Source organism: Sphingomonas sp. PvP055 (assembly GCF_040546365.1).
Classification (GTDB): Bacteria; Pseudomonadota; Alphaproteobacteria; order Sphingomonadales; family Sphingomonadaceae; genus Sphingomonas; species Sphingomonas echinoides_A.
Genome location: NZ_JBEPNS010000002.1, coordinates 1 through 57,671, shown reverse-complemented (window position 1 = coordinate 57,671; position 57,671 = coordinate 1). Strand labels below are relative to the sequence as shown.

Genomic DNA, 57,671 nt, shown 5'->3' with positions numbered 1-57,671 from the left:
CGCCCCGGGGATTACCGTAATGCCATTCCTATTGTCTCGCCTCGCGGTCGCGGGGGCTTTCCTGTCGCCTGTGTTCGCAGCACCTCTTAATGCTCAATCCACGCCCGCCCCCGACAACGAAGACATCCTCGTTGTTGGCCAGCATGCTCAGGACACGCTCACCACGCCGAATGCGACCGGCAGCCGCCTGGGCCTTACGCCGCTCGAGACCCCCGCGACGCTCTCGGTCATCGACGGCGCCACGATCCGCGCGCGCGGCGATATGTCGGTGATCGACGCGACGAGCCGTGCGCCGGGCATCAGCAACGCCGGCAACCCCGGCAATGGCGGCACCGCGCTCGCCGCACGGGGCTTCAGCGGTCAGGGATCCGTGCTCCAGCTCATCGACGGCATCAGGCTGTTCCCGGCTGCGGGCACGATCACCTTTCCGACCGATCCGTGGATGGTCGAACGGATCGACGTCCTGAGCGGTCCGGCCTCGGTGCTCTACGGCCAGGGTGCTCTGGGCGGCGCGGTCAATGTCCTGATGCGCAAACCCGATACGCAGCGGACGCAGGTGGAGGGAGAGATCGGCTATGGCTCGCAGGACAGCTTCCATGTGGCGGCGGGCGCAGGGGGGCCGATCACCGAGCGCCTCTCCTACCGCATCGACGGAAGCTATCGTCGGTCCGACGGCTATGTCGATCGTGGCCAGTCGCGCAGCCATGCCGTCTCGGGCACGCTGCGCTGGACACCGACCGACACGCTCGTCGTCACCGCGCGGGACGATTACGGCGACCAGAAGCCGATGCGCTATTTCGGCACGCCGCTGATCGAGGGACGGCTCGACGACCACATCCGGGACCGCAACTACAACACGCGCGACGGCTTTATCCGCTACCGGGACAACCGCACCAGACTGCAGGTCGACTGGACGCCGAGCGATGCGGTCACCGTCAGCAACCAGGCCTATCGCCTCACCTCCAAACGCTCCTGGCTCAATCTCGAAACCTATTGCTGGATCGCCGCAGACGGGGCCTGCGCCAACGGCAGCGCCAATACCGGTACGCCCGGCCGCATCCTGCGCACCGACATGACCGGCATCGTCCACGACCAGACGCAGTGGGGCGATCAGGGGAGCGTGACGTTCAGGACGGACGTCGCCGATGGCGTCGGCAACGACTTTGTCATGGGCTTCGACGTCAACCTCATCAAACTGACCTACTCCCACAATTTCGAGTCTGACCCGCAGGTTTCGGAAGTCGATCCCTTCGCGTTCGATCCCGGTCTGATCGTCGACACGCAAGGCATCGCACCGCGCTATCGCACACGCACCAACGAATATGCGGTCTTTGCCGAGGACCGGCTTAAGCTCGGCACGCACGTCTCGATCGTCGGTGGCGTCCGCTACGAGCGCGACACAATCCGCCGCTGGTCGATCGACTATCCGGGCGGCACCGGCACCGAGACGTTCGTGCTCGCCAAGCGGCTGCACAATGTGACCTGGCGGGTCGGGAGCGTCTATCAGCCGATCCCGACGGTGTCGCTCTATGGGCAATATGCCACCGGCGTGGACCCGCTGGGGACGCTGACCACCTATTCGACCGGGCAGGTGCAGTTCAGCAACGCGGTCGGCGACCAAATCGAGGTCGGCGCCAAGGCGGTGTTCCTCGACGGTCGCGGCACCGCCACCCTCGCCGCCTACCGCATCGTCAAGAAGCGCTTGCTGGCACAGCTGACCCCGACGAGCCCGGTCGAGCAGGTCGGCCAGCGATCGGCTAAGGGTATCGAGGCTGCGGTGTCGCTCGATCTGCCTTACGGCGTCGGGATCGATGCAAATGGCAGCGTGCTCGACGCGACGTTCGACGACTTCGTCTCTGGCGGCTCGAGCTTCGACGGCAATACCCCGCCAGACGTCCCCGAGACGCTTGCCAATCTCTGGCTGCGTTGGAACGCAACGCGCTCGCTCCAGGCACGCGCCGGACTGCGCTATGTCGGGCGCCGCTATTCGGACAATGCGAACAGCTTTCGCGTCCCCAGCTACATCACGGTCGATGCCACGCTCTCTTATGCGGTGACGCCGCACCTCGCGGTCGATATCCACGCCTACAATATGTTCGACCGGGACTATGCGCTCAGCACGTACAACAACGAGCAGTGGGTCCTTGGCCGTCCCCGCTCGGTCGACGTTTCGCTTCGTGTCAGCTTTTAACGGCCTCAGGCGGCCGGCGCTTGGCAAGACTGCCCGGCGCTGGCTGTACCTCGTTCATCGCTGGATCGGCATCGCCAGCTGCCTGTTCTTCGCCATGTGGTTTCTGTCCGGGCTGGTGATGGTCTACGTGCCTTATCCCTCCCTCTCGCCAGCCGAGAAGCTGGCTGGGAGCGAGGCGATCGACTGGGCAGCAGTGAACGTGCCGCCTCCGCTGGACGGCGGACGGCTATCGCAGGAGCTATTGCTCGAGATGCGCGACGGCGCGCCTGTATGGCGCGTGACCGGGTGGGATGGGACGCACACCACTCTCGCCGCCAGTCGCGGTACCGTCCTGCGGCCAGTCGATGCTCGTTACGCCGGTCGGGTCGCTGGCCGCTTTGCCAACGCACCGACGAGGCACGTAGAACGACTGACCCGGGATCAGTGGACGGTTGCTGGCGGCTTCGATCAACATCGTCCACTTTGGAAGGTTGCGCTTGCCGACGCGTCCGGCACGGAGGCCTATGTGTCCTCGACGACGGGCGCCGTCGTTCAAATGACCACCCGTCGCGAGCGGTTCTGGAATTGGCTCGGCTCGGTGCCGCACTGGGTCTATCCGACGGTTCTACGACAGGATCAAACGGCTTGGCGTCAAGTCGTGCTATGGGTGTCTGGTCCCTGCATCGCCGCGGCGGTTGCGGGGATGTGGATCGGCATCCTGCGGACCCGCATCGGCGCACGGCGCTTCAAAGGCGGACGAATGACACCCTACAATGGCTGGATGCTCTGGCATCATGTCGCGGGGCTGGTGGGTGGTGCTTTCCTGGTCGCCTGGATCTTTAGCGGTTGGCTGTCGGTAGACCCTGGTCATTTGTTTGGCGGGACTAAGCCGGACAAGGCGGCGATGCGAACATATCAGGCGTCCGATCCGATGCCGGGCCTGGCACTCGACCGGCTCGGCATATCAGCCGAAGGTGCGGTTATAGCGCAGTTGACTGACCATGCGAGAAATCCGCTCATCTTGCTCTCCTATCGCGACGGGCGGCGAGTAGTGTTGAATACAGCCACACTCGCGCCATCCCAAGCTACACAGGTGGCCATCGTGAGGGCCGCACGTCATCTGGAGAGCCCCGCGCCGCTACTCTCGGTCGATTGCCTGACGGCGCCCGATGCATACTGGTATGCGGTCGGGACGCTACCGCGTCTGCCAGTGTTGCAGCTGCGTTTCGCCGATCCGGCGCAGACTTGGTTCTATATCGATCCCGCTACCGGGGAAGTTCTCCGGACGGTCGATGAACGACAGAGGGTGTACCGCTGGCTATTCAACCTCCTCCACAGATGGGATCTGAACACGCTGACATTGCACCGGCCGGCCTGGGATGGACTGATCTGGCTGTTCTCGATCGCCGGTGTAGTGACATCGATAAGCGGCATCTGGCTGGGATGGAAAAGGCTCGCACGATGAACCACGGGAACCCCCGTGTAGCGTGCAGGCGGGAGGTGTCCGCTACGTAGGTGACCCTTGCACGAATAGGCTCGACGACGAGCATCGACTCTCAAAAGCTGAGGCCTATCCGGACAAACATCGTTCGTCCACCAAAGCCAAATGGCGAAATTGCGTTATAGGGTTGGGTCCCGGCATTGTCGGCCCCGTTGGTCCCGGCCGCAACCGAAGCCGTGCTCGAAGCGATATTCTCGTCCGGGTAAACGTCGAACACGTTCTGGGCGCCTGCGCTTAAGCGTAGCAGGCGCGTCGCCTGCCACGAAACCTCGATGTCTGTCAGCACGTCAGCGCCGAAGCGCTGGATGATGTCAGAGTTCGCGCTGGTCGCGGACACTGGCACGAAGGTGACGTCATAACCCGGCGTGAGTGCCGCGATCTGGGCTGGGGTGCGGTTGGTCAGCGCCACGGTCGATACCTCGCCGTAGCGCGTGTTTGTCAGCGAGATTGCAAACGGTCCGCGCGAGTAGTTGAGGTCAAGCGTTACCTTGGTTCGCGCGGCAGACTGTCCGAGAAGCGCAGCTGTTGCGTCACGTCGAACAAGGGGGTGGTGATACCAAGCGCGGCGAGCGGCGCAGGTGTCCCTGCAATACGATCGAAGACCGTCTTGTTGTAATTACCGGCGAGCGTTCCACTGAACATTCCGTCCGCGATGCGGGACCGATAGTTGACAACTAGATCCACCCCCCGGGTTTTCGTATCAACGGCATTGGTCAGGTAGGACAGAGCGCTGAAATTGCCCTGGCCATTGACGGCAAGGCAGGTGGTCAGCCGCGTGTCCTGGAAGGTGGAAGAGATCGCAATGCGGTCGCGGACCTTGATCTGATAGGCGTCGAGCGTTGCCGTGAAGCTACCAGCTCCGAAGACGACACCCGCCGAAACGTTGCGCGACTGCTCAGGCTTGAGGTCGGTAGCCCCGGCTAGGCGGGCTGCCGGGCTGTCGACGGACGCCACCCGCACGATCGCCTGCTGGCCGTTCAAGATCAGCGTGTTGGAAGCGTTATAACCCGATTGCGCGAGTGCAGGCGCCCGGAAGCCTGTGTTGTACGAGGCACGGGCTGCCAACCCGCCAAACAAGCCGAGCCGTCCGGCCACCTTGAAGTTCGTCGTGCTCCCGAAGTCGCTGTAGTTTTCGTGCCGCACAGTACCCTGTAGCAGCAGCCGATCGAACAATGTCTTTTCAGCATCGCCGTATACCGCCCAGCTGCGACGGCTAAGCGAGGCACGATCATCGGCACTGTTGCTAGGACCCGGCTGCGCACCGATGATCGCCGGCCGTCCCGCATTCGGCCCGTCGAGGATCGGCACACCGCCGTTCAGATACCCTGCGGGTGCCCCGGAAAACAGGCGATAGGTTTCCTCACGATATTCGAGCCCTGCAGCAACTTTAAGCGGCTCGGCGTCACCCAGCGATATCTCGCGTGTCACATCGAGATTGTTCGTCCACTGGTAGAAATCGGAACGCAGCCGGTTGAACCGCCGCGGCGTCGATGTCCCGTAGGAGACGTTGACGCTATTGTCGTAATTGAGGTCCTGCGTGTTGAGGCCGTAGACCGTCGACAGATCCCAGCCAAATCCCGCGAGATTGTCGCCGCGCAGTCCAATCGCTGTCGACAGGTTCTCAATCTTGGAATCAAGAATGGGCCGATACCCGTCCGGATTGATGCTGCGTATGGTCTCGTCCTGACCAGCGCGGCGAAAAAAATACTCGATGTCGCCATCGAGTCGGTTGTACCCACCAAACGCATAGATTTCGACATTCTCTGAGGCGGGGGCGACGAAATTGTAGAATAGCTGCGCGTTCGTATTAGGCTGGTCCCCGAAGCGGAACACGTTGCGATCGATCGTCGCCTCGCGCGGGTCGAGCGTGCCGTTCGACGGCGTGAGGCCGGTGCCCGAGCCGTAGTTGCCTGAAAGCGCGGTGGGCCGTCCTGCAGCGTTCGTACCGAAATACTGCTGCCTGGTATCGGCCCGAGACCTGTCGGTGCCTTCATGCTGCTGGAACGACGCGGTCAAGCGGAACACACCGTCCTTGCCCACACGAATACCCGATGAAACACTGGCCTCGCCGTAAGCACCGTCGCCTTTAGTCGTGATACCACCAGTTACCTACGCACGTGTCCCGACCGAGCGGTCGAGAATGAGATTGATGACGCCTGAAATTGCATCCGACCCATATTGTGCAGACGCACCATCGCGCAGCACCTCGGCGCGCGACAGCGCGAACGAGGGAATGGCATTGAAGTCGACCGAGACATCGCCGCGCCCAATGCCGTTGCTGGAATTAAGATCGCTTGAGGTGTGACGTCGCTTGCCGTTCACGAGCACCAGAACCTCACCCGGCCCAAGACCGCGCAGCGAGGGCGGCACTAGATAATCGCCAACGCCGGATCCTAATGGCCGGGGCGTATTGAAGCTTGGTACCTCGACCTTGAGCTGCTGGATAAGATCGACCCGACCACTCTGCTGAAGTTGGTCTCGTCCGATTGAATCGACTGGTGTCGCTGACTGTGTCGACGTTCGTCCGCCAAAACGACTGCCGGTGACGATGATCGCCTCGCCTTCGGTCTCGACCGAGGAATCACGTTCCTGCGCCAGGGCAGGCATCGACGCAGCGGCCGAAAGCAGCAATGCTGCACGACATACACGTAGATTCACGCTAAACCCCCTTTTGTAATGTTATCTTGTATCCCAACGGGCTTTGGCGCGGGGATCAATTAGGGTCAAGCAGGAGGCGCGAAATTGAACGGGCGGAGAGCATTCATGAAGATGGTTGGCGGCACCGCTGCGGGAGCCTCGCTCACTGGGGCGCTATTAGCATCCGACACTGCGGTAGATGACGTTACGGCGCGCTACGATGTTGATCGCCGCCTCGCCAACTTCGACGCTGCTTATTATGGCGCGATGACGCGGACAGTCGCTGCTACGTATCGTGGTCATGACGAGTGGGTAAACCGCAACAATGCGCTGTTTCTACGTAGCGCCCTGCCGGGGCCATCGCGAGACGAGCGCTTGCAACAGTCCACCGAGAGCGTCGCCAGCCTCATTGGAGCTCGTACAGAAGAGGTGGCGCTATGCGGCGGGGGGACGGAAGCGCTCTACAGCTTCATCGTCAATTACCGGCTCCTGAAGGCCGGTGAGGCGATCATTACTGCCGACGTCGATTACGACGAGATGCAGCACGCCATGGCTTATCTCGCATCATCCCGCGACGCGCAACATGTCCGCATCGCCATCCCAGAGCCCTCGACCACAGCCAACATCCTTGCAGCCTACGAGAAAGCCTTGCGAGAAACACCGCGGGCGCGACTGTTGCTCCTGACGCATGTGTCGAACCGCAGTGGGCTCGTCCTGCCAATCCACGAGATTGCGGCGATGGCCCGGAAACGGAACGTCGATGTTATTCTCGACAGCGCACAGTCTGTCGGTTTGCTGCCTGTCGACGTAGACAATCTCGGTATCGACTTCATGGGGTTCAGCTTGCACAAATGGGTGGCTGCCCCACTCGGCACGGGTGCGCTGTACATCCGCCGCGGACGGCTGGGCGACATCACGCCGTGGCTGGGAAATCATATTCACAAGGATGACGATATTCGTGCTCGTGTGCCGACCGGCACCGTCGACTTCGCCGCACGGCTAACCATACCCGCGGCTATCAGAGAGCATCGTTCATTAGGGCAGGCGCGGAAGCTGGAAATTCTGGCGGCCAAACGCAAACACTGGACGAACGGCGTTCGTAGCCTACCTGGCGTGCAACTGGTCCATTCCGAAGAACCAAGTCTGGGTGCTGTCATTGGTGCATTTAGACTACCCGGTCAGAAAAGTTGGGATCAGGCGCGCGCTGCGCAGCAGCGTTTTCTTGAAAAGCATCAGGTTCTCGTCGTCGCTAAACAGGGGCTGGCATCCGGGCCCGTGCTGCGAGTGACGCCCGCCTTGTTCAATACCAGTGATGAACTGGATCGACTGGTGGATGCTATTCGAACAGAGCGTGCAATGTTTAAATGACTAGAAAGATAAGACGCTTTATCTGCCAAGGCGCTCAGGTGAGCAGCGATCATCGCCGGTAATCCTGCTCCACCAGCGGCTGTAGCTAGTGATGCTTGACGCGCTCGTCGATGCGCCCGTTCATTTCATGCGCACCGGCTAGACGAATGGCGTGAGCAAGAAGGTTTTGCCAATTTGGAACGAATAAATTCCACGCCTAGGCAGAATCTGCTGCGTAAGTGTTGGCGCAGAAGTGACGGCAAACACACGATAGTCGCCAGTTGGGGTCGGCGACGGCGTTTTGCGACGATCGAGAGGCTGCCGCCCGAAATCACCTGTTTGTCGCACAACCGTGATTACGACCGGGTTTTCCGCGCATCCGGCCGCTGAACGGCAATAATTAGTGGAAAGCGGCCACACGAAGCACGGATCACCGGCTCACTTTAGGAGTGCTCGGCGCGCGCCAATCTGTGGAGTGCGAGCCAGGTTGGGTAGAGCCACGTAGCTGCGTAGACGAATGCGAAAGCAATCGCGTAAGGCGGCAGCCCCTGTATGAATCCTCTTGTCGCGCCGACTGCAATTACGAGAACCGACCAACCGGCGAAGATCCATCCGAATGCCATCCAAAGCTGGTTTTGAGACGTCGGAAGGCGGAACGCGTATGCCGTTACTCCGATACAGGCGATTACCTCGATCGGAAAGCCTATGATATCGTAGGTATCTCGTGCGTGCGGGGTCAGGCCCACCAAAAAGAAAACCACCAATACGACGGCGAACAGCTTCCACAGCATCAGACCCTCCAGACGGCAAAGGATCTGAGCAGATTATATTGTCAGGCGATTAACAACCGCTTCCGTCGCGCAAGCGCACGTCCGCCTTTGGGCGACTGCGGTACGTCCGCTTTTTGATTCTGCGTGGTCGCCTGCGCCGATTAAGAAGCAATGCAGCTTCTGGAGCACGCGACGGACAACTGCGCAGCCGCGCGGGGGGATACCCTCCGCCGTGCTCTTAAAAGAGCACCGCGAGCTTTGTAGCGCATCTGGCTAAGAAAATGCCTTCGTACCCCCGCCTAACCCCAGCACTTCGCCGCTCATGGAGGCACGAGTGTCTGAAGGTAGGCGATGTAGACCAACAGCATTTACATTAACAAAAGGCGGGCAGCCTTGCCAAAGACCGCCCGCGTTCAGCCGGCGAGGAGGCAACTTACGTGAAGGAAACGCGCGTGCTGACCTTCTGCCGGCGTCGCATCGCGATCCCTATCGCGCCCATTCCAAATATCATCATGCCCCAAGTGGCAGGCTCGGGGACGGCAGAGGTGACGCCGTCAGCATACGCAAAACCTGCGGCGTTGTCATGATTGACTACATAGAAACCAGGATCGGAACTAGATGCTAAACTTACGCCTGTCTGATCCTCAGTAACACCAAAACCGCCGGCCGTCTGCCCAAAGCCATTTATAGGTACTCTCGCAAAAGAAAGCACATCTAAATAACCTGTGTCGATATATAGGAATTTATCATTCGCAGATACGTAGCTTAAAGTGTAAGAGTTGTCTGGAGTTAGTGTGTAAGAATTTATTTCATCTGAAAGATTGATGCTGTAATTAATAAAATTAGCTGCGAGCTGACCTACGCCGCCATCAGTTGTAAACGAATAATTGGCGGTTACCGGCCCAACCTGCTGCGAACCCTTATAAGTAATTGGCGCAGCCAAAGCGCCGCTTGCTAAGGCTAACCCGCCGACCGTGACCAGCAGCTTAAAGGTTGTCAGCAACATCGTCCTCTCCATCCAGCCGCGCTGGAGGCGAGGCAACTGCGCAATAGCGAGACGATCCTGCAAGAGTCTAGAGTAGTAAACGTTGTACAACGACGGGATCGCGCCGTTCTGACTTTATGCAGATGAGCGTGTCGTTATCAGACGATACAATCTCCGCTACACGAGGCGGACAACCCCTCCGCCGCGCGCTTCGATCGCGCTGAGTTTTTCGCCGTCCGACAAGCCAGACTGGGAAATTTTTACCCCCGCGTTAACCCCGCCGGCGCAGGGGCTTCGTACCTGCGAATGTCTGAAGGTGGGTGGAAAGCCGCCTGTCCGCTTTCGGGAGGCGAACGGCGTAAGCGGACGTTCGTTCAGGCAGCTAAGCAGGGGGCTCCATAGCCATTTGGGGGAAAACGGCCCGGCCGCTTTAGGCCGGCGGTCGCCGTAAACAGCCGTTCGTTTAGATAACGTAGCGGGGGGCCGGAAGACTGCCTCTGGGCAAGGGCGCCTATGCAAAGTGGATCAGCTGAAAAGTCTTAATACCGGGTACGAATTAGCGGTTAGTCAGCCATTTTTGCAAGGCTGGATCACGGTTGTTCGAGTCAGTTTGCCAGGAACAAGTCGCGCGCGATTGGGCCACGGCAGTTGAAAAGAACTTGAGCTTGGACTCGCATTCCCTCGCGGAGCGCGTCCCACGTGTTTTCCGGTAGGTGGTCCGCATTCAAAAATACCTGTTGCATCATCTCCGGGACCGCAAGGTAGCCGTGGTTGGCCGAAAGCTTCGCAACCGTCGCGCCAAACCTGCCGTTGGCGAGCGGACCCTCGATCGGTAGGCGCGGTCGGTCGCGGTCGGTCCAAGGGGCCGGCGACCGCGCCGCCGCACGCACGACGGCTGCGAACTCGTCATTTTCGCGGCGCATGAAGTGGTAGCGGACGGCATGCACGTGCATGACGACGTTCGCGTCCTCGAAGGTGAAGGCCCTACGCAGCGGGCCGAGCTGCGCGTCGCGGAAGTCGTCGGCCTCCTTGACTAGGAGCTCGAACAGGACCTGGTTAAGAAGGCGGCTCTGCGGCTTCTCAGCTAGGCAGCGCCGAACGGCATCCATGGCACTTGGCAGGTCGCGGTCGGCGACGAGTCGGGCGTAGGAGGCAGCCACGAACTCGAGGTGGGGCTGCTGCGAGAGGGTTCGCCGGAGCATCCCCAAGCCCTTCTCCTCCTCTCCGAGCAGCTTGCGCAGCCGGAATGCCTCCCGGGTCAGCCGTTCGAAATCGGGCGCGCCCGCCAGTCCCTGTTCCAGCGCGCGTTCGGCGTCCTCCACCAGCCGGATAACGCCGGGTTCAGCGGGGGCGTCCGATCCCTTCGGCAGCGTACGAAGCGCATCCTCAAGGTCGTCGATCGCCAGGCCAGCCTTGGCCGCGAACAGATACGGGTCGTTGCCGGCCCGGGGCTTGATCTCCGCCAAGACGGCGCGGGCCTTGTTCCTCATTGACCTCCTTGCCAGCGGATCCTTGATCTGCTCCGCCCTGCGGGCGAGCAGGGTGGCCTGGGTGTGCTTAAGCGAGGTGTCGCGAGGTTGCAGCCGTGTCGCGGCCTCCAAGCGCTCTGCGGCAACATCGAGGTCGCCGCCAGGGGAATTCATCTCTAGGATCGCCTGCTGCTGCATAATGAACGCATCCTCGCCGGTGACCCGCTCCGCGACCTTGAGGATGCGTCTCCGTTCAACCAGACCTGCGCTGAGGTCGCGCAGATTGCGCGCAGACAGCATCTTACGCATGGCCGCGTTGTCCGATGCGTAGCTCGGGTTTAGTCCCTCAATTACTCGGACGTATTGCTCCGACTGCTTCGTAGGGGTGTCGAGAATGCGCCGAAAAACGATGTCGGCGATGTGGGGGTGTCTCGCGCGGTAGGCGTAGTCCCGCGAGCGTGGATCCATTTCGGCGAACACCACGCCTGAGAGCGGTCCGAGGAAGCGCTTGCCGAAATCCACAAAGCGCATACCCATCACGCGCTGGACGAGGCCCGCGCGCACCGGCACGCCGAAGCGATTAAGCGTGCACACCAGGAGATAGAGTTCTTGCGCCTCGGAAAGCACGATGCGGTGATACTCGTCCACGATCAGCTGCTCGAGCGGCTTGCCCTGCGTAGCTTCGTAGAGGGCCACCAACAGCTGGCGATCTGCGAGCTGCTCGAATGTGGCAATTCGCTCCTCGGGGCGAAGCGGCTCCAGCAGCCCGAGGGCGCTGTGCAGCTCCAGCTTGACGAGGATGTCGCGGATTTCCCTCTCGGCCAGGTTCCGAAGCTCGAATTCACCGCGGATCATACGGGCGAAAGGTTCTAGGCCAGAGCCGAAGGATGCGTGTGTGTCGACGAGGAGGAGTGTCGTGGGAACGCCTGCCGAGCACAGGCGCGCCGTCAGATCGTCGAGCGAGCGCAGCTGGTCGGCGGCTTGGTCCACTACCAGTGTGACCGGAAGCCCGGTTAACCCATGCAAGTCCAGAAGCGGGTCGGCGCGGAGGTGCACGCCCGGTCGACAATGCAGGACGAGGCGGTCGTGCTTTACCGCGAGGTCGTAGGCTAGCCGCCGGGCGAATACCGTCTTTCCCGCCCCGGCCACTCCACGGACGCAGACCACGTTCAGCTCGCCCGGCGTGTGCTCTAGGTCGAGAAGGCGCAGCATCACGGTCGAGTAGATCTGCCGTTCGATGTCGTAGCCGCGCTCGATCGGGTCCCAGGATTCGGACTCGCCCTTGAAAAATAGCTTGGCGTCCACCGCGTTGCTCGGCAGGCCGGCGTGAACGTGCTCGACGTTGTCGGTAAGAAAGGCGAGGATCGAGGGCGGACAGGGCACGTTGCGACGAAAGTGGCGCTCGATGGAATGCTTCGCGGGGGCCACCGCTCCGTAGAGCTTGCGCGCGAGAGGTTCGACGGCCGCGTCTAGCGCTGCCATGAAATCCTCAAAGGACGCCTTGATCGGTAGCATGCGTTTGCGGCCAAGCAGAGCGACGTCGAACTCGTTAATGCCCGGGCTGACGAAGTAGTAGGTCGGCCTGGTGGCGGCGTCAGCGTCAACTGAGTGTAGGATTTCCCGGAGGTGGTGGTCCGCGAGTCTGGTGCCCACGAACACCACGGGCATCTCGCGCGCCAGATCCTCGAACCGGCCAAACAGGCGCTTCCTGTTTTGGCGGTAGGTAAGGTACGAATCCTGGGTCAGAATGAGCGGGGTGGCGGGATCGTGGAGGTAGTCGATCGTGCCGTGCAGCTTGTAGTAGGGCAGAGGATCGACGACCGTGGCGAGGTCTCGTTCGATGCCAGTGTCCCTAAATATCGGCTTGAGCGTCTGCAAAGGCGTGACCGCGTCCCAGCCTGCTTCGACCAACAGGTCGTAATTCGTACCGAAGACTGCCTTCCACCGGAACTTGGGAAGGAGAAGGTGGGCCGGGGTTGGCTCGAACCCGCGTACTGCGTTGGCGACGAACTGATCAAGCTCGGCTCTGCCGGCCACTGTTTCGGCGAGGCTGGCAACCTCGTCGAGCGAACGGTCTTTGCATGTGCTTGCAAGGAATCGGTCGCAGACGAGGTCCCGGAGGGCGTCGCCGAGTGGTATTACCCCGTCGTCCGCGCGCTTCGCGCCAAAAGACGCCCCCGCACCAAGGAACAGTACTGCCTCGCCCCGCTTCATCGCTTCCGCCAGCGAGGCGGGGATGTCAGGCAGCGTCACAGCGGGGCGTCCGCCCGCGGAAGGGTTCGGTCGGTCATCGTGGCTCCTTTATCGCCGCAACACGGTTCGAGGTCCAGTTCCTGCACGCAGTGGTCGTTCTGCGGACTTGGCGACGTACTCGAAACGCCTGCCGCGAGCGGTACATAAGCGTCCGCTTCGGGGCGCTGGCCAATTAAGCGCGAATGGCCGCATGTGGGTCCTCGTGGCGGTGATCCGCCGGCAGGACGCGACCAGACCCGGCCGTTTAGCTTGGCCACAGCGAACATCTGCTCCTGATAGAAGCTGCCGTATTGACGCCTCGAAGTGGACTGACTGCAACGCGCCTGATCTCGGTTGTTCAGCCTGTTCCTACTCAATCCGGTCGGGACCAGTGACGCAGCTTCGGCTCAACGCCCTCCAGCCAAAGCAGGCCGTTATATCGGACACGCGTATCCGGCCTCCGCCTGGTTTCGTCTTCGACCGCCATGCGCTCGCCGATTACCGTCCAAACCGGCGACAAACCGTGCGCCTCAGTCAGCAACATCAAGGCCTCCCTTCTGATCAAGGCAGCGCTGTGCCCGGAACGCTGGCTCGTCACGATGACCGGCACGTCATGCGCGTTGCGATAGACGCCGAGACTTGCCGGATCGCCACGCAGACCTAGTTCGGCTACGAGCCAGCTGATCGGAACGTGCCGACCAAATCCATCGGGCAGACTGCCATCCATATGGCTCTCCCAGCTGAAATCGACGGTCGGCTTGATTACGCGGTAACTGCGTTCCTCTGGACCGCGGACTTCGATTGTAGACCAGGGGTCGGCGCTCCAAGTCGCCCGCCGGCCTAACTCCCCAATATAGGGACCATCCACGCGCTGGTTGGGTAACCATTCGTGAAAGTCGTCGGAATTGGCTTCGGTCTCGGCGACGAACCTGTCGCGATCTTCCCGCGGCAAAAGCAGCAAGGCGAGAAAATAGAATTCACTCTGCACCCACGGCGTGTCGAGGAACCTCTTTTTGTGCTCGACATCGACGTCGATGTCCTGGGAAGCGTACCGGTACAGCGCAACCCAGCCGTCGGTGGTTAGATCGGAGCCCAGCGCCAGTGACAGGCGCTGGGGCGCTAGGTCCGCATCGAATACCCAGCCCTTGCGCTTGTCCCCTGGCAGGACCGCAAAAGCGAGAGGCGGAATGTCGGGCAACTCGGGGGGCAAGGGTGCTTTGGCGTCGGATGGCATGATCGACGGCTCAATGTCCCGAACGAATTCGATATCTAACGGATCGTCATAGACCCGTGCCGGCTGACCCCAATCTGGTTTCAGCCAGAAACTGTCGGCAAGGCGCGCCATCAATTCCATAAGAGCAATGCGCTGATATTTCTTGCCGATCCGCTCTACGCGGCCATGGTCTTTGTGGCGTGCGTCGCGAGTGCGGTCGTTACCGAATAGCTTGTTGGTCCAGCCGAGAGAGATCGCACGGTTGGCGACCCATAGCTTGGCGCGATGCGCATCGACCTCTTTGCCCTGTCCCTTGCCGGGGATGAGCCAGCGATGGTCCGAGCCGCCCTTTGCCCATTCCTTAGCCTCAAGCTTGAACCGCTGTGAATCCGCTAGAGAAAGAAGCGCTAGAAATGCCTTCTCCGCCCTCTTGATCCTGGGCACGTCCCCCTTGCTGATGCTCACGCTGAAGGGGTTCTGCTCGAAAATCATGCTTCTGATGTCGTAGGCCGCGCGCAGCTCCTCGAACGCCTCCAGCACGTCTGGTCGGCCCGCGACAATGTTGTCGAAGAAGTTTCTGCCCGTCTCTTCGAAGGTCAGCGGTCGCGGCCCAGTAAGTGGTGCTGCGGCAAAACGCTGAACCCGGTGTTCCAGAATGTAGCGACCAAAGTCTGCCAGGCTTTTATAGCAAGAGTAGAGAATGGCATCCGCGCCAACACGCGCACTTCGGGCTTCGACGCGTGCCTCGGTGATGTTGAAGACCGGCGCCTTTGATCCATAGGGCGGCCGACACTGGGTAATCTCGATGTGCGGGGGCAGAGCGGCTGCGGTTGAGGCGAGCTCGACAACGCCGCGGGCATAGTCGCGGGCGAGAAGATGTATCGGCGGTTCGCCCTTGGCGAAGCAATGCGTCCAGATGGCTTCAGCAAAGATCGCGAGATGCGTGGGCTCTAGGGTCCGTAGGCTTGCCCCATAGACCGCGGCGTAAAGCCGCTCCACGACGTAGGGATCGTCGCATTCGACGAACGCCCTGAATAGAAGAGGCGTAAGAGAGGGGCGCTCCGCCAGCACGCAGATTAGCGCCTTGGTGGCGCTGTCGCGCAGAATTGCGCTTGTCGAACTTTGGCACCAGGCGAGGGTTAGCGCAGCGAGCGCAAGGGCATCATCCCCAGCTGAGCGAATGCCATCATTCAAGCACCAGTCGATCAATCTCCATGCAGGATGTGCCATGTCCCCATGCGCCCCGTTTATCGCGCAGGTCCAAAACGCGTCCCGCTTCGGCAAGGGACGCTCGATGAGGTTCTTGTGGAGAAGCTTGGCGTTCCAGGGGTGATCTGTCACCACTGCCAACTCGATCAACAAGGAGACCACGTCTTCTTCTGAACGCTCGAGCCGGTTCAGCAGTTCGAGTGTTCGATCAGAAAATGCCGTCGCGGATCGCCACCGGATGCTTTCCACGAACGCATCCTCGACCTCGTAATGCTCCCACCACCGGGCTTCGCCGCCGGGAAGTAGGTCGACGATTTCGGTTTTATAGTGATCGGCGCAGTAGAGGCCGATAGCATAGAACAGGCCGCGCCACTGCCATTCGATTCCATATTTGCCGAGGATGAAGTGGAGGGGGCCGCCTTGTGCAAACAGGCCGGCCGGATCTTTGACGGGCTCCAATAGAGAGCGTGCGACCAGATGGTCCTGGAAGCGCTGGAAGGAGAAGCGCACCACGTCCTCCGGCGCGCTCATTGGATCGGCAGGATCGAAATTCGGGCTAGGATCCAACCGCAACAACCCTCGGAAGCGAAGCAGCTCTAGCCAGGTTTTCCCCGGGGGAGGCGCAATCCCGGCAAACACGTCCTCCACCAGGCGGTGGGCGTCGGGTCGCGTTACATAGTCGGTGCGGGTTGATGCCATTTGCTTTGCCAGCGACAGGAGGGCGTGGCGTACCGGCTGAACGAGCGTCTCCGAACCATCATAGTCAGTACCAAGATGCCGGCCTGTGGACTCGAGTAGGTACGCCAGCACCTCGCTGGTGCCGCGCATCCCTCGCGGGAAGGTCTTCCGGCCCGCCCGTTCTAGAGCAAGACAGGCGGTGCGCAGGAACAAGGGATTGGAGAATTCTGGGTTGAGCCACGGTGTTGCGGGCCTGACGATTCCGCGTCGGTCCATATACACCCGGGCCGCGCGTTCGATTTCGTCGGGCGTGTCGAACCCGCTCACTTCGACCTTGGTCGCCATCGTCTCGATCACGGGCGTTATCAATTGTGGGTAATATTCGATTCGGCAGGATACGCAGAGCGTCAAGTTCGGGAATGCGAGAACCCGCTTCGCGAACGCCTGCAGCGCCGATCGCCAAAGCGCCGCGCCGGCGCCTTCGTTGATCGCATCGATGGCGATCAACGCACGTGTACCTGAGGCCTCGGCGCGAGCATCCATTGCACCGAGCAGATGGTCGAAGTCATGCCCGCTCAGCTCATAGTGGCTCAGGATCTGCGTCTCGGCGGTCCCATGCTGCGTGAAGTCAGTGCCGAGCAGGAACAGGACAGGCGAGCCCGCCTGCAGCCCGCGTTCCACCTCTGACGCGATTAAGTGCGACTTCCCCGAACCGGCGCGGCCACTAAAGAGAAGGAAGCGACTTTGATCACTCCGGCCGGCAGATGAGCCAATTTCATCAAGGAAATTTCTTGTGGCCGACTGGAGCTTTCCCAGCCCTTCGATTAGATAGTCTAGGCCAGCGATGGTCGGGCTTGCCTCAGCCGTTACAGGACCACCATCCACACTCGACGAAGCCTTCAAGGCCTCTCGTTCGGACCTCGCGGCTTGGCTGGCGTCGAAACTAAGTTTGAGTAGATCGTCGCAGATGCTGTGCCAAGCGGCATAGGCGAGCGCATTCTGCCCAGGCGATTTTAGGACCCTTGTAGTGTCGGCAAAGGCTTGGATCTTGGCTGCGACCTCGTCCAGTCGTGCATTGTCGCCCTCATTGCGCGATGGCCGCACACCTAGCTTTGAAACCTCCAGCAGCTCGGCGCGGGCCTCAACGAGTCTAGCGCGATAGGCATCGTTTCGCAGCAGCCCATCGAAGGGCGCGCGTGTCGATACATCGACATGATCTTCTGGATGGTAGCGTTCTTCCAGCGCATCAACGGTGCGGCGACATTCTGCTGCCAGCCAAGCCGGCGACAGCTCGATAGACCCGAACCAATAATCGACCAAGCCCACCATCTTCGGCTCGGTGAGCTTCGCCTCGAGGTCGGGGGCGGTCCATGGTACAAAGGTGGTGGTCCGGCCCAGGCCCTTGGCCTCCGCCTCCCATTTGGCCTTATGATTTTCCCATTGGTCCCATCCGCTGATCTGGGGCCTGCCCTTTGTGGTTTGCCGCTGTGTTTGGCCGGTCATTGCGCAAGCGATGGCGATGTACATCGTCGCGAGCTTGGGATGGGTGGCGAGAGCCGTCTTTACGGAGTCGTCGATCGCGCCCCAATCCACATTCCGGGAAACGGTGTAGAATTTGGCTTGATAGCCATGCTCGCTGCCATCCTCGAGTATCCAGACCGCTTCTACGCCACCGTCGCCGCCTGCCCCGTGGATCCGCCTGAACTCTAGTGCCGTGGCGGGAGGATCCCTCCGTGCGATCTGGCAGACCAGCTCCTCGAAGGTCTCTCGTTGCCCAGCCTCACCGGCGATGATCTTGGTAAAGTCTATCATTTCAGGACCTCCCCAAGCTTCTCGAGTTGCTCATTGAATTTCTGAGGTTGTTCCGCTCGAAGGCGTTCAAGGTTCTGAAGCTTCCATTGTGCCGCTGGCAGTCTGGCGACATCGCTCGGAAAGTTCAGGACGGACCAGTCTGGCTCAAGGGCAAAGAAGGAGCGCAGGAATGCGGATGGCCCAGCTTTCCGAACGCGCGCCTGGATGTCGGCCAAGAGCCGGTCTCGGGCTTCGCGCAGCGCTTCGAGAGGAACCGGTTCAACTGTCATCCCGGTGAACTCGCCGGAATATTGAGGAGCCAAATCGAGCATATGCGGCGCCAGCAGCTCATTTGGCGGACGGTTATGGCCGATCAGGTAGATCAGGAAGGCTGAGAAGATGTCGTCGGTTATACCCTCGTTCGCATAGAGATGGAGGATGTCGAACAGGTCGCGAGGGTGCTGGCGGTCCAATGCAGCCGCGATCTTACCCGCATAGAGGTCGGGCAGGGCGACCACCTTCATTTCGGCGTACCCGAACCGATCTTCAACCGAGGGGCTTACGGAGCGCAGCTCCGGCTCGAACACCGTGCCTCGAAGGACCGGGCTGATTTCGATCTTGATCTGGGTGTTGGCGGACCGCACGATGAGCTTTGCGCCGTCGCCGGAATTTTGTTCGGCGACCTTTGCGCTCAGGCGTTTACGAAGACTTGTGGCGATGCGCGAAAAGGCTTCGCGGATCGCGGCGAGGGACTCATCTCGATCCGCGATTGGCAGATAGACCAGGTCGATATCGACGGAAAGCCGAGGCAGATCGCGGACGAACAGATTGATCGCGGTGCCGCCCTTCAGCGCAAACGCCTCTTCATGTGCGATTTCAGGGATGGCCCGGACGAGCAGTTCTGCCTGTCGGGTGTAGAGTTCGGTCGACATTAGCTGGCTCTGGTTGTTCTCTTTGGCCGCTTGGTTCTCGGCACGGTGATTTGAAATTCGGGGTCATATTCCCCGCCAGGCACGATCTGGCGCTTGCCTGAGCCAAGGTCGAAATCCTCGGCTCGCAGCTTTCGTGACCAGGCATGGCGGTGCTGGCCGACAAAATACAGAAAGAGCCGCTTTGCCTTCACGCTTTTGCAGGCGGCAAGGAGCGGCGCGATTAGCCGAGGCCGCAGGGTGGTGAGGCCCTCAAACAGTTCAGCCCCATGCTCGAAGCTAAAAGTTCGCGGAACCTCTTCGAGCACTTCGAGGATGGCGCGCTCCAGGCTGGAGACGCGGATTTGCTGCTTGCGGACCAGACCGGCCTCTCCGTGGAGGACGGCTGATCCCAGGGTGGAGGTCACCAGGTCAATCGTCCTGGTTTCGATACCCAGATCCGGATCGGCATCGTCGAAGAGTTTGCATGACTTGAGCTCGATATCGGCATTCAGCTCGAGCCGGCGAAGATAAGAGCGAGCGGCGGCCGCGTCGCTGTAGAGCCACACACGCCTGCGGCCCATGGATGCATATTGCCAATAGCCAGCGAGTTCGAGCGCGGTCATCCCTCCAACATGCGCGGGCACGCGCAGGAGCGCTTGCAAGGAGAGCGTGGCGATCTCCCAGCGGATCGTTCCAGCTCCATCTTGCATGGGGCGCCGATAGAGGCGCGTGCCCACCCGTTCCAGCCAGCCTCGTTCGACATAGTCGCGCACGGAGGATGCGGAGAGCCCTATCGAGGTCAGCCAAGCGGTATCAACCACGTAAAGCTCAGGGAGCTCATGGACTAAGCGGTTTAAGAGAGATGCCCTTTTTGCGCGCATGACGCATTATATATCAAATTAATAAACGTAACAACAAGCTCGGTTTAAGTTCCGATGCTTTAAGGGGTGATAGGCGCTAGAAGAGTCGCTATATTAAACCCGGCTAAGAGCGACGCACCAATTTCATGCATTAGGCAGGGCATAGTGAAATCGGGTTGGGGCGTTAGCGGTCATCCGCGCTAGCCGGTTCTGCGACGGCAGCTATTGCCGCTTCAATCCCCAAGAGCGGACGGTCGGCTTACGGCCCAATCTCCGTCGGTCGGCGGTGCAGGTCGGGTAAGCTCCCGACATCGGCTTCTGGCCACACCTGCCGTTCAACACGTGGCCACGGAACGACCGAAAAATCCCAGTTCACGTCATTCCAAAGCAAAAGTCCTCGCCCCCTAACAGGACCGAGAGTCACATTAACGGATGACCGCTTTGGAGGAGCGCTGAGTCGCTCGTGAATGTCCACAACTGGGTCGTCTCAGACCTCGGTGCGTTCGGCCAGCTCTAAAGCGTCTTCGACATCCACGCCGAGGTAGCGGACGGTACTTTCGATCTTCGCATGGCCGAGAAGGATTTGAACTGCGCGTAGATTGCCCGTCGCCTTGTAGATGATCGAGGCTTTGGTGCGTCGAAGGGAGTGAGTGCCGTAATCCTCGGCTTGGAGGCCGATGCCGACAATCCATTCGCGAACGAGGCGGGCATACTGCCTCGTGCTCATGTGCCCCATATAGTCGTTGCGGCTTGGGAAGACGAAATCGTTCAATGTGCCGCCACGGCGTTCGAGCCAGGCGAACAAAGTTTTACGGGCAGGCTCGACGATCTCGAACTGCACGGGTCGTTTCGTCTTCTGCTGAACCACGATCGCCCGATCCCGAATGCGGCCACCGGCAACGATGTCGCCGATGCGGACTTTCACAACATCGCAACCGCGAAGCTTGCTGTCGATCGCGAAATCGAAAAGCGCTCGATCCCGTAGACGCTGGTGCTGGTCGAGCCAGAAGCGAATAGCCCAAACTTGTTGCGGTTTCAGTGCGCGCTTCGCGCCAAGCACCCGGCCCTCGTTCCAAGGGCGGAGTTCTTGAAAGGCTGGATCTAACGAGGAATGTCCCATCGCTTGTCTCCGCGGTGAAAAGTGAGCGCCGCAGGGTACACCGGGAAGGGTAAAGTGGCCGTTTGCATCTATGGTTGGCGAAATGCCGGTGAACAAACGGCCGAGATCGAGAAGTCGGAAGCAGGCGGCGTGCGGCCGCGTCTGGGTCTTCACCGCAAACGGGTATTGACCATTCTCGCTGAATTGTTGCCGCTTGACGGATGGTGGGGCATACTCAAGACCAGTCACTCAATCATAGGCGCTCTGATGGTGCTGATGGATAGGGGAATATCGGTATGCCATTGCTCTGGCTCATAGGCCTTCAGGCTGCAGCAACCTGGAGTCCTCCCGCTCAGGCGGCATGGTCAGGGGAAAAGCCTCCTATCGCAGTCCGCTTGCATGCGCGTACCTTGTCCATGCGGGGGGAGGCGCCCATTGAGGTCGACCTTACCGCCAAGGACAACACCTTTGCCGTATCACCGTTTCTGCAACCCACGCGGGGCATCGCGTTTGAGGTCATCTCGGAAGACGGGCAACCAGTCGCGCCTGCCGAGCCGATGGCAGGTTCACCGCCACCGCCTCCTTTAGAGACAAAGGAGCTGACTGCGATATCATTCGCATCGCCTTACCGTGTCCTCACTCACGAAAGCGCAAGAACGATCTTTCCAGGAGTAGGTCGATACAAGGTGAGAGCCCGGATATTCCTCTTCAATTTCCCATCTGTGCCGGTCCGCTATGCCCAAGTGGTATCGGATACAATCACGGTGAATGTCACCAAGTAGAACACAGCCATGCCGCTCGATAGCAGCACTGTTGGACAGCGTCTGAAAGCCGGCCGTCCGCTCTCGACCGAAATGGCGACATTCGTGAGTGAATGTCTGGAGTGATAAGCTGGTCATTCGTGTTGATGAACGAGCGTCTGCATTCGGGAAGTGGAAGGGGTGGGCTGAACGTCCACTTCTGGGTCAAGTCGTCATCGTTTAGGCAGCTAGGGTTCGGTTGCTTTCGCCCGTTAGCTTAGTGCTTTTTGCATCACGGGACGGCGGGGAGCCGAACAGGCGGGCGTACTCCCGACTAAATTGCGATGCGCTTTCGTAGCCCACCGCAAAGCCAGCTGCGGCGACGTCGCGGCCGGCCAGGATCAGCCGACGAGCCTCCTGAAGCCGCAGGCTCTTCTGGTACTGCAGCGGGCTCATCGCCGTTGCTGTGCGAAAATGCCGGTGTAACGAAGCCGGGCTCATGCTGGCCACGTCAGCCAGCGCCTCAACGCGCAACGGCCTATCGAACTGATCGCGGATCAGTGCAATCGCCCGGCGTACCTGCGAAAGCCGGCTGTCAGCGCGCGCGATCTGCCGGACGATTGCGCCCTGCGGCCCCTGGAGTAGACGATAGAGGATCTCTCGCTCGCAAAGCGGGGCCAACATGGCAATATCCTTTGGCGCATCGAGAAGCCGTAAGAGACGTAGCCACGCGTCAAGCAGCTCCGACGTGACCGGGTTCACTGCAAACGCGGGTTCGGCTGTAGGCGAGGACACGTCCGCCTCGCTGAGAACGGATGCAAGCTGGTCACTGTCGAGGTCGAGGCTGACTGCAAGATACTGCTCGTTTGGCTGATCGAGTTTGACGCAGCCGGACGCGGGTAGCTCGACTGTAGCGATGAAATAGCTGGCCGGATCATACCGAAGCCGGCGGTCGCCGATCGCGATCTCCTTTGCGCCGCTTAGGATCAACGCCATCATCGGCTGGTAAACGCCTGATACCGGTTGTGGCGCGGCGCGGTCCTTGTACAGCGCGACTCGTGGCAACACGGTTGACTGATATCGGCCAGGTGTATGGCGGCTGACGATACCGCGCAGTTCTGTAAGCGTGTCGTGCATGCGACGAAGATGAGCGGTCACGTCGCTTCAGACAAGCGTCCTTGATCGGATCGGGCAAGTACTCGCGGCGATCACGCATGCGCAGATAGCCGCGGCGTCCATCTTGGGAGCACCAGATAAAGGAATAGGCATGACCCACAAGAAAACAGCACTCGTGACAGGAGCAAACAAGGGCATCGGCCTGGAGATAGCGCGCGGACTCGGCAGGATTGGCTACACGGTCTGGATCGGTAGCCGGAACGAGAGCCGCGGCGAGGCGGCTGCTGAGGCACTACGCCGCGATGACTTGGATGCCCGCTTCCTGCCGCTAGACGTAACAGACGATCGGAGCGTCGCCGCGGCCGCAGAAACTCTGGGAGGCGAAGTCGACCAGCTCGACGTTCTAGTGAACAACGCTGGCATCTCAATTGGCTGGGGACCGCCTAGCGAAGAGGCGGTCACGGATGTTCATGCAATCTACGACGTCAATGTCTTTGGCGTGATCCGAACAACGCAGGCTTTCCTACCCTTGCTAAAAAAGGCGTCCGAGCCGAGGATCGTCATGGTCAGCAGCAGCCTGGGCTCGCTTGCCTGGGCATCGGACTTTGAGGCGCCGATGGCCGAGGTAAATCTGCTTGGCTACAACAGCTCGAAGTCGGCGTTGAATGCGGTGACAGTGGCATTCGCCAAGGATCTCGCGCCGCTTGGCTTCAAGGTTAATGCCGGCTGCCCGGGCTATACCGCGACCGACCTGAACCAGCACACAGGCTCGCGCACTCCGGAGCAGGGGGCTGCGATCGGTATTCGACTAGCTACTTTACCTGACCATGGACCCACTGGTGGCTTCTTCGACGATGATGGTACGGTAGCTTGGTGACGTTTAAATTGACGTGGGACGCCTGATCGATTGTGGACAGGCGTCCACTTCGTTGATCCGGTTCAGGCCCGTGCATGACCGCAGTTGGATCAGCGCCGCCCGGTCGCCAAGCACTGATCCCCAGTATAAAGGGCAAGCCGCGATCACGCCAAGGAACACCATGGTCACAACCGAGCATCTCACACCTGACGACTATGGCCTTCTCATCCTCGCACCTGAAATTGCGCTCGGCAGTGGCTGGCTTGGCGGCGACAGAGTCGTCGGTCGCGGAGCTATCCGTGACCTGTTAAATAAGGCCACTCGCTTCAACAAAGGCGAGCAGCAGAGGTTGACTATCCATGTCCCCAGCAGAGTGATCACGCTCCGGTTGGATGAGATCGCATCATACTACGGAGAGGAACATCGCTCCGCGTTGGCTGCTGAGACGATGTTCCTTTCCGAATAGCGCTTTTGGTAAGCGAAGCGATCGGAGTTGGTGCGTCGTTTCGGAACCCGAACAGTAGGGCGCTTTGACTCAGATATTAGGAGCTACGCTACAAGAGCCAGCTGAAAGAATTGATTATGGGGGCTGAGCCGATAATCGGCGAACGCACCACACGGAGCGAACCCGGCACTACGGTAAAGTGATATGGCCGGCGCGTGTAGTGCGGCAGTTCCAGTTTCAAGGCTCAACCGAGTGTAGCCGCGCCGGCGAGCTTCCGCGATAATATGCTCAAGCATCGCTCGTCCTACCCCTGTGCCACGTGCGACCGGGGCCACCCGCATGGATTTCAGCTCGCCATGTGCGCAGTCCAGTTCCTTTAGCGCGCCGAACCCGGCCAGGTTTTTGTCGTTCCATGCCGTCCAGAAGGTGACGCTAGCTGCCGAAAGGCCAGACGCATCAAGTGCAAAAGCGTGATCGGCCATTACGCCCTGCAACTCTCGCAAGTGATGGTCCAATAGATCCGTGACGTATGGTTCTTTTGGATCGTCTACCCGTATTTGCATTTCACTATTGCCCCCAAGAGTGATGACCAGCGCTTGGCCGGTTGTGCCGGCATTCATTGTCAAAGCGTAGCCTTTCCGCTGCGCACGTTAGTCGCTCGGCCGTGCCGTTACGCATAGTATCCACGCCGCGGCGACAATCTCCTCCAATGAGCACTTATAGTTCTCGGCGCCCCAGGCGAGGGCAATGTGTAACAGCCCTCCTTCGACACCGCGTCGGAGCATCGCATTGATTTTGACGGGGCCGCGATCATCAGGATCGAGGGCCGCAAAGAGCGGCTCGGAGAGGTCATGCATCGAACGTCGAATTGCCTCGTCGATCAACGGATCTACGCCGACGATTTCAACCAGGAACACGCGTGCCGTGGTGGGATTAGCGCGTAGCGTCGCGAAATATGCGCCCAGCATCCGTCGGGTACGATCTTCAGTCGGTAGGGTGGGATCGTCGGCCGCAACGATCTGCGTCAACACTGCGGCGATCACCTGATCGAACGCGGCGAGTAGCAGCGCCTCCCCATGCGCAAAACTTTCGTAAAAATAGCGTTCGGTAAGGCCTGCCTCGCGACAGATCGCGCGCACGCCCGTGCTGTGGAACCCCTGCGAGCCATACAAGCGCACAGCGGCTTGTATTAGCATTGTCCGCCGCTCAGCCCGTCGAGCGTCAAGCGTCTGCCCGGTCCACCGTTTTGTTGTCGCCGTCATTCCAGCAGAGTAGCGATATTGACAATGACAACAAGCATTGTCATTCAGTTCGGGAATATGGTGGGAGTCGGGCATGACCGGTATGGAGCATCTGGACGTGCTGGTGGTGGGCGCCGGTCTGTCGGGGATCGACGCCGCGTTCTGGTTGAAGACTGGCAATGCCACGCGAAGCTGGGCGATTTTCGAGGGGCGCGATGCGATCGGCGGCACGTGGGATCTGTTCCGCTATCCGGGCATTCGCTCGGATTCGGACATGACGACGCTGGGCTTCCCATTCCGTCCGTGGCGAGGTGAGAAAGCGATCGCCGCGGGCGAGGACATCCGCGACTATATCCGCGACACTACGGCAGAGTTCGAAATCGACGCCAAGGTGCGACTGCGTCACCGGGTGACCAATGCAGACTGGTCCTCGGCGGACGCGCTGTGGATCGTGTCGTATACCGTCGATGGCATAGCGAACCAGCTGACCTGCCGCTTCCTGTTCCTGTGTTCTGGCTATTACGACTATGCCGCGGGGCATTCGCCGACCTGGCCGGGAATGGACGCGTTCGCGGGACAGGTCGTCCACCCGCAATTCTGGCCTGACGACCTTTCGGTCGCGGGCAAGGACGTCGTGGTCGTGGGTTCGGGTGCGACCGCGGTGACGCTGGTTCCGGCAATGGTCGATCAGGGCGCCGCGCATGTTACGATGCTGCAGCGATCGCCGACATATATCGTCTCGCGACCGTCACGCGACGAACGCGCCGAGACAATGCGCCGCTGGCTGCCTGACAAGGTGGCGGAGGCGGCGGTGCGGTGGAAGAATATCGGCTACGGCATCTTCGTCTACGGTGTGTCGCGGCGCAAACCACATGTCTTGAAGCAGAAGATCAGGCAACAGCAGCGCGCGATGCTGGGACCGGACTTCGACATCGCCACTCACCTGACGCCGCGCTACGACCCGTGGGACCAGCGGCTGTGCCTCGTCCCTGACGGCGATCTGTTCAAGGTACTGCGCAACGGGCGGGCGTCGGTCGCGACCGATGAGATCGCGGAGTTCACGCGTGACGGTCTTCAGTTGAAGAGCGGCGAGGCCATCCCCGCCGACATCGTCGTGACCGCGACGGGGCTCAAGGTGCAGCTCATGGGCGGCGCACGACTGACGGTCGATGGCGCCCTCGTCGATCCGGGCAAGCGGCTGCTTTACAAGGGAGCGATGCTAGACGGTGTGCCCAATCTCGCTTTCGCGATCGGCTACACCAATGCGTCCTGGACGCTCAAATGCGACCTGACGTCGCAGTTCGTTCGCCGCCTGCTCGATCATATGGATCGGCGCAAGATGGACAGGGTCGTGCCGGTCGCACCGTCATCGTCTGCGGGCAACGAACCGATCCTCGACCTGAGCTCCGGGTATGTGCAACGGGCGGCAGACCTTCTCCCTCGACAAGGCGCGAGTGCGCCGTGGAAGGTGAAGCAGAACTACCTCCGCGACCTGTTGGCGTTCCGTACCGGTCGAATCGACGACGGTGTTTTGCGCTTTGGGCGGCGTGATTTGACTGCAGAGAGAGCGGCATGAGCGCCCGGATGGAGCTTGCCGGCAAGGTGGCGGTAGTGACTGGCGCAGCGGGCGGAATAGGCCGTGCGATCGCGCAATCGCTTGCTACGCGTGGCTGTCACGTTGCGCTGGCCGACGTGAATGAGGATGGGCTGGCTGAAACCGCCGCACTGATCGCGAACAGCGTCCGCGTCACCCGTCACAGGCTCGATGTTGCGGACCGCGATGCTGTCGCCGCCTTTCCGACTGTGGTTCTGGCAGCTCATGGACACGTCGACGTGGTCGTCAATAACGCCGGTGTCGCCCTGAGCGGTTCCTTCGCACAGCTCACCGAGGCGGAGTTCGATTGGCTCTTGGACATCAACCTGCACGGCGTCGTCCGCATGTCACGCGCGTTCCTGCCGCTGCTACAGCAGCGTGAGCAGGCACAGCTGGTCAACCTTTCCAGCCTGTTCGGAATCATCGCACCACCGGGACAGAGCGCTTATGCCGCCGCGAAGTTTGCCGTACGCGGCTTCTCGGAAGCTCTGCGCCACGAACTGATCGCAGCACATTCCACGGTTGGTGTAACCGTGGTGCATCCAGGCGGTGTGAAGACCCGTATCGCCACCAACGCACGCGCCGGTGCTGCAGTCGGAGTTGAAGAGCGCGAGCGGCAGCAGGCGCACTTTTCGAAGGCGCTGAAGCTCAGTCCCGAACAGGCCGGCGAGATCATTGTCACCGGGATCGAGCAGCGGCGAGCCCGGGTGCTGGTCGGACGGGACGCAAAGATCGTCGCGATGATCGAGCGGATCATGCCGGTCGCTTACTGGCGGCTGCTCGGACGCGGACGGTGATGGTTGCCTGTGAGCGTTACGATGGGGGAGGGGAGCCCAGCAATTCTTCGAGCGTGCCGTTGGGTGCGAGGCGCTCAAGCATGTTCGAAAGTAGAATCACGGAATCTCGCATCGCGTCGGGATCGTCGATGAAATCACGACCTATCGACATGCCGTGCATCGCCCAGACAACCAGCCGGATGGCGGTTGTATCGCGGACCTTGGCGCCGAGACGATCTAGAAAAGCGGTCACCGCCAGTTCCTCGATCTCGGCCTGAACCGGCTTGATCAGCGCGGCGAGCTCGGGATCGCTCCGCGAAGCGACGAAGATCTCCAGAACCGCGACGCCGGAGGGCCGCGAAAGCACCTCCCACGAGATTTGAGGCCAGTCCGATACGCGTGATCCGGTACCCCATTCACGTTGCAAGTCCTGGTAGGCGACCACTTCCTGTTGGAAGACCCATCGTACGACTTCCGCAATGAATGCGGTCCGGGTCGTGAAATGATGTGTGATTGCACCGCGGCTGACGCCCGCCTCGTCGGCAATTTCAGCGTTACTTGCGCGACTGTAGCCCAGCCGGCTGATTGCGCGCACTGCTGCCTCGAACAGCGCGCCGCGCGTTTCTGCGGTGCGTTGTTCCTGCGTGCGCCTTACAACCTTGGTCTCGCTCATCGTCACTCCTGCCGCCCTACTGACCGATCGACCGCGTGCCGACAAGCGACACGCGGTGCGATGATCAGAAGCGCCATTCGAAGGCACCGCCTATCCGGCGGAAGGCATTGTCCGGCAGCGTCTGGACATATTGTCCGACCGAGAAGTTTCCTGGGAAGATTGCCGCGGCGTAGCGCTTGTCGAACAGGTTGCGGACGAACACGCTGAAGCGCGCATGATCGCTGATATCGCCGATACCGATCGTCGCATTGACCAGCGAATAGCCCTCCTGGATCGTGCTGGGATCGTTGATCGCGTAATAGAAGCGGCTGCGATAGCGCCAGTCTGCGTTGAGGAAGACCTTGAGATCATTGCCAATGGGCTGGTCGACATTAGCAGCAAGGCTTGTCGTCCACTTCGATGCGCCGACCAGCGGGGACCCTGCCGCATTGAAGCTGGGTCCGGGTAGCGAACAGCCCTGTGCAGCGGTCTGCCCGAAATAGCAGGCCACGTTGTAGTTGCCATATTCGGTGTCGAGATAGGTAACACCGCCCGACAGGCTGACACCATGCAGTGGTCGTACGACAGCCTCGGCCTCGACGCCGCGCGTCTTCAACGTGCTGGCATTGCCGGTTCGGAAGGTACCCAGGCCACCGTTAAGCGTGGGGTCAAAGACCTGAGCCTGGAAATCCCGGAAGTCGTTGATGAAACCGGCGAGATTGAGGCTGACCCGGCGGTCGGCGAGGTCGAACTTGGCGCCGATCTCATAGGCGTCGACCTTCTCGGGATCGACGTTGAACGCGACGCCCGCGGCTGAGCTGACTGCCGGCCCTTTGTAGCCTCGAGTATAGGTCGCGTAGACGTTCGCGGTGGGCGCGATCGAATATTCGATGCCACCGCGTGCTGAAAAACCGTCGGCATTCCGGTTGGCGACGATCGGCGCGGCAAGAGTACCAACGCAGCGCCTACCGCCACTCAGCAGGAATGTGACGAGATTGCAGACGCCCGAGACGGCAGTAACGGTTGTCGTGGAGTCGATCTCGTCGCGCGTGTACCGGCCGCCTGCGATCAGGTGGAGCGACGGCGTCACGTTGAACGTGAGCTGCGCAAAGCCTGCATAGCTCTTCGTCCCATAGTCGAAGTTCGACTGGCCATTGACCGGTGACAGTCGGACCGGAGTGCTTGCGGGCAAGACGCCGAACGTGCCTGCCTGCAGGATTTGCGCGTCGATATGCTGTTTGAAGAAATACAGCCCCGCCGTGTAGTCGACGAAGCCGTGGCCATTATTGGCAACACGCAGTTCCTCTGAGAACTGGTGAGATTGCGAGTTGGCGATATTCGTGTCGAAGAACGCGACCGGCGTCTGATCGACGTCATTGTTAGCGCGAGCGCGCAGGTCGCGGTACGCCGTGACCGAGGTGACGGTGAGCGGCCCTGCATCGTAGCTCGCCGAGAATTGTGCCCCGAGGCTATGTTCGTCGCGGAGAACGTCGGTGCTCCCGATCGCAGTCTTGTTATTGGTCGGCGAGGCGACAACGCCGAGTGCACTGTTCTGCGTGAACACAAAGTTGGCGGGCGCGAAGGGTCGGAAGGCGGCGGGGATCGGCGTCGCATCGTTGCCGCCGAACTTGCGGATCGTGGAATAGGCTTCGATCCCGCTATTGTTCTGGTAATCGACGATGCCGTACAGCGAAAGTCGGTCGGTCGGTTCCCACAGTAGCTTGGCCGTGCCGAAGTACCGGCGGACTGGATCGAGACGACCTGGTCCAACAAGCTGCGTCGACGGCTTCTGGTATTGATAGCCGCCAACGACACGCAACGCTGCGGTGTCGCCGATGGGTACGTTGACGACGGCTTGCGTCTGGACCTGGTCACGGCTGCCCGCCTGGACCCTACCGCTGCTGCTGAACTCACCGAGTTGTGGTTTGGTGGTGGAGATCGAAATAAGGCCTGCAGTCGTGTTCTTGCCGAACAGCAGCCCTTGTGGCCCGCGCAGTACTTCGACACGTTCGACATCGGCGAGCGAGTTGAGCGGGACGTAGCGCGGCAGCGTGATGTTGACGTCGTCGACCGCTATGCCGACGGCCGACTCGATGCCGTAGTCGAACGAGTTGGTGCCGACGCCGCGGATTGCGAAGTTCGGCACACCAGGCGTCGCCGTGAAGTTCAGACTAGGCGCACGCTGGGTAATGTCGGCAAGCTGATTGGCTCCTGTCTCGCGAAGCGACTGGCCGTTCACGACGGTGATGGCGATCGGCACGTCGCGGAGATTCTCGGTCCGTCGCTGAGCCGTCACGACGATGTCGCCTTCGGTGCTGGTAGGGGCCGAAGCTTGAGCTGCCTCGCTCGCTCCGTTCGGTGTCACCGGGGTTCCGGTCTGTGCCTGAGCCGTTCCCGCCCAAGCCAGAATGCTCGAGCCCACCAGCAGTGCCAATCCACGCATTGTCGTTATCCTCACCCGTCCAGCGATCCCTGCCGCTTGACAACGATCATTGTCTGTTAGAAACATACTGTCAAGCACGCACGTAAAGCGAAAATGCTGCGTCGGGGAGTGGTGATGATAAGGATGACCCATCGGTCGGTATTGCTTGGTGGCGTGCTGATGACCTGTGTGACAGCAGCCTTTGCTCAGGAACGGCCATCGACCGGTATGGCAAGGCCAGCCACGGCAGATACGCGTGCGACCGCTACCGAACGCGCCATGCAAGGTGATGAGAGGACCGTGCTGACGCATGGCCTTTGGGCGATTCCGTTGATCCCTAACGTTCGCATTCCTGCTGAGGCGATATTGGGCGCTGGCTACGTCACTGGGATCCCCCGGCTCGGCGTGCCAGCGCTGGTTGAGACCGATGCGAGTCTCGGCGTCTCGTACATCGCCAATCTTCGCAAGGACGGCGCAACCGCGCTGCCGTCGGCGACCGCAATGGGATCGACGTGGAACCCGGATTTGATCCGCCGCGGCAATGCGATGATTGCGAGCGAGGCCCGCGCGAAGGGGTTCAACGTGCTGCTTGGTGGTGGCATCAATCTGATGCGAGACCCACGCAATGGGCGGACGTTTGAATATTTTGGCGAGGATCCACTTCATTCGGGGCTTCTCGGGGGGGCGGCGATCGACGGCGTCCAGTCGCAGCACGTGCTGTCGACGGTGAAACATTTTGCACTCAATGCGCAGGAGACGGGGCGTCACGCCGTCGATGGTAAACTTGGCGACGATGCATTCCGCATGAGCGATCTGCTCGCCTTCGAGATCGCGATCGACCGTGGCCAGCCCGGCTCGGTGATGTGCGCCTATAACCGCGTCAACGGTGCGCCGGCATGCGGCAGCGATTACCTGCTCAACCGCGTGTTGAAGCGGGATTGGCGCTACCCAGGGTTCGTCATGTCCGATTGGGGTGCGGTCGGCGCCCTCGACTTCGCGCTTGCTGGGCTGGACCAGCAATCGGGTGCGCAGATTGACAAGAAGATCTTCTTCGGCGTGCCGCTCGCCGAGGCGGCTGCGCGCGATCCGGCTTATGCCGCACGCGTCGCCGACATGAACCGGCGCATCTTGCGTTCGATCTACGCGGTCGGGCTCGATGCTTATCCGCCGGTCAAGGCCGAGATCGATTTCGCAGCGAACGCCGGCATTGCCCGGAGCGTCGCCGACGAAGGGATCGTCCTGCTGCGCAACTCTAACGCGTTGCTGCCGCTGTCAAAGGACGTGCGGTCGATCGCGGTGATCGGTGGGTATGCGAATGCGGGCGTGCTGTCGGGCGGCGGATCGACGCAGGTGCAACCGCTTGGCGGCCCGTCCGTCTCACTGCCGATGGGAGGCGAGGGGCCACTCGCGAAATACAATAACCAGACCTATCATGGCACCGCGCCACTCGCCGCGATCCGTGCGCTGGCGCCAAACGCCAAGGTGACATTCCATGACGGGCGCTATCCGGCGGAGGCTGTTGCGGCAGCAAAAACGGCGGACGTGACGATCGTCTTTGCGACGCAGTGGATGGCCGAAGGCGCAGACGTGCCGGATCTGTCGCTGCCGGGTGGGCAGGACGCGCTGATCGCTGCGGTGACCACCGCTAATCCTAAGACGATCGTCGTTCTCGAAACCGGTGGGCCGGTCCTGATGCCATGGCTTAATCGCACAGGTGCGGTGATGGAGGCGTGGTATGGCGGCGTGCGTGGTGGCGATGCTATCGCCGCAACGTTGTTCGGCGATAGCAATCCATCTGGTCGGTTACCCGTCACTTTTCCCGCATCGCTTGACCAGCTGCCGCGCCCGGCGCTGCCCTATGCCGGGATGATCGACCGGGACTTTGCCGCCGGAACCGCGGCTGGGACGCGCTATCCGATCGATTACGATATCGAGGGCGCAGACGTCGGCTACCGGTGGTTCGCAAGCAAGAATTCTACGCCGTTGTTCCCGTTCGGCTTCGGGCTTAGCTACACTCAGTTCCAATCCGGCCCAATGAAGGTCACTGGGGGCACGCAACCAAAGGCGACGGTAACGATCCGCAACACCGGCACGCGCGCGGGTAGCGACGTCGCGCAACTCTACCTCGTCTCGACGCCTGCCGGACGTACGCTGCGGCTCGCTGGCTTTAAGAAGGTCGCCGTGCAGCCAGGGGTTGCGGCGAACGTCACGGTTCAAATCGAACCGCGCATACTTGCCGACAGCAAAGGTGGACGCTGGACGATGCCGGCAGGACGCTATGGCTTCGCGCTCGGGCGCTCGGCAACCGATCTTGGGCCTGTCGTCACTGTCAGCCTGCCAGCGCGCCAGTGGCGCTGACCATTCACTCTAGGAGCATGCCCGTGAACCGCTTCAGCCTGTTCGTCACTGCCCTTGCCTTTGCCCTCCCCACGGCGGTGACGGCGCAGGGCATCCCGGTCGAACCGATCGCGACACCCCCGCAAAGCGGTGCGATTGCACTGGGCACTGGCGGCATGCCCGGTATGCCGGCGGAAAGCTGGTTCACGCTCGCCGGTCGTCCCACGGTCCGCAACGTCGCAACCGCGACACTTTTGCCGGTGCTGCCCGACAAGGCAAAGGCGACAGGCGCTGCGGTCATCATCGCGCCGGGCGGCGGTTTCCTGATGGAGTCGATGGAGGCCGAGGCGATGAAGCCGGCACGCTGGCTTGCCGATCACGGCATCGCCGCCTTCGTTCTCAAATACCGTCTCGATGCGACACCGGCTTCGCTGGATGCGTTCAAGCAGGCCGCGCTGGCGCGTTTCGGTGCTGCCGCAGCGGCTGGAGCGAAGGGCGGTGCCGTAGTCCCCGCGCCTGCACCGGCGCTCGCCGATGCGCAGGCGGCAGTAAAGCTGGTGCGGGCACGTGCGGGGGAATGGGGCGTCGATCCACGCCGCGTCGCCTATCTTGGCTTTTCCGCCGGCGCGATCATGGGAGTCGATCTGGTAAAGACCGCAGAACCTGGCACCACGCCTGACCTGTTCGCCGCCATTTATCCCTCGATGGCACCAACGACCGTCGCCGCAGGTGCGCCACCGCTGTTCGTTGCGGTGGCCAACGACGACGAGCTGTTCGCCAAGCAGGGCTATGGACTACCCGACAGCTGGCGCCGCGCCGGGCGGCCGGTCGAACTGCACGTCTACGAACATGGCGGCCATGGCTTCGGCTTCGACGGCAAAGCGGGCACGACCAGCACTGGCTGGAGCGTAGCGCTGCTTACCTGGCTCGGCGCGCACGGCTGGCTGACGAAATAGCAAGAACTGCCGGGAGGCTGATCGCTACTCTTCGAGGAGACGGAACGATGCGTTGGTCGATATTGGGCGCGATAAGCGCGATGCTGCTCATGCAGCCGGCAACGGCTGCGACATACGAGGCCAAGGGGCCGATCGAACGTCATTATGCGGCGGACGGTCCATGGGCCACGACGACAACCGTCTCGACCCACGCCTGCGACCGCGAGGGCAATGTTTGCGACATCTGGTATCCGACTGACCTCGGCGCCAACCCTCTCAAGGGGCGGACCAGCGGCTTTCGTCATCCTGTGATTGTCTTCGCCAACGGCACGGCGGAAACGGTCCCGGCGGAGAAGAATGCCTTTTTCCTGCGCCATCTCGCGAGCTGGGGCTTCATTATCATTCGATCGCGCGACGGCTCGACGGGGCAGGGCGAAACGGTCACCGACGCGAAGGACTTCCTACTCGCTCAGTCCCGCGATCCGGGGAGTGTCTTCTACGGGAAGGTGGACGCCGACAATATCGGTCTGGCAGGCCATTCGCAGGGTGCGGCGACCGCGGCTTTACTGTTCTCGCGGAACGATCCTGCGTTCAAGACCTACGTGCCGATCGAGACCCCACTACGCGCGGTCTGCGTGGTCGCGAACTGCTCGATCGACCTTGGCGCGCTTTCAAAGGTTACCCGTGGTTCCATTTTCTATGTTGGTGGCGACGTCGATGTGATCTCAAGCCTGCCGACTAATCTGGGCTATTACGTGCCGACTTCAGATGCGGTCGACAAGGCGATGGGGATGATCGCGCTTGGCGGCCATACCGAGATCGAGGGCAATCCTGGTTGCGCGAGCGGCGGTATCCCGGCGTCGTGCAATCTCGGTGTTTATCCCTTGCTCGGATATCCCACCGCCTGGTTCATGTGGAAGTTGCAGGGAGCGGCCGATGGGCCGGCCGCGTTCGCTAAAAACGGTGAACTGAGCAACGCGGCACCCGGATGGCTCGGCGTCCTTAGCAATATCCAGCGACCCTAAGATGCATGATCTCACGATGGTGCGGTCGCGTCATTTGTGGTGGGGCCTGTTGGCTGTTGGCACCTGTACCGCACTGCTCGTCGCCGTATTCGTGTTTTATTCGCCGCCCCCGGTCGGGCTCCCGCCTGATAATGTCCGCGTGGTATCAGTCCCGGCAGTTGGCGGTCATGCCTCAGGCAGCAACGTATCCGCCGGACTTGTCGACCGAGGCCCAGCACGGTCTGATTGGATGGGCTCTGACCGCACCGTTATACTGCGCGCGCTTGCCTTGCCGGCGGATGCCCGATTGCGCGAGGTGATCGGCTCGAATTCCAGGCATCAGGTTATTTGCGGACAGGTACAGCCTGGGGCGGGGCAGGCCTTCCGTCGTTTCTTTTACGCGAAGACCGCAAGGATGGGGGCCATAGCTGACGGTGGCGCCGAGTTCGATGAAACCTTCGCCGAGTTATGCGCTGAGGCTAAATGATCCCGACGTCCATTCAGGCACTACGACTCCGAAATAGACAGAGATAATTTATGGATGAACCGTTAGGGCTTTTAAAGACGAGCTTGAGGAGGCTTTGAAACTTGCGGATGATCTTGAACTTAAATTTGTTGGTGCCTGGGTGTCAATTGCAATCGACACTATATCCATTGAAGGCGAGACGGCTTGAGTCACCGGGGCTTGGGGAAGGCCTTTATAAATCTACAGCCTGGTATCAACCAGATTGGAGACCTATTGACTTAACATCAAAGAAGCAGATGATTGGACCTCCGATTTCATATTCGGATGGCCGAATTTTGGCTGCCAACATACTAAATTTCGATCTAGTCGTATAGTTCAAAGCGTCGAATTGCAGACACTCTGCGCGACTTATAATCTTCCTACAACCGGTCATCCATTTAATCTCACATATCGGTAGGTGGTGTTCTGGCGGAAAGGTCGAAGGGTGTCCTGTGTCAGCAAAGCGTGAGGACGAAGAGATGGAATATGTGTCTGCTTGAGCAGTAGCCGAAATACTGACGCTGGCCGTTTTCATCATTGCGACCCTTGAATGGTGGGTCAAGCGTTCACCGCGAATGCTAGCCATCGATCTACTTCTAATCGGGCTGTGGCTAGCAATCCGCCGTTTGAAGCCGTTAGATTACGATCCCGCGTGGCCGCGCAAGTTAAAGAATGACCCGTAGCGCCGTAGCTCAACTGAATTGTGTTAGGCCAGGCAGTCGGGCCGCTTTCCTCCCCCCACCACGACATTCGCGAGCGGATAGCCAGGCTCGAAAATCGGTCATTCGCAAAGATGAACCAGTGTCCGAAGTTGGGAAGCGAGGAAAGGCGCTCGAACGTCTGCTTGTGGGTCTCCGCGGCTGCTGGTCGCCTGATCGCTGCATGACCAAGCTCGTCTGCTCCCAAGGTCTTTCGCATCCTGGAACCCGCTGCTTTAAGGGGCTCGAAGCCTTTCCGTTTCTCCATGTCCGCCAGTCCATATTGACAAAGTGTATGCGGGGAAGGCTTTTGGGAAAGCGGTTTACGATGGTGAACGGTCGCGTGGTAAGCACGGCCGGCATACCAGTGAGAGGGCAGTAATGACGGACTTCGCAAACGTAATTGCCGTGGACCACACAGGCTTCGCTGTGTCGTCTTTGGACGAAGCCGTTCGGTTCTGGACGGCAGCGCTCGGTTTCACACTTGAGCGGCAATCGGAGATGGGGGGCGACTTCCTGCATCAGGTGACAGGTGTCGATGATCCGAGTGTGAGAACGGCGATCGTCAAGGCACAAGACGGCTTCGTGGTTGAACTGTTGGAATATTCAAACGGACTCCAGAACGGGACGGTGCCCAGCGGCGCGGGATCGATCGGAGCGGCCCATCTGGCTCTGACCGTAAAGGATATTCACGTCGCCATTGCCCGCGTCGAAGCAGCAGGATGGAAGGCGAAAGGCAATCCGCTGCCGATCCCGGGAGGTCCACGGAAGGGAACGTTGGTGGCCTACGTTTCAGGCCCCGATCATATCACGATAGAGCTTATGCAGCCGACAGCCAGTTAATGGGCCGGTAAAAGCTTTGCCGCCTCATCATCCTTTTGAAAGCTGGCGAGGCAGCGGGCAGGGCCGAGGCTCAGCACCTTCTCTGCTGCAATACTGAATGGATGGCAGAAATTGGGGAGCCAGAAAGAGGCCGCGAATGACCGCAAGTGATGACGTGGACGGCTCTCCAACCCTCAAGCAGGTTGTCCTGCGGAGAGTCGAAGGAGAACCACGATGGGAAACGTCACAACGATCGGTCTGGATATCGCGAAGAACGTGTTTCAGGTGCACGGAGTGGATGCTGAGGGCGCAGCGGTTGTTCGCCAGCGTCTGACACGTGGGCGGATGTTGAAGTTCTTCGCCAAGCTGCCCCGGTGTCTAATCGGCATTGAGGCGTGTGCGACATCACACTTTTGGGCGCGCGAGCTGGTCGCGCTCGGGCATGACGTGAAGCTGATGCCGGCGCAATACGTGAAGCCGTACGTCAAGCGAGGCAAGAACGACGCGGCCGATGCAGAGGCGATCTGCGAGGCAGTGACCCGGCCGACCATGCGCTTCGTCGGGATCAAGTCGCCCGAGCAGCAGAGCGCGATGATGCTCCATCGTGTCCGCCTGATCCTCAACCGCCAACGCACGCAGCTGTCGAACGCGATGCGGGCGCACCTTGCCGAGTTCGGGATTGCGGCGCCGATTGGCAGAAACGGCATCGAGCAGCTCCTCGACGTGATCGCTGATCCTACCGATGAGCGCGTACCGGCAGATGCGCGGTTCTGCCTGGAGATGCTGGCAGCCCAGCTGCGCATCGTAAAGGAGCAGATCCTCGAGAACGATCGTCGCATCTTGGCGAGCGCACGCGAGACCGAGCTTGGTCGCCGACTGATGGAGATACCCGGCGTCGGTCCACTGCTCGCCAGCGCCATCGTTGCCACGGTTCCTGACCCCGCGATCTTCCGCTCGGGCCGCAACCTGGCTGCCTGGATCGGCTTGGTGCCGCGGCAGAACTCGAGCGGCGGAAAGGAACGGCTAGGCAGCATCACGAAGGCGGGCCATCAATACCTGCGTCAGATGCTGATCGTCGGCGCCATGGCAGTCGTGCGCTATGCCGAGCGGAACGGGACCAAGCGGCCGTGGGTCGTACAACTACTTGCCAGGCGGAAGGCCAAGGTGGCCGCGGTCGCGCTCGCCAATAAGAACGCCCGCATGATCTGGGCGATGATGGCCAGCGGCGAACGGTATCGCGAGCCGCAGATCATGTAACAGGATACGGTGCGGGCGACCGCACCGGACGAGGTTGGGAAGGGCGGATAGGAGCTAATGCAACAAGCCGGTTGAACCGCCGGATCGGGAAAACCCACAATGACCCAAGCGCATCAAGCGCGTGTAAGTGATCGGGACCCGAACCGCGCGAATGGCATTATGGCCAGCGGCGCTATGAGCCGCACCAACAGGTCGGACACATGGCCGCACCAACCAGCATTGCAACGCGACTGTTCAAGCTTGCCAACGGAGGGCCGTCCACACATGGGTCGTCGGTGCCCCTCGTGACAAGGGCTTAGCCGACTTGCTGCGGCGTCAGCGTGCCCGCGACCTGCTGGCGCACGATTTCGCTCACGCCGCCAAAGACGAGATGAGAGGCATAGGAATAGAGGTTGCTCGCGATCCCCGCTTCCCACGGAGGGCTGCCAAGCCCCGTCGCGGGGACCGCGGCTTCGTCCAATATGGTCGCGGTGCCGAGCCCGAACGCTGTGCCAAAGCCCAAGGTAACCGAAGGTCGGAACTCCGCGGCGATACCATAAGCAGCACCTAAAGCGATCCCGACCGCATAATGGACCGCCTGCCCAGCAAGAGGTTTGTCCGCATCAGGGATCGCATAGCCTGTGATGCCCGTCGTGATGACGTTGGCCGCTTTCTCGGTTGCCGGTTCCGAATTGCTCCCGCCTGACGGCAGTAACGGAGATGCCGCCGCCTGGAACCGGTCCATCGCAAAGGACGCAACGGCGCCCGCGATCACCCCTGCCACAAGACCGCGCGCGATTTTGGCAGCGTTGCTCTCATCAGTCTTGGTGGGGGGCGAAGCCATCGCGTATCTCCTTGTGTCTGGCACTCGGTAACTCCGGAGGCGGGGGCGGGTTGCCCCAGAAGGCGCCTAAAGCTTCGAAACTTTTCGATTAACAAATGACCGGATTGGGGGAGTGGGATAGGTTGCACGAAAGGCCGAATGTGGGTCACGGTGCAGCGTAATTAATTGCGAACGATCTCTTCGCTCCAGATCGCGCCATTGAACTTCTGCATTAAGGACCGCGTCGCAGCGGCCACGGTCGTTAGCCCACCCGACCGGAGCAGCGGTCACTAAGCAGATCATTTTTGAGAAGATTGCCGACAAGCTCGTGGCCAGTCCGGGCCTACGGCGCGAGGACATCATCATGAACATCAACGAGCCTGCGCCGGAAAACTGATGGATCGTTGGGCGTGAAGTCGATCCGCGCACGGGCAATGATAGCCGGATCAATCCCACCAGGGATCGTTGACGGCGCATGGCCGAGAGGATGCCGGTGATGGGTGTCCTCTCGCCAATACCGTTTATGTCAGCGACTTATGTGGCATCACGCCCCGACACTTTCCGACATCCAGCGCAATGTCGCCAGCCAGAGATCGTGCCCGCGGTGCATCAGGCTCTGGTCGGTGTCACGCAGGTGCGCCGGATCTTTGCCGTTGCCGACCTCCTCCATCACGGTCATGCAGCCGCCATCCACAGGCTTTAGGAGCCAGGTGTGGTAAAAGGCCGGCGGCTGCCCCGGTGCATAACCGTACCAGCCTATCCGGCGCCCGGGCTCGAACTCGTGGATTGCGCTCTCAATGCTCAACCCGAAGGTCGTCCACCGAAAGCGGGTGCCTGCGCCGAGCGTCGCCGCTCTTCCCAGGATATCGACGTTGCTGGCGTTCGCGTACCAACTGGGCCAGCCCCTCACATCGACGATGCGCGCGAACACCTTCTCGCAGGATGCATGGATGAGCAGTTCGTTGTGCGCGAACAGGTCGGCCTTGGCCGGATCGAACCCCGCCGGCCAGTGGATGTCGGTCGACCGGCGCGCCAGATCGTCCTGCATCGTCAGGATGGCTTTCGCCTGCGGCGTGCTGGCCGGGGCATTGGCAATCGTCGTCATCGCGGTAACTCCCATAATGGCAGCGGCGAACCGCCTGTTGATGTGTCGCATTGGTCGGCCTCCGATCTTCCTTGCGGGAGATGGCACCGCTCTCCGCTTGCCTGTAGCGCCGAAGTGTCCAAACACTTCGGATCCAAAATCAGGAATGGCCATGACCTACGATGGACGCCTGCTGTCAGGCGTGACGGTGCTGATGGCGGTGGTAGAGGCAGGATCGATGACGCGTGCCGCGGATGCGCTTGGTCTAACACCGTCCGGCGTCGGACGTGCCATCGCGCGGCTCGAGGCGCGTGTCGGGGTGCGGCTGCTCGAGCGCACCACACGGATGCTGACGCTAACCGACGAGGGACGCCGTTTTCATGAGGAAGTCGGACCGCACCTCGACGGTATTGAACAGGCCGCCATACTTGCGGCAGGATCGGCGGGAACGGTCCGTGGACGGCTACGCGTCAACGTCGATCCGTTTTTTTCGCGCGTCATGCTGGCCGGACGGATCGCAGACTTTCTCGACCGCCATCCTGACGTGACAGTCGAGATGATCATGCGCGATGCCGCAGGCGACCTCGTGGCGGATGGCTTCGATCTGGCGCTCCGCTTCGGTGAGCCGCCGCACGGATCGTTGATCGCGCGCAAGCTGGCGGAGACGCGGATCATCACCGCCGCATCGCCGGGCTTCGTCGAGCGTTATGGGCGCCCAAGCCACCCACGCGAGGTCGCGGCACTTCCTTGCATCGACTTCTACGACGCCGCGAATGCCCGCCCGTTCGAATGGGAGTTCCGAAGCGAGCGGGAGCTGCTGTTGATCCGACCTTCGTCACGTCTGCTTGTCTCGGACGTAGGCGCGATGCTCACGGCGTGCGAGGCCGGAGCCGGCATCGCGCAGATCATGGAGCTGGGCTCAAGCGACCTCATGCGAACAGGAAAGCTGCTCGACCTGTTCCCGGATTGGGCAGGCGAGCGGTTTCCCCTCTATGCCCTATATCCATCGCGTCAGCATCGTGCCGCCAAGGTGCGGGCCTTTATCGATTTCACCTCCAAAGTTATCGACGGTTACACCGGAAGCTAGCACCGGACTTTATTCTAGCCTCATCTTCGACATCGTTAGGACCACGCATGATCATCGCCTTAATTGTGGCAACCGTGTCGGTCGCGGCTACGGTAGTGACTCCGCTAGCTGGATGGACGGGCGAGTGGCGATTGGACCGTGCGGCCAGCCACTTTTGAGGCGAGGTAACCCGCATTGCCATGACCCCCCAAGGTTATCGCTTCGACCTCGGCGTGGTCAGCTTCACACTGCCCGATGACGGTACTTTCCACCCAACAATTGCAGGTCGTGAGACCCAGCTTGCGAAATTAGGCGTTAACCGGTGGGAGCGTGAGCACCGCATCTATGGACGGATTGTCGATAGTAGCGAACTCAGCTTGTCAGCGGACGCGCACACTTTGACCATCACAGGCGAGCATCCAGGAGCCGCACCGGAACAACTGGTCCGGCAAGGCCGTGGTAAAGGGCTCGCAGGCACCTGGCGCAGTACGCGGCTCGGCATCTACGCAGCAGAGACGCTGGTGCTAGAGGCTATGGGCGGAGCCAAGGTGCGCTGGGGCTCGCTTACAGACGGGAATTGGTATGTCGTGAGTCTAAGTGGCGCTCCCGCGGTAAATGAGAGGCCTACCGCCACGCCGACCGCTACACTCCAGGTCATCGTTGCTCCAGACGGAACTCTGCGCTGGACGGAACGGCTGAACGGCAAGCCATCCCGCCAAGGGGCTCCGTCAAACCAAATGCACCGGCTGGTAAGGAGGGCAGGGTAGGAGCGTAGCCATGCCCCGCGCCCGCAAGCCAGCCTCACCGTTTCGCTACTTCAACTCGTCGCCTGAGGTGATCCGGCTGGTCGTACTGATGTACGTGCGCTTCCCACTGTCGCTGCGGGATGTGGAGGACCTGCTGTTTGAACGCGGGATCGACATCTGTCACGAGACGGTGCGGCTGTGGTGGAACAGGTTCGGTCCGCTGTTTGCAGGCGACATCCGCCGCCAGCGTGTAAGCCGCATGCGGGGCTTCCGTCACTGGCGCTGGCACCTGGACGAGTTGTACGTGAAGCTGAATGGTGAGATGGTCTACCTGTGGCGGGCGGTGGATCACGAGGGCGAGGTGCTGGAGAGCTACGTTACGAAGAGCCGCGACAAGGCGGCGGCGCTTGCCTTCATGAAGAAGGCGCTGAGACGGCACGGCTCACCTGAGGCGATCACTACTGACGGCCTTCGCTCCTACGGTGCGGCAATGAACGAGCTGGGCAACCGCGAGAAGCAGGAGGTCGGACGCTGGGCCAATAACCGGGTGGAGAACAGTCATCTGCCGTTCCGACGACGGGAGCGAGCGATGCTGCGGTTCCGGCATATGAAGACGCTGCAGAAGTTCGCCTCCGTACACGCCAACATTCACAACCATTTCAGCCTCGAACGCCATCTCGTCGACCGACAAACTTATAGGGAACGACGCTCCGCCGCGCTGGCGGAGTGGCAGATGCTTGCCAGCTAGACTGTGGCCTTCAAAGACCCAGGTGCATCTTGTGGAGAGGGGTTGGCGTTAGACTGACAGCACCCTTCAAACGGGTCGGGGGGTATCTCGATGCGCGGATCGGCCGCGGTACGTTTGCGACCTTCCCCGCACGCACGCCTTTGCTCGGCTGGCCGCTCGATCACATGTTCGTCACCCCCGACTTCAAGGTTCGCGACCTCGCGGTCCTCGAGGATGTCGGTTCGGATCATCTGCCCATACATTCGCGTCTCTGCCTGACAGGCAAGCCGGGCACGAACGGGAGGCCTGAACCCGTATCGAACGAAGATCGGAAAGACGTGAAGGAGGTTCTGCAGGACTATCGCGAGGAAAGACGCGACCGCTAAGCGTGTTACAGCTTGCCGAAAACCCACGATATTCGCCGATCGGTATTAGCAACGCCGTTTTACGATGCCAGCTACATTGTTAGCAACGGTAATAGTATCAGTCTTTCGCAAGAGCTTCTTGTAACCGGGCCGCATTCACTAGCGCATTTTCAACTTCCATGATCCACGCTGGCGACGGCACCATCTTTTTATTCGCAAACTCGACGGAACCGGATCAGCCTGACGTTGAACCAAGCGACACGAGTTTAATCGAGATAGGCTAGCTCATGGTTATGAATAATCGCCGGATTGCAGCGCTGGCATTGGTTGTCGCCGGCACGCTCCCCACAGTAGCATGCGCCAAGCAATCTAGTGGCGATCGCACCCAATCAACCGTCGCTACTAATGCTCAGGCTACCAGTCCCGCCAGCTCAGGCGCTGCTCGGTTATCGAAGGTACGCGGCAACGCCCGTGGATGGAGCCTTCAGCAGTTCCAGCAGCGCCGTGAAGGCAAAGTGATGGCAGCAGATACCAGCCACGACGGCAGGGTCAGCCGAGCCGAATTTGTGGCAGCGATGACGAACGGCAAGGGTGACCCTGCCAAGCGGTTCACGCGTCTCGACCGCAACGGCGACGGTTTCGTGGATCGCCCGGAGATTGATACGGCCGCCAGCAAGCGTTTTCGACGGCTAGACATCAATGCCGACGGTCGGCTGACCCGCGAGGAACGCAAAGCTGGACACGCGTCAGCCGTCGATCGTGGCGCCGGATCAACCGACGACGCCGGCGAATGACATCGGGTAAGGAACCATGCCGGTAAGGTGCGCCCAATTTGGACAACTCCGATCCCGACGTTGCGTTGCTGTCACGCCTCTTACGCGGCGATCCGACAGCGGCGCGCTTGCTAGTCACGGGCAAGCTCCCGCGCATCGTCGGCTTGGCGAACCGTATGCTGCGCGATACCGCGGAAGCAGAGGACGTCGCCCAGGAGGCATTCGTCCGTGTCTGGCGGCAAGCTGGCAGCTGGGAGCCAGGGCGTGCGCGGTTCGATACCTGGCTGCACACGGTCGTCCTCAATCTGTGCCGCGATCGGTTGCGTCGTCGGCGCGAGATCACGAGCGATGCGGTCGTCGACCTTACCGACCCTACGCCCGATGCCGAGGCTACGCTTGTCTCGGCAGAACGCGATGGGGCGGTAGCAGCAGCGATTGCCGCGCTGCCGGAACGTCAACGAGAGGCCATATTGCTCGTTCATTATCAGGATCTGACAGGCGCGGCCGCAGCCGAAGCGCTGGGGGTCAGCGTCGAGGCGCTGGAATCCTTGCTGGCGCGCGGTCGACGGACCTTGCGCGCACAGCTTTCGCAAAAAGGAGCGAACGGTGACATCTGAGCCTTTCAGCCTGCAGCGTTTTCAAGCGCTGGCCGATGCCTATGGCGGTGTGATCGCACGGTGGCCGACTTCCGAGAAGGATGACGCGCTGCGCGTGTCGAGAACGCTTGAAGGGAGAGCTATCCTTGCCGATGCACTGGCGCTCGACGAGACGCTCGATAGTTGGCTGGTGCCAGCCCCCAACCACGCGCTCGCGGCCCGTGTTTTTGCGGGTGCGCCCAGAACCTCGATCGCGCGATCGGTCAAACTCTGGTGGACTGCGATCGGGATGACCGTCGCACTGTCAGGCGCCACGGCCGGCATCGCTGCTACGACGATCCTTACGCCGACGAGCCAGGCAGACAGCATGACGGTATTCGGCGACCTACCGGCCGGGAGTGACAGCAATGGGTAGGATGCGCATTCTGGTCATCGCCTCGCTGTTGCTCAACCTGTTCCTCGCAGGAGCACTGATCGGCGGAACGGTCTGGCTGAAGGGTGGTCACCGCATGATCGCTGCGGGCGCGCTACGCGTGATCGGCTCGGAACTGCCACGTGACGAGCGCCGTGCGTTCCGTACCAACCTGCGTCAGGCCCGCGCGTCGGTCCGGCCGCTCATCGTCGACAGCAACGCTGCCAAGGCGAAGGCAGCAAGACTGCTAGGCGAGCCGGTACCGAATGCGGTCGCGATCAAGGCGTCGCTTGCTCGAGCTCGCGCCAACGACGCCCGGGTCCGTGCGATCGTCGAAGACCGCGCCGTGGATTTTGCCGCCACGCTCCCGCAGGCGGACCGCCAGAGCATTGCGAATGCGTTGACCAGCAGAATACGCAAGCGGGATCGGTGACGCCGATGGCGACGGGGCGTCGCGACGGATTTGCAGTGACGCGCCGTTCAACGAGCAACGAACCGAACAGAAGGTCACGCTCCATTGAGAACAAGCCTGATAACGCGTCTGATGACGACCGCCGCCCTCCTGTGTGTCGCCGCATGCGGTAGCGGGGGCAGTGTGACTTCGGCGCCTATTGCCATTGTCCCAGGCGCAACGCCGACCCCGATAACAGCGCCTTCACCCACGCCAACGCCAACGTCTGCTCCCACACCAGTGGCTGCGCAGGCGGTCGGGGTATCCGGGCTTCACCTCACTCTCAACGGTCAAACCTGGATGCCGCGAAGCGTCGTGATCCGCGGCTTTGTCGCCACACCTGCGTATCTACAGGCCAATCTGCCAAAAACGTACACGGGAACCGTGAACTATGGGGCAGCCGAACTGGCAGCAGCGACGGCGTTCGGCGCGGACACGCTTCGCTTCCAGGTCAGCCAGCCGTCGCTGGATCCGCAATCGCCGCTCTACGATGCCGCCTATACCGCTAGCGTCACCGCGGCGATCAAGCAGGCGCGCGCTGCCGGGTTTGTCGTCATGATCTCGATGCAGGACGAGACCAATAGCGGCGAGACGGGGTTCAACCCTTTCGCCACCGCCGAGACGGTACGCGACTGGGATGCGCTCAACGCAACCTTCGGGGCGGACCGTGGTGTGCTGTATGAGCTGTACAATGAGCCGCGACCGGCGAAGAGCGATGCGAACTGGGCGCTATGGGCCTATGGGGGTACCAATGCTGCCGGCGCGAGCGATCCCGTCGCGGTCGGTATGCAGCCGCTACTGGACCATCTGCGTGCGGCCGGCAGCCAGAATGTCATGGTGCTCGACGGGCTAGGGATCGGTCGCACGCTCGACGGCGTACCGACGATCAACGACCCGCTCGGCCGTGTCGTCTACGCAGTCCACCCCTATCAGCGTGGTAGTGACGACGAGAGCAAATGGGATGTGGATTTTGGCATTCCCAGCACCAAAATGCCGGTTTGGGCCGATGAATGGTCCGCCGGGTTCGGCGCCGATATCGGCCTTGGCAATCTAACCAGCTATCAGGTCGCGGTCGACCTTCTGAACTACCTGCGCGACCATTCTATTCCGCTGGGCGGCGGGGCGTTCGACGTGCCGGGGGTAATGACTCAGACGGTGCCGGGATGGGCCCCGACAACATACAAGGGATCAACGCCGGCCAATTCGATGGGCAATTCGGGGCAGCTCGTCCACACGCTCTTCACGACAAATTATGGCCGGCCGCTTACCGCAGCTGACGGATTGTGACGTAGAGCCGGGGCACCGCGGGTGCCCCGGCCAATCGTTCACTCAGCGATAGCGCCAACCGCCATGCCAGCGGTAACGGTGCCCCCAATAGCGGCCGCCATGCCAATAGCCTCGGCCGGGATAGAATACACCGATTACCGGACCGCGCCGCCCGTACCCAGGCCCGCGGTTGGGAATGCAGCGCCCATAGGCACCGCGATGAAAGCCCCGCCCGCAGCCTTGCGCGGCGTCGGCGGTCGACGCCACGCCGAGCGTTGTTGTGGCAGCCAGAGCCGCCAGGATAAGCATCTTCATGATCACCTCTCATTTGCTTACGCATCCGGAATTGAACCGGACTATCGTTCAACGTCACCGGCAGCAGTTTCCGTCGCAGGTCGTTTTTCAACGGCGCGATCTAGTCGCCGCTCGGTATGTCTCGAGCGCAACGAAAGCCGATATGCCCGGTACTGCTTTCAGGGGTGCTGCTGCTACGAGCAGCCACGCGGTACCGGTTGCAATAGGATGGGTGGCACAGATGCGAGCCGCCCCGCAGCACCCGACGCTCGCCACTGGCGGGACCGTGAGGATTGTCCCGCGTTGTAAAGAGATGGTGCACAGGATCGAACCAGTCGGCGCACCAGTCCCAGACGTTGCCGGCCATGCCGTACACACCGTAGCCGTTGGCCGGAAACTCGCGCACCGGCCCCGTGCCGGGGGGTAGGGACCCGGCTCGTCGGCGTGGGAACGGCCCGTCCCAAATCCGACAGCGCGGTTCGCCCTCGGGCAAGAAAACATCGCCCCAAGGATAAAGCTGCTGGTCGAGCCCCCCGCGTGCCGCGCATTCCCATTCCGCTTCGGTCGGCAGGCGCTTGCCCGCCCAGCCTGCATAGGCGAGCGCATCGTGCCAGGAGACATGAACGACCGGGTGACCTCCCTGGTCGTTGATATCGCTCTGGGGGCCAGAAGGGTGACGCCAGTTGGCACCCTCGACTGCTGCCCACCAGGGCGCCTGCTCTACGACCGGATCGCCAGATCCCGTCTCGCCTACGAACACGAAGGACCAGCCCAGATGCTCGGCATCGGTGACATGGCCGGTCGCCTCGATAAAAAGCGCAAAAGATGCGTTGGTGACGGCAGTCGCGTCGATCAGGAAGGGGCGAAGGCGCACAGCACGAACCGGGCCCTCCCCATCCTCGGGAAACCCAAGCGGATCATCCGAGCCCATCCAAAACACGCCGCCCCGGACCTCGACCATCGGCTCAGTCAAGATTGAGCAAACTCCGGCATGCAGCGACGGCGTGTGGGGTGGTTGGCCCGGGTGATCGGGAGGACAACAGCTCATTGAGACTCAGGTTGGGAAGTCGGTGATGCGTGTGACCGCATCTGCCAGCGGGAAGGGGTCGCCGGCCGAGATCAACCAAGCCCCGATCTGCTTATCGAAACCCGTCATCATCGCTTGGTGTGCCGGGTCACGGACCAAATTCCTCATCTGAAACGGGTCGGCGACGTTGTCGTAGAGGCACCAGCGGCCGCTCTCGGCGACCGCGTAGGTATGGGTATCGGTGCGCAAGCCGCGATAGGTTGGCTGGTTGATGAACTGGTGACCCGGTCGGGTCTCCCGTGGCCCGCGCGCACGGCCGTCAGGCGCCGTCTCTCCTGCATCGCCGTCCTCACCGTTTGCCGCCATTCCGTCGGCTGCATGTGGCAACTGGTTCATCAGAAATACGGCTTGCGATGCCTCGACCCTGCCACCGCGCATAACGGCCGACATGTCACGTCCGGCACAGTGACGCGGGACTGGCAAGCCAGCCAGCGCGCACAAGGTGGGGTAGATATCGATGGCCGCAAACAGCGTGTCAGACCGGCTGCCTTTGGGCGTTACGCCGGGGTAGCGTATGAAGAACGGGACCCGGCAGGACTCCTCGAAGGGCACCTGCTTGGCCATACGGCCCTGCGACCCCATCATATCGCCGTGGTCGGAGGTGTAGACGACGATCGTGTCTTCCGCCTGGCCACTGGCCTCCAGTGCGGCGAGCAGCCGCCCGAACTCCGCATCGACCCCGGTGATCGCACCATAATAGCCCTGCATCGCTTCACGCAGCGGTTCGGCGCCGGTCAATGGTCGTGCCTCACCAGCGGCAGGCTTCCCTTGCAAGGGAAACGAGACGTTGGGTCGCAGCTTGAGCTGGTCGGGAGGGTAACGCTCGGCGTCCTGCGCGGGCGGGTTGTAAGGTGGATGCGGCGGGTTCCACGACACCATAAACATCCAGGGCTTGGTCGCGCCGTGCTGCCGCTCGATGAGGGTGATCGCCTGATCGGTCATCGTCGTGCAGTTCCAACCGTCGGGCTGAACCCTTGCGCCGGTATCGGGATCGTAGGTCCAGGAGCGGTAGTGCGCGTTGGTGCGAGCCCACACATGCCAGTCTTCGAACCCCTGGCGATCGGGACCAGCGGGTATGAACGCATTGCCGCGACCCTGCAGATGCCACTTGCCGACATAGCCGGTGTGGTAGCCGGCATCGCGGAACACGCGGCCGAGCGAGATTTCGTTCGACGGCAGCGCGACGTTGTTGTGGGTCAGACCCGTCTGATACGGCCAGCGTCCGCTCATCAGGATGCCGCGATACGGCGTGCATAGCGGATAGTTGGAGACACACCGATCCATCGAGAAGTTGGCGTGCCGAAAGGCGTCGAGGTTCGGGGCGGTGGCCTGGTTGAAAGGCTCGCCTGGCAGCGACGCGGCGCGGTGCTGATCGCTGAAAACGTAGAGGAGATTCGGCCGTCGTCGTGCGGTCGCAGCACGCACGCCGGTTGCAGCGACCGCGGCGACTGCAGCCGTCGCCTGAACGAAATCACGACGGTTCATGAGAGCCTCTCAACAGCATAACGAAAGACCGGGGCGGCAGGGGCCGCCCCGGCTGTGGCTCAGTAACCGCGGCGATTGTGCTTGCTGTTGTAGATATGCGCGCTGGCCCGGTTCTGACGGTTTTCAAGGCGCGCACGCTGATTGCTGTTGAGGTGCCCATCATTGTTCGCACGCATCCGTGCTTCGGTAGCATTAATACGACCCTGCTGGCGCTCGTCGCGAACGGCCTCACCGGCAGTCAGGCGCCCACTGGCAACGCCCTGATTGATGCGCGCCTGTTGGCGTCCCTGACGCTGATTGACGCTCTGCGCATCTGCGGCCCCGGCGAGCACCAACGCTGCCGTGAGGGCAGCGGTAAAACGTAGCTTCGACATCTCGTTCTCCTTGTCACTGCTCCTTCAACGCGGTGCTCGATTGATTCCGTCGCGAGAATTCTACAGTTCCAAGATAGACCGTTCTGTCGACTGGGACCTCTTCCAGTATGATAGCGACGAGTACGAATCTCCATCGCAAGGACGCAATCGATTTTGTGCCACAGCATTTAAGCGGCGCTCGTGCAAAAGCCCTGGCTTATGAACGTCTCGCATATCGCCGCATTCCACGACAACCGAATGTCACCTCCGGAGAGGGAAGCGGCCCGTTCACTACTGAGAGAGCGCGGATGTCGCCTGACGCCGTGGCCTTGTTGTCCTCAAGCATATCCGTTACCGTGTGATAATGTCACATCCCAATCGCGCGTCGGTCAATCCTGCCAATGTCCCGAGCGCCCGCTACTTTCCCCATGTCGGTATCGCCGCCAAGATGCGTGTGCTTGATGTCGGATGCGGCAACGGCGATCTTAGCCGGGTCATGGGAGCGTTGGTCGGCCCTGAAGGCGAAGTCGTCGGCATCGACAGGAGCGAAGATGCACTGGCATCGGCACGCGCCGTACCGCCTAATCCGGAAAACGCTCCGATCGATTACCGATCCGCCGATCTGAGTGGAGAGCTGCCCGACCTCGGCTTGTTTGATGCGATTGTCGGCAGGCGGGTGCTGATGTACCTTTTTGATGCTGCTGCAACGCTCGTACGGCTTGCACGATTGGCCAAGCCCGGAACGATCCTGGCCTTTCAGGAACATGCGCGCGCCGATCTGCCAAACGGCGCAGGCGATCTTTCAGTACATCGCCAGTGTTACGGAATGGTTTGGGACACCGTCGCTGCGGAAAAGGGCGACGTAATGCTTGGTTACCGTTTGGCACCATTAGTGCGCGCAGCCGGTTTCGTGGTCGAGCATGCGCGAAGCGAAGGCGTGCTTATCCAGCCTTGGGAAGAATCCTTCCTGCCAACGCTCGCGCGCGTCATGTTGCCGCGCATGATCGAACACGGTGTCGTGCGCGAGGGTGACGTCGATCTGGATACGCTCGCCCATCGCATTGATGACGAACGCCGCGCAACGAACGGTACGATCTTTTGGGATCTGGCCTTTCTCGTCTCGGGCCGGTTCGAAGGCGTCGAATAGTCATCGTCCAAGCTTGGCATTGCACACCTGCCGATCGCCTTCGCAAGCGCGTGCCGGAACCTTGATCTCGATGGAGAAAGTTGAACGGGAAGGCTAACGCGTTCTTGATCTGAGCTCCTAGCGGGAAAGTCGCCCGAGCGATCGCGCAGACAGCCGTCCGCCTACCTCAAATGGCCTGTCGGCGGCTGATACACGTGAAAAATCGCGCTTAACAAATAACCTCTATTGGGCGCTCGGATCGCGAGCCTCGACATCCGGGTGCGGCCGGGGAACAGCCCAGCAGCTTTTGAGCACCGCGCCCTGTCGGAAAACACATGTTTTCGACGCGGCCCGCCGTAAAAGGAGCAGATGTGAGTCGTACGTCGTGTCGCTAGTTCTTCATGTTCCCACGATTGTGCGAGATACTCTGTCGGAATGAGAAAGTGTGCGACAACCTCAGCCGGAGCGTTTTCCGTCAGGTAAGCGCCGCCGCCTTTTGGCATGGGCTCCAAACCTACAAAGTTGCATGCTCTCGGGCGTGTTTAACCCGATTTCCGAAGCTTTGCGAATGGTCGTTCATCAGAAGCCCGACAGTGACGGCCGTCTCCCAAAAAGACGGCTTCGTCCCAACTCGCGCCTCTCATGCGGCCTCGTCAGCGACGATATGCCTACATGAACAAACGGCCGAAGTTGGGCGGGCCGAAGGAGCCCGCGAACGTCTGTTTGTGGGTCGGGACAGCCACGATACCGCCAGCAGTATAATGGCTACACGCGATTTGCGTGCCGCTCCACCATGCTTCGAACAAGTTGCGTCGGAAAGGCGTTCAATTTCGTACGAAGGCCGTTCCGCGACAAGTCCTCACGCATGTCGGAAGGCCTGTGCCGACTACCTGACGGGCAGCACGTTCAGCTCCGTTGGTTACCCTCTTCACGCTGCTTGGCGGCGCGCTCCGTCAGCGTTTTCAACGTCTCGTCGAAGCGGCCCTCGCGTTCGGCCTGACGCAGGAACTGGACCTCGTCGACAAGGATTTCAGCTGGCGTAGGTTGCTGGGCGAATTGCATAGCGACAGCGTCGGCGAACGCATCGAGCGGCATGTAGCCTGGTCGCTTCGCCTGTCCTGGCGTGAGGTCGGTCTGCACGCCTGGCGGGGCCAGCTCGATCACCTCGACCTTGCCCGCTAACTGGGTCCGGAGCGAGACTGAGTAGGAGTGGATCGCTGCCTTGGTCGCCGAGTAGGTCGGCGCCGCCACCAGCGGCACATATGCGAGGCCCGAGGTAACCGTAACGATCGCGGCATCAGGCTGATCCCTGAGATGGTCGATCAGCGCGTTCGTCAGCCGGATCGTGCCAAGTATATTGATCGCCAGCGTCGCTTCGGCATCGGCCAGGTCGCGCCGACCCGTCAGATCCTCAAATTTCATGATGCCGGCATTGTTGAACAGCACGTTCAGCGCCGGAAAGTCGGCGACGACCTTCTGGGCGAAATCGTCGACCGCAGCAGCGTCTTCGACATCCAGCGTCATGGTATGGATGCGATCACGGCCATCCGCCGCGCGTTGGAGCGCCTCTTGGCGCCGCCCGGCGATTATGACCGTGTCACCGCGATCATGGAAGCGGTGCGCCAGCGCTTCACCGATACCGCTTCCTCCACCCGTCATCAGGATCGTGTTGCCGCTAATCTTCATGGTTGATCGCTCCGCATCAGGGAAAGGTCGTCGGCTCAGAATGATCGCCGCACCGGATCGTTCATCGATGCCTGGCCGGCGTGGCGACATACCTGAACGGACGACCGAGTTCGGAGGAGCCTCAACCTGTCGTGAATAACTGCAACCGGTCTTTTTCGTATCATGCTGCCGAGTGCCCTCGCTTCCCTGAGCTTCGCAGCGGAGAGCGATGGGCATCATTCAAGCGGTCGCGCCGCCATCAATGTTGATCGTGGTACCGGTGATATAGCTTGCGTCCGGTCCGGCGAGGAACGCGACCGCGCCCGCGATCTCCTCGACCTTGCCGTAGCGGCCGAGCGGGATGGCTTGCAGCACCTGCCCCGCGAACTCGCTGTCAGCGGGGTTCATGTCGGTGTCGATCGGTCCCGGCTGCACGGTGTTGACCAGGATGCTGCGCGGAGCGAGATCCTTCGCCCAGCCCCGTGCCAGCGCCGCGACCGCCGCCTTGGTAGCGCTGTAAACCGTGGTCGCGGGGAAGGCCATTTCGCCCGAGATGCTGCCGATCAGGATGATCCGGCCGCCATCGCTGAGATGCGGAAGCGCCGCGCGCGTGCCGACATGCAAACCCTTAACATTGACGTCGAACTGGCGGTCATAGGTCTCGTCAGTATCGTCCGTAACGATCGAAAATTCGGCCACGCCGGCATTGTGGACGAGGATGTCGATCCCGCCAAGGGCAGCGGCGGCCTGCTCGACGCCCGCGCGCTGCGATACTGGATCGGCGGCATTGGCCTGGAAGGCGAACGCCGTGCCGCCGACGCTTTCGATCTGCGCTACGGTGGCGTCTGCGGCGGCCTTGTTGCCGGCATAGGTAATCGCGACGCTCGCGCCATCTGCTGCCAGTCGCTTGGCGATCGCCGCACCGATGCCGCGCGATCCGCCCGTGACTAGCGCCTTCTTGCCCTGAAGTGACATGTGCTTTCTCCAAAGATGTTGCCGGCGATTGCGATGTCGTGCGCTGCCGGCAGGCAGGAAGATGGCGTGCCGTTCCAACGGTTCAATATTCCCGAACTATTAAATTCACGGTCGTGCCCTATATTCCGCTGCATGCCCCGCTTCACCCACCCCCGGCTGGAGGACGTTCCGCTCGATCTGGCGCTGCATGCGCTGGCAGATACCAATCGGCTTGGCATGGTGGCACGGCTTGCGGAGACCGAGCGGCTGAGTTGCACGGACGCCGCGCCATGCGAGACGATCCCCAAAAGCACGCTCTCGAACCACCTCAAATTGCTGCGCGCCGCGGGACTGATCGAGACGACGCAGGCCGGGCGCGAGATGATCAACGCGCTGCGGCGCGACGACTTCGATAAGCGCTTTCCTGGCCTGCTCGACGCGGTCCTCGCCAACCGGCCCGCCTAATTGTCGGCCAATCGCGTCAAGCTCGATTGGCTCCGGTCGGCGCTTGACAGCGGCGCACTGGAAGCGGTGCTGCGTGACTAAGCAGATAATTCGCTCAAATGAATGGGCGGCAGGTTTCGGGCAGCGAGAAGGGACGTGTGAATGGCCGGGATTGGGTCATCTGAGCATCAAACGGGATCGCTAGCGTAATCTGCAGCCGGGAAAACCTGTGCGAGAGCCAAGCCTGCAATACGTGCAGTTGCAAGAAGCTGATCCAGCCCATGCCCATTGCGCGCCTTGGCGGAGAGTCCCGACATGGTCGTGCTGACGAAGTCGGTCAGGCGCCGGGCATCTTCCGGATGGCGGGCAGCGATATAGTCGCGAATCACGGCTTCGGCGGCAAGGCTGATCTCACAGGCAGCTTCGCGCGCGTCGCCATCCTTCGCGCGGATGCCCTCCACCACCATGCATCCGCTCGCCATTGGGTCGGCGGTATAATAGCGGGCGGCCTCCTCGAGCACCGCTGCGAGGCAGGCGCCCACGGGCCGGTCGTCCCGCAGCAGATTGGCGAAGGGAATGGCGCTGGTCGCGTTATAACGATCGAGTACGCGGGCGTAGAGACCGGCCTTGCTGCCGAAGGCGGCGTAAAAACTTGGTGGGTTTATCCCAAGCGCGGTGGTGATGTCCGAGACGCTGACCGCGTCATAGCCATGCGCATGGAAAAGCTGCTGCGCGGTACCAATTGCTTCTTCGGGATCGAAGCGTCGGGGCCGACCCCGTGCCCGGGATTTATCTGTAGTCATCATTACAAAACACCTTGACGAGTCTAATCGAGCATTTATGTAGCGAGCCATACATTAATTCTCAAGGATGCACATCATGGCCCCGTTTCAAGCAAAGTCCGTTCTTGTACTGGGGGGTAGTCGCGGTATCGGCGCAGCGATCGTCCGGCGCTTTGCCGCGGAAGGTGCATCCGTAATCTTTACCTATGCGGGGTCTCTAGCGGCCGCGGAGCGGCTTGCGGCAGAGACCGGGGGCAAAGCGGTGCAAACCGACAGCGCTGACCGCGACGCGGTGATCGCGCGCGTGCGGGACAGCGGGCCGCTCGACATTTTGGTCGTGAATTCCGGGTTCGCAATCTTCGGCGATGCGCTCGATCAGGACCCGGACGAAATCGATCGGCTGTTCCGCGTGAATGTCCACGCGCCCTATCACGCCTCTGTCGAAGCGGCGCGGCAGATGCCCGATGGCGGACGGATCATCGTCATCGGCTCCGTCAACGGTGATCGGATGCCGGTGCCCGGCATGGCGTCCTACGCGCTCAGCAAATCTGCGCTGCAAGGGATGGCGCGAGGGCTTGCCCGCGATTTCGGGCCACGCGGCATCACGATCAACATCGTGCAACCAGGGCCGATCGACACCGATGCCAACCCTGAAAACGGTCCAATGAAGGATCTGATGCACAGCTTCATGGCGATCAAGCGCCACGGACGGCCGGAAGAAGTCGCGGGGATGGTTGCATGGTTGGCGGGGCCGGAGGCGGGCTTCGTTACCGGTGGGATGCATACGATCGACGGCGCGTTCGGCGCTTGAACCCAAATGACGACGGTGGCGCGGGCGAGGTTGGTAGCACCATCGCTCGCGTCGTGACCGTTAGCGAAAGCTGTTACGCGTCATCATCAGCAATTGACGATCTACGCTCCTTAACGAAGGTTTGGTTTTGGGAGGCGGCCAGGACGGTTTGAATAGCCGTTCTTGAGTGTCCGCAACTGCAGGGGCCCCAATCCTTCCTTGATGGATCCCGGTTGGTTGCCGTTGGTGCCGCACCGCCGTTCTGATCATGAGCTACAGCGCCTGCGCGACTATCAGCTGCTGAAGTATGCCGGACTTTTTAGGTCATCGATCAGGGAGAGGCCAGCCGGTGCCCAGCCAAGTTCAGCTTGGGTGAGCGCGCTGCTCACTGGGTTGTCAACCGAGACGAACGGCGCCGTAAAGCCAAGCTGGCGTGTGGCGTCGACCTGCGTTCCCGAGCGTAGAGGCAGGCCCAATCGCTGGCTCATGACCTCGGCAATCTCGCGATAGGTGAGCACGTCGTTACCTACGCCGTGGTAGACGCCCCCAAACTTTCCCTTTTCGAGCGCCAGCCTGAACAGCGAGACGGCGTCATTGATATGGACGCCGCTCCAGTGATTGGCGCCCTCGCCGACATAAATAACCTCGCCGTGTTTGCGCGCTGCCAGGGCGAGTTGGGGGATTAGGCCCTTGTCGCCCGTCCCGTGTACTGCGGGCGCCAATCTGACGATCGAGGCTCGCACTTTGCGGGACGCCCAATGCTCCACGAGAGCTTCACTGACAGAGCGGACGTAGCCAGGAGACGCTGCGTTTGGGCAGTCGGTTTCAATGGCAATGCCCCGTGCCGATGCCCCCGAAGCACCAGCTATGCCCATCGTGGCGAAGGCGGTCACTAAGGGTCGCTCAGAACCACCGAGCGCGCTCGCCAGGGCATTGAGGGCCGCGTCGTTGGTCGCTGTAATGGCCTTCATCATTCGTCCCATGATGCCACCAGGCCAGCCACCAAAAACGGCACTGAGCATACGTGTACGCGGCATGTCACCCGGCGAGAAACTGTATGCCAGATGGATTACGCCGTCGGCCGCCTCGGCGCCCTGCCGCAGAACCGAAAGGTTGGTAAGGCTGCCAATGAGAGGTTGGACACCGTTCGCTTGCAGCATTTCAGCGGAGGCTTGAGATCTAGCGAGGCCCACAACTTGGTAACCGCGCTTAATGAGGTCATTCGCAATCGCAGGTCCTAGGAAACCCGTTGCGCCAGTGATGAAGACCCGCATGCAGATTACTCCTATTTGTTGTTCAAGGAATTGCGTCGGCCTTGCTGAAGGTTAGGTACAGCTCTGCCAGGACCATGTTGGGCAGCCAGCATGCCCAGGAAATCACGCGATAGGACAGGATCGGATCGAGCCCGAGTTGAAAGCTAGCCGGCAGGTAGAGTCGCAGCGTTACTGCCGATAACGTCAGTGCAAACGAGCGGATCATCCAGCGCCGATGCGACGACACTCGTTGTGCTAGGATCTCCCGGACCGCAAATATGGTGGCTGCAATCCAAGCGATACCCAGCAAGCTGAAACCGGTGCCGGCGATAGGTCCTGTGGAGACGCCGGTCGCAAGCACTAGCGCAGCGGTCCCCCCCGTGACGCACCCGGCGACGTAGATTTGCCCGCACATCCGGTGAGCGGCTGTCTGGCGCGTACGAAACACAGGCAGAAACTGCCATGGTCCAACAAAGAGTGCAGTTGCGGCCCCGGTCGCGTGGATCACAAGCCATGGGTTCACATAGGCATTGGCTGCGATTGTCACTGGAACGGGTCCCGCCTTTGCGAGATAGCGATAGGAAACAAGCGCCACAGCGCTACTCAGCATCGCCATGAACGCCCAAGACACGCGTCGCACTAGAGAAGACCGTGGTCGCGGCCTTTCCGTTCGCGGTCGGGGCCAGGACGGCGGATTGGGATCGATCATGCTACAGGCCTCGTATTTCGACACCGTCTAGGCATGAGGCGCTGGACCGACCATGCTCATCCGTCCCCTCATTCATTGTGATCGTCCAAATCATGGATCCACTTTCTGATATTCTGACGTTGATGAAACCGACTGGTTATGGCTTTCGCGGGTTGGACGCGGCGGGGGA

The 57,671-nt window shown here is 61.2% G+C and carries 49 protein-coding genes; 23 read left to right on the top strand and 26 right to left on the bottom strand.

Annotation, left to right across the window (positions count from 1 at the left end):
• Positions 1-19 precede the first annotated feature (19 nt).
• Both ABIC16_RS18960 and ABIC16_RS18955 read left to right on the top strand, forming a co-directional pair.
• Positions 20-2,191, top strand: coding sequence for a TonB-dependent receptor (locus ABIC16_RS18960; protein WP_354292423.1), 2,172 nt, complete (start codon positions 20-22; stop codon positions 2,189-2,191).
• Positions 2,178-3,635: a PepSY-associated transmembrane domain-containing protein gene (locus ABIC16_RS18955; protein WP_354292422.1), complete on the top strand. Its 1,458-nt coding sequence runs from the start codon at positions 2,178-2,180 to the stop codon at positions 3,633-3,635. The genes ABIC16_RS18960 and ABIC16_RS18955 overlap by 14 nt, the downstream gene beginning before the upstream one ends.
• Positions 3,636-3,726: 91 nt before the next feature.
• Here the strand turns inward: ABIC16_RS18955 and ABIC16_RS18950 are convergent, their stop codons facing one another.
• The 3 genes from ABIC16_RS18950 to ABIC16_RS18940 form a co-directional block, all read right to left on the bottom strand.
• Positions 3,727-4,080, bottom strand: a complete 354-nt coding sequence (locus tag ABIC16_RS18950) for a hypothetical protein (protein ID WP_354292421.1) — start codon at positions 4,078-4,080, stop codon at positions 3,727-3,729.
• Positions 4,081-4,154: 74 nt separating this feature from the next.
• Positions 4,155-5,687, bottom strand: a complete 1,533-nt coding sequence (locus tag ABIC16_RS18945) for a TonB-dependent receptor plug domain-containing protein (RefSeq protein WP_354292420.1) — start codon at positions 5,685-5,687, stop codon at positions 4,155-4,157.
• Positions 5,688-5,780: 93 nt separating this feature from the next.
• Positions 5,781-6,302, bottom strand: a complete 522-nt coding sequence (locus tag ABIC16_RS18940) for a TonB-dependent receptor plug domain-containing protein (protein WP_354292419.1) — start codon at positions 6,300-6,302, stop codon at positions 5,781-5,783.
• Between the two features lie 132 nt (positions 6,303-6,434).
• Here ABIC16_RS18940 and ABIC16_RS18935 point away from each other — a divergent pair, with 132 nt between their 5' ends.
• Positions 6,435-7,676: an aminotransferase class V-fold PLP-dependent enzyme gene (locus ABIC16_RS18935; protein WP_354292418.1), complete on the top strand. Its 1,242-nt coding sequence runs from the start codon at positions 6,435-6,437 to the stop codon at positions 7,674-7,676.
• Between the two features lie 422 nt (positions 7,677-8,098).
• Here the strand turns inward: ABIC16_RS18935 and ABIC16_RS18930 are convergent, their stop codons facing one another.
• The 8 genes from ABIC16_RS18930 to ABIC16_RS18895 all read right to left on the bottom strand — a co-directional run bounded on the left by ABIC16_RS18930 (position 8,099) and on the right by ABIC16_RS18895 (position 22,749).
• Positions 8,099-8,446 (bottom strand): hypothetical protein, encoded by a 348-nt coding sequence (locus ABIC16_RS18930; RefSeq protein ID WP_354292417.1) that lies wholly within the window; start codon positions 8,444-8,446, stop codon positions 8,099-8,101.
• Positions 8,447-8,858: 412 nt separating this feature from the next.
• Positions 8,859-9,431 carry a PEPxxWA-CTERM sorting domain-containing protein gene (locus ABIC16_RS18925; RefSeq protein ID WP_354292416.1) on the bottom strand — a complete coding sequence of 191 codons (573 nt, stop codon included), beginning with the start codon at positions 9,429-9,431 and terminating at the stop codon, positions 8,859-8,861.
• 584 nt (positions 9,432-10,015) lie between these two features.
• Complete coding sequence (locus ABIC16_RS18920) at positions 10,016-13,132, bottom strand: P-loop NTPase (protein ID WP_354292415.1); 3,117 nt, start codon at positions 13,130-13,132, stop codon at positions 10,016-10,018.
• Positions 13,133-13,484: 352 nt separating this feature from the next.
• Positions 13,485-18,023, bottom strand: a complete 4,539-nt coding sequence (locus ABIC16_RS18915; RefSeq protein WP_354292414.1) for an NACHT domain-containing protein — start codon at positions 18,021-18,023, stop codon at positions 13,485-13,487.
• A complete protein-coding gene (locus tag ABIC16_RS18910; RefSeq protein ID WP_354292413.1) occupies positions 18,020-18,934 on the bottom strand; it encodes a nucleotidyl transferase AbiEii/AbiGii toxin family protein in 915 nt (304 codons plus the stop codon). The genes ABIC16_RS18915 and ABIC16_RS18910 overlap by 4 nt, the downstream gene beginning before the upstream one ends.
• Entirely contained in the window at positions 18,934-19,794 is an 861-nt protein-coding gene (locus ABIC16_RS18905) for a type IV toxin-antitoxin system AbiEi family antitoxin domain-containing protein (protein ID WP_354292412.1), read from the bottom strand. The genes ABIC16_RS18910 and ABIC16_RS18905 overlap by 1 nt, the downstream gene beginning before the upstream one ends.
• 466 nt (positions 19,795-20,260) lie before the next feature.
• Entirely contained in the window at positions 20,261-20,893 is a 633-nt protein-coding gene (locus ABIC16_RS18900; RefSeq protein ID WP_354292584.1) for a tyrosine-type recombinase/integrase, read from the bottom strand.
• A gap of 959 nt (positions 20,894-21,852) precedes the next feature.
• On the bottom strand, positions 21,853-22,749 hold the full coding sequence (locus ABIC16_RS18895; protein WP_354292411.1) for an AraC family transcriptional regulator: 897 nt from the start codon (positions 22,747-22,749) through the stop codon (positions 21,853-21,855).
• A gap of 130 nt (positions 22,750-22,879) precedes the next feature.
• Between ABIC16_RS18895 and ABIC16_RS18890 the strand changes: the two genes are divergently transcribed.
• Positions 22,880-23,605, top strand: coding sequence for an SDR family oxidoreductase (locus ABIC16_RS18890; protein WP_277970110.1), 726 nt, complete (start codon positions 22,880-22,882; stop codon positions 23,603-23,605).
• A gap of 160 nt (positions 23,606-23,765) precedes the next feature.
• Complete coding sequence (locus tag ABIC16_RS18885) at positions 23,766-24,050, top strand: hypothetical protein (protein WP_277970111.1); 285 nt, start codon at positions 23,766-23,768, stop codon at positions 24,048-24,050.
• Between the two features lie 83 nt (positions 24,051-24,133).
• On the opposite strand, the gene ABIC16_RS18880 is transcribed toward ABIC16_RS18885, so the two are convergent.
• Together ABIC16_RS18880 and ABIC16_RS18875 are read right to left on the bottom strand one after the other, a co-directional pair.
• On the bottom strand, positions 24,134-24,649 hold the full coding sequence (locus ABIC16_RS18880; protein ID WP_347342794.1) for a GNAT family N-acetyltransferase: 516 nt from the start codon (positions 24,647-24,649) through the stop codon (positions 24,134-24,136).
• Positions 24,650-24,679: 30 nt separating this feature from the next.
• On the bottom strand, positions 24,680-25,366 hold the full coding sequence (locus ABIC16_RS18875) for a TetR/AcrR family transcriptional regulator (RefSeq protein ID WP_277970112.1): 687 nt from the start codon (positions 25,364-25,366) through the stop codon (positions 24,680-24,682).
• Here ABIC16_RS18875 and ABIC16_RS18870 point away from each other — a divergent pair.
• Together ABIC16_RS18870 and ABIC16_RS18865 are read left to right on the top strand one after the other, a co-directional pair.
• Positions 25,365-26,846, top strand: a complete 1,482-nt coding sequence (locus ABIC16_RS18870; protein WP_354292410.1) for a flavin-containing monooxygenase — start codon at positions 25,365-25,367, stop codon at positions 26,844-26,846. The genes ABIC16_RS18875 and ABIC16_RS18870 overlap by 2 nt on opposite strands.
• The gene (locus tag ABIC16_RS18865) at positions 26,843-27,661 is read left to right on the top strand and encodes an SDR family NAD(P)-dependent oxidoreductase (RefSeq protein WP_277970114.1); all 819 of its coding nucleotides are present in this window, start codon (positions 26,843-26,845) and stop codon (positions 27,659-27,661) included. The genes ABIC16_RS18870 and ABIC16_RS18865 overlap by 4 nt, the downstream gene beginning before the upstream one ends.
• 16 nt (positions 27,662-27,677) lie before the next feature.
• Here ABIC16_RS18865 and ABIC16_RS18860 read toward each other — a convergent pair whose 3' ends face one another.
• Together ABIC16_RS18860 and ABIC16_RS18855 are read right to left on the bottom strand one after the other, a co-directional pair.
• Complete coding sequence (locus ABIC16_RS18860; RefSeq protein ID WP_277970115.1) at positions 27,678-28,313, bottom strand: TetR/AcrR family transcriptional regulator; 636 nt, start codon at positions 28,311-28,313, stop codon at positions 27,678-27,680.
• Between the two features lie 64 nt (positions 28,314-28,377).
• Positions 28,378-31,026, bottom strand: a complete 2,649-nt coding sequence (locus tag ABIC16_RS18855; protein ID WP_354292409.1) for a TonB-dependent receptor — start codon at positions 31,024-31,026, stop codon at positions 28,378-28,380.
• 18 nt (positions 31,027-31,044) lie between these two features.
• Here ABIC16_RS18855 and ABIC16_RS18850 point away from each other — a divergent pair, with 18 nt between their 5' ends.
• The 5 genes from ABIC16_RS18850 (at position 31,045) to ABIC16_RS18830 (ending at position 38,272) form a co-directional block, all read left to right on the top strand.
• The gene (locus ABIC16_RS18850) at positions 31,045-33,072 is read left to right on the top strand and encodes a beta-glucosidase (protein ID WP_354292408.1); all 2,028 of its coding nucleotides are present in this window, start codon (positions 31,045-31,047) and stop codon (positions 33,070-33,072) included.
• Positions 33,073-33,089: 17 nt separating this feature from the next.
• A complete protein-coding gene (locus ABIC16_RS18845) occupies positions 33,090-34,007 on the top strand; it encodes an alpha/beta hydrolase (RefSeq protein WP_431358401.1) in 918 nt (305 codons plus the stop codon).
• Positions 34,008-34,054: 47 nt separating this feature from the next.
• Positions 34,055-35,011 (top strand): alpha/beta hydrolase, encoded by a 957-nt coding sequence (locus ABIC16_RS18840; protein ID WP_354292407.1) that lies wholly within the window; start codon positions 34,055-34,057, stop codon positions 35,009-35,011.
• 1,563 nt (positions 35,012-36,574) lie between these two features.
• Positions 36,575-37,036 (top strand): VOC family protein, encoded by a 462-nt coding sequence (locus tag ABIC16_RS18835; protein ID WP_354292406.1) that lies wholly within the window; start codon positions 36,575-36,577, stop codon positions 37,034-37,036.
• 213 nt (positions 37,037-37,249) lie between these two features.
• A complete protein-coding gene (locus ABIC16_RS18830) occupies positions 37,250-38,272 on the top strand; it encodes an IS110 family RNA-guided transposase (RefSeq protein ID WP_354292405.1) in 1,023 nt (340 codons plus the stop codon).
• 295 nt (positions 38,273-38,567) lie between these two features.
• Here ABIC16_RS18830 and ABIC16_RS18825 read toward each other — a convergent pair whose 3' ends face one another.
• Both ABIC16_RS18825 and ABIC16_RS18820 read right to left on the bottom strand, forming a co-directional pair.
• Positions 38,568-39,095 carry a DUF1440 domain-containing protein gene (locus ABIC16_RS18825; RefSeq protein ID WP_354292404.1) on the bottom strand — a complete coding sequence of 176 codons (528 nt, stop codon included), beginning with the start codon at positions 39,093-39,095 and terminating at the stop codon, positions 38,568-38,570.
• Between the two features lie 523 nt (positions 39,096-39,618).
• Complete coding sequence (locus ABIC16_RS18820) at positions 39,619-40,179, bottom strand: SRPBCC family protein (protein ID WP_354292403.1); 561 nt, start codon at positions 40,177-40,179, stop codon at positions 39,619-39,621.
• On the opposite strand from ABIC16_RS18820, the gene ABIC16_RS18815 reads away from it, so the two are divergent.
• The 8 genes from ABIC16_RS18815 to ABIC16_RS18780 all read left to right on the top strand — a co-directional run bounded on the left by ABIC16_RS18815 (position 40,163) and on the right by ABIC16_RS18780 (position 46,581).
• Positions 40,163-41,245: a LysR family transcriptional regulator gene (locus ABIC16_RS18815; RefSeq protein WP_354292402.1), complete on the top strand. Its 1,083-nt coding sequence runs from the start codon at positions 40,163-40,165 to the stop codon at positions 41,243-41,245. The genes ABIC16_RS18820 and ABIC16_RS18815 overlap by 17 nt on opposite strands.
• 756 nt (positions 41,246-42,001) lie before the next feature.
• Entirely contained in the window at positions 42,002-42,718 is a 717-nt protein-coding gene (locus tag ABIC16_RS18810) for an IS6 family transposase (RefSeq protein WP_354292401.1), read from the top strand.
• Positions 42,697-43,083, top strand: coding sequence for an endonuclease/exonuclease/phosphatase family protein (locus tag ABIC16_RS18805; protein ID WP_354292400.1), 387 nt, complete (start codon positions 42,697-42,699; stop codon positions 43,081-43,083). The genes ABIC16_RS18810 and ABIC16_RS18805 overlap by 22 nt, the downstream gene beginning before the upstream one ends.
• 497 nt (positions 43,084-43,580) lie before the next feature.
• Positions 43,581-43,856 carry an EF-hand domain-containing protein gene (locus ABIC16_RS18800; protein WP_354292399.1) on the top strand — a complete coding sequence of 92 codons (276 nt, stop codon included), beginning with the start codon at positions 43,581-43,583 and terminating at the stop codon, positions 43,854-43,856.
• 38 nt (positions 43,857-43,894) lie between these two features.
• Positions 43,895-44,452, top strand: coding sequence for an RNA polymerase sigma factor (locus ABIC16_RS18795; protein WP_354292398.1), 558 nt, complete (start codon positions 43,895-43,897; stop codon positions 44,450-44,452).
• Positions 44,442-44,846 carry a hypothetical protein gene (locus ABIC16_RS18790; protein WP_354292397.1) on the top strand — a complete coding sequence of 135 codons (405 nt, stop codon included), beginning with the start codon at positions 44,442-44,444 and terminating at the stop codon, positions 44,844-44,846. The genes ABIC16_RS18795 and ABIC16_RS18790 overlap by 11 nt, the downstream gene beginning before the upstream one ends.
• Positions 44,839-45,276 carry a periplasmic heavy metal sensor gene (locus tag ABIC16_RS18785; RefSeq protein ID WP_354292396.1) on the top strand — a complete coding sequence of 146 codons (438 nt, stop codon included), beginning with the start codon at positions 44,839-44,841 and terminating at the stop codon, positions 45,274-45,276. Before ABIC16_RS18790 ends, ABIC16_RS18785 begins: the two co-directional genes overlap by 8 nt.
• Before the next feature lie 402 nt (positions 45,277-45,678).
• Complete coding sequence (locus ABIC16_RS18780) at positions 45,679-46,581, top strand: cellulase family glycosylhydrolase (protein ID WP_354292395.1); 903 nt, start codon at positions 45,679-45,681, stop codon at positions 46,579-46,581.
• A 42-nt stretch (positions 46,582-46,623) separates the two neighbouring features.
• On the opposite strand, the gene ABIC16_RS18775 is transcribed toward ABIC16_RS18780, so the two are convergent.
• The 4 genes from ABIC16_RS18775 to ABIC16_RS18760 all read right to left on the bottom strand — a co-directional run bounded on the left by ABIC16_RS18775 (position 46,624) and on the right by ABIC16_RS18760 (position 49,800).
• Positions 46,624-46,875 carry a GCG_CRPN prefix-to-repeats domain-containing protein gene (locus ABIC16_RS18775; protein WP_354292394.1) on the bottom strand — a complete coding sequence of 84 codons (252 nt, stop codon included), beginning with the start codon at positions 46,873-46,875 and terminating at the stop codon, positions 46,624-46,626.
• A gap of 100 nt (positions 46,876-46,975) precedes the next feature.
• Positions 46,976-47,827 (bottom strand): formylglycine-generating enzyme family protein, encoded by an 852-nt coding sequence (locus ABIC16_RS18770; protein ID WP_354292393.1) that lies wholly within the window; start codon positions 47,825-47,827, stop codon positions 46,976-46,978.
• Between the two features lie 81 nt (positions 47,828-47,908).
• Positions 47,909-49,426: a sulfatase family protein gene (locus ABIC16_RS18765; protein WP_354292392.1), complete on the bottom strand. Its 1,518-nt coding sequence runs from the start codon at positions 49,424-49,426 to the stop codon at positions 47,909-47,911.
• Between the two features lie 59 nt (positions 49,427-49,485).
• Positions 49,486-49,800 carry a hypothetical protein gene (locus ABIC16_RS18760; protein ID WP_354292391.1) on the bottom strand — a complete coding sequence of 105 codons (315 nt, stop codon included), beginning with the start codon at positions 49,798-49,800 and terminating at the stop codon, positions 49,486-49,488.
• Between the two features lie 343 nt (positions 49,801-50,143).
• Between ABIC16_RS18760 and ABIC16_RS18755 the strand changes: the two genes are divergently transcribed.
• Entirely contained in the window at positions 50,144-50,926 is a 783-nt protein-coding gene (locus tag ABIC16_RS18755) for a methyltransferase domain-containing protein (RefSeq protein WP_354292390.1), read from the top strand.
• An 885-nt stretch (positions 50,927-51,811) separates the two neighbouring features.
• On the opposite strand, the gene ABIC16_RS18750 is transcribed toward ABIC16_RS18755, so the two are convergent.
• Both ABIC16_RS18750 and ABIC16_RS18745 read right to left on the bottom strand, forming a co-directional pair.
• Entirely contained in the window at positions 51,812-52,591 is a 780-nt protein-coding gene (locus ABIC16_RS18750) for an SDR family oxidoreductase (protein WP_354292583.1), read from the bottom strand.
• Between the two features lie 219 nt (positions 52,592-52,810).
• Positions 52,811-53,545: a 3-oxoacyl-ACP reductase family protein gene (locus ABIC16_RS18745; protein WP_038658504.1), complete on the bottom strand. Its 735-nt coding sequence runs from the start codon at positions 53,543-53,545 to the stop codon at positions 52,811-52,813.
• 132 nt (positions 53,546-53,677) lie between these two features.
• Here ABIC16_RS18745 and ABIC16_RS18740 point away from each other — a divergent pair, with 132 nt between their 5' ends.
• Positions 53,678-53,989, top strand: coding sequence for an ArsR/SmtB family transcription factor (locus tag ABIC16_RS18740; protein WP_354292389.1), 312 nt, complete (start codon positions 53,678-53,680; stop codon positions 53,987-53,989).
• Positions 53,990-54,156: 167 nt separating this feature from the next.
• Here the strand turns inward: ABIC16_RS18740 and ABIC16_RS18735 are convergent, their stop codons facing one another.
• Complete coding sequence (locus ABIC16_RS18735; RefSeq protein ID WP_242140830.1) at positions 54,157-54,774, bottom strand: TetR/AcrR family transcriptional regulator; 618 nt, start codon at positions 54,772-54,774, stop codon at positions 54,157-54,159.
• 73 nt (positions 54,775-54,847) lie between these two features.
• On the opposite strand from ABIC16_RS18735, the gene bdcA reads away from it, so the two are divergent.
• Entirely contained in the window at positions 54,848-55,561 is a 714-nt protein-coding gene (bdcA, locus tag ABIC16_RS18730; RefSeq protein WP_354283651.1) for an SDR family oxidoreductase, read from the top strand.
• Between the two features lie 272 nt (positions 55,562-55,833).
• Here the strand turns inward: bdcA and ABIC16_RS18725 are convergent, their stop codons facing one another.
• Complete coding sequence (locus tag ABIC16_RS18725) at positions 55,834-56,814, bottom strand: SDR family oxidoreductase (protein ID WP_354292388.1); 981 nt, start codon at positions 56,812-56,814, stop codon at positions 55,834-55,836.
• Between the two features lie 22 nt (positions 56,815-56,836).
• Positions 56,837-57,409 (bottom strand): DUF2306 domain-containing protein, encoded by a 573-nt coding sequence (locus tag ABIC16_RS18720; RefSeq protein ID WP_354292387.1) that lies wholly within the window; start codon positions 57,407-57,409, stop codon positions 56,837-56,839.
• Positions 57,410-57,671: the final 262 nt, after the last annotated feature.

Excerpts from the sequence above, each read along its gene's own strand:
- ABIC16_RS18960 (WP_354292423.1), top strand. The coding sequence starts at position 20 with ATGCCATTCCTATTGTCTCGCCTCGCGGTCGCGGGGGCTTTCCTGTCG.
- ABIC16_RS18935 (WP_354292418.1), top strand. The coding sequence starts at position 6,435 with ATGAAGATGGTTGGCGGCACCGCTGCGGGAGCCTCGCTCACTGGGGCG.
- ABIC16_RS18930 (WP_354292417.1), bottom strand. The coding sequence starts at position 8,446 with ATGCTGTGGAAGCTGTTCGCCGTCGTATTGGTGGTTTTCTTTTTGGTG.
- ABIC16_RS18925 (WP_354292416.1), bottom strand. The coding sequence starts at position 9,431 with ATGTTGCTGACAACCTTTAAGCTGCTGGTCACGGTCGGCGGGTTAGCC.
- ABIC16_RS18915 (WP_354292414.1), bottom strand. The coding sequence starts at position 18,023 with ATGATAGACTTTACCAAGATCATCGCCGGTGAGGCTGGGCAACGAGAG.
- ABIC16_RS18910 (WP_354292413.1), bottom strand. The coding sequence starts at position 18,934 with ATGTCGACCGAACTCTACACCCGACAGGCAGAACTGCTCGTCCGGGCC.
- ABIC16_RS18905 (WP_354292412.1), bottom strand. The coding sequence starts at position 19,794 with ATGCGCGCAAAAAGGGCATCTCTCTTAAACCGCTTAGTCCATGAGCTC.
- ABIC16_RS18900 (WP_354292584.1), bottom strand. The coding sequence starts at position 20,893 with ATGGGACATTCCTCGTTAGATCCAGCCTTTCAAGAACTCCGCCCTTGG.
- ABIC16_RS18895 (WP_354292411.1), bottom strand. The coding sequence starts at position 22,749 with ATGCACGACACGCTTACAGAACTGCGCGGTATCGTCAGCCGCCATACA.
- ABIC16_RS18890 (WP_277970110.1), top strand. The coding sequence starts at position 22,880 with ATGACCCACAAGAAAACAGCACTCGTGACAGGAGCAAACAAGGGCATC.
- ABIC16_RS18885 (WP_277970111.1), top strand. The coding sequence starts at position 23,766 with ATGGTCACAACCGAGCATCTCACACCTGACGACTATGGCCTTCTCATC.
- ABIC16_RS18880 (WP_347342794.1), bottom strand. The coding sequence starts at position 24,649 with ATGAATGCCGGCACAACCGGCCAAGCGCTGGTCATCACTCTTGGGGGC.
- ABIC16_RS18870 (WP_354292410.1), top strand. The coding sequence starts at position 25,365 with ATGACCGGTATGGAGCATCTGGACGTGCTGGTGGTGGGCGCCGGTCTG.
- ABIC16_RS18875 (WP_277970112.1), bottom strand. The coding sequence starts at position 25,366 with ATGCCCGACTCCCACCATATTCCCGAACTGAATGACAATGCTTGTTGT.
- ABIC16_RS18865 (WP_277970114.1), top strand. The coding sequence starts at position 26,843 with ATGAGCGCCCGGATGGAGCTTGCCGGCAAGGTGGCGGTAGTGACTGGC.
- ABIC16_RS18860 (WP_277970115.1), bottom strand. The coding sequence starts at position 28,313 with ATGAGCGAGACCAAGGTTGTAAGGCGCACGCAGGAACAACGCACCGCA.
- ABIC16_RS18855 (WP_354292409.1), bottom strand. The coding sequence starts at position 31,026 with ATGCGTCAGCACGGTCCTCTCATCACCTTGCATGGCGCGTTCGGTAGC.
- ABIC16_RS18845 (WP_431358401.1), top strand. The coding sequence starts at position 33,090 with ATGCCCGTGAACCGCTTCAGCCTGTTCGTCACTGCCCTTGCCTTTGCC.
- ABIC16_RS18840 (WP_354292407.1), top strand. The coding sequence starts at position 34,055 with ATGCGTTGGTCGATATTGGGCGCGATAAGCGCGATGCTGCTCATGCAG.
- ABIC16_RS18835 (WP_354292406.1), top strand. The coding sequence starts at position 36,575 with ATGACGGACTTCGCAAACGTAATTGCCGTGGACCACACAGGCTTCGCT.
- ABIC16_RS18830 (WP_354292405.1), top strand. The coding sequence starts at position 37,250 with ATGGGAAACGTCACAACGATCGGTCTGGATATCGCGAAGAACGTGTTT.
- ABIC16_RS18825 (WP_354292404.1), bottom strand. The coding sequence starts at position 39,095 with ATGGCTTCGCCCCCCACCAAGACTGATGAGAGCAACGCTGCCAAAATC.
- ABIC16_RS18820 (WP_354292403.1), bottom strand. The coding sequence starts at position 40,179 with ATGACGACGATTGCCAATGCCCCGGCCAGCACGCCGCAGGCGAAAGCC.
- ABIC16_RS18810 (WP_354292401.1), top strand. The coding sequence starts at position 42,002 with ATGCCCCGCGCCCGCAAGCCAGCCTCACCGTTTCGCTACTTCAACTCG.
- ABIC16_RS18800 (WP_354292399.1), top strand. The coding sequence starts at position 43,581 with ATGGCAGCAGATACCAGCCACGACGGCAGGGTCAGCCGAGCCGAATTT.
- ABIC16_RS18785 (WP_354292396.1), top strand. The coding sequence starts at position 44,839 with ATGGGTAGGATGCGCATTCTGGTCATCGCCTCGCTGTTGCTCAACCTG.
- ABIC16_RS18775 (WP_354292394.1), bottom strand. The coding sequence starts at position 46,875 with ATGAAGATGCTTATCCTGGCGGCTCTGGCTGCCACAACAACGCTCGGC.
- ABIC16_RS18765 (WP_354292392.1), bottom strand. The coding sequence starts at position 49,426 with ATGAACCGTCGTGATTTCGTTCAGGCGACGGCTGCAGTCGCCGCGGTC.
- ABIC16_RS18760 (WP_354292391.1), bottom strand. The coding sequence starts at position 49,800 with ATGTCGAAGCTACGTTTTACCGCTGCCCTCACGGCAGCGTTGGTGCTC.
- ABIC16_RS18755 (WP_354292390.1), top strand. The coding sequence starts at position 50,144 with ATGTCACATCCCAATCGCGCGTCGGTCAATCCTGCCAATGTCCCGAGC.
- ABIC16_RS18750 (WP_354292583.1), bottom strand. The coding sequence starts at position 52,591 with ATGAAGATTAGCGGCAACACGATCCTGATGACGGGTGGAGGAAGCGGT.
- ABIC16_RS18745 (WP_038658504.1), bottom strand. The coding sequence starts at position 53,545 with ATGTCACTTCAGGGCAAGAAGGCGCTAGTCACGGGCGGATCGCGCGGC.
- ABIC16_RS18740 (WP_354292389.1), top strand. The coding sequence starts at position 53,678 with ATGCCCCGCTTCACCCACCCCCGGCTGGAGGACGTTCCGCTCGATCTG.
- ABIC16_RS18735 (WP_242140830.1), bottom strand. The coding sequence starts at position 54,774 with ATGATGACTACAGATAAATCCCGGGCACGGGGTCGGCCCCGACGCTTC.
- bdcA (WP_354283651.1), top strand. The coding sequence starts at position 54,848 with ATGGCCCCGTTTCAAGCAAAGTCCGTTCTTGTACTGGGGGGTAGTCGC.
- ABIC16_RS18725 (WP_354292388.1), bottom strand. The coding sequence starts at position 56,814 with ATGCGGGTCTTCATCACTGGCGCAACGGGTTTCCTAGGACCTGCGATT.
- ABIC16_RS18720 (WP_354292387.1), bottom strand. The coding sequence starts at position 57,409 with ATGGCGATGCTGAGTAGCGCTGTGGCGCTTGTTTCCTATCGCTATCTC.